At 70.9% G+C, this 55,909-nt stretch carries 49 protein-coding genes and 1 pseudogene (1 of these 50 running past the window's edge); 21 read left to right on the forward strand and 29 right to left on the reverse strand.

The features are described 5' to 3' along the window. Positions 1-68: 68 nt before the first annotated feature. Complete coding sequence (locus RNB18_RS23480; protein ID WP_311716077.1) at positions 69-1,217, forward strand: DMT family transporter; 1,149 nt, start codon at positions 69-71, stop codon at positions 1,215-1,217. Here the strand turns inward: RNB18_RS23480 and RNB18_RS23485 are convergent. Beyond that, on the reverse strand, positions 1,207-2,331 hold the full coding sequence (locus tag RNB18_RS23485) for a transglycosylase family protein (protein WP_311716078.1): 1,125 nt from the start codon (positions 2,329-2,331) through the stop codon (positions 1,207-1,209). The two genes, RNB18_RS23480 and RNB18_RS23485, sit on opposite strands and share 11 nt — an antisense overlap. Before the next feature lie 262 nt (positions 2,332-2,593). Between RNB18_RS23485 and gndA the strand changes: the two genes are divergently transcribed. Next, positions 2,594-4,033: an NADP-dependent phosphogluconate dehydrogenase gene (gene gndA / locus RNB18_RS23490; protein ID WP_311716079.1), complete on the forward strand. Its 1,440-nt coding sequence runs from the start codon at positions 2,594-2,596 to the stop codon at positions 4,031-4,033. A gap of 492 nt (positions 4,034-4,525) precedes the next feature. Here the strand turns inward: gndA and RNB18_RS23495 are convergent, their stop codons facing one another. Together RNB18_RS23495 and panD are read right to left on the reverse strand one after the other, a co-directional pair. Further along, entirely contained in the window at positions 4,526-4,876 is a 351-nt protein-coding gene (locus RNB18_RS23495; RefSeq protein ID WP_311716080.1) for a GNAT family N-acetyltransferase, read from the reverse strand. A gap of 35 nt (positions 4,877-4,911) precedes the next feature. Beyond that, entirely contained in the window at positions 4,912-5,331 is a 420-nt protein-coding gene (gene panD, locus RNB18_RS23500) for an aspartate 1-decarboxylase (RefSeq protein ID WP_311716081.1), read from the reverse strand. A 302-nt stretch (positions 5,332-5,633) separates the two neighbouring features. Between panD and RNB18_RS23505 the strand changes: the two genes are divergently transcribed. Beyond that, entirely contained in the window at positions 5,634-7,007 is a 1,374-nt protein-coding gene (locus tag RNB18_RS23505; RefSeq protein WP_311716082.1) for a chloride channel protein, read from the forward strand. Positions 7,008-7,114: 107 nt separating this feature from the next. On the opposite strand, the gene RNB18_RS23510 is transcribed toward RNB18_RS23505, so the two are convergent. Further along, positions 7,115-8,407 carry a DUF2254 domain-containing protein gene (locus tag RNB18_RS23510; protein WP_311716083.1) on the reverse strand — a complete coding sequence of 431 codons (1,293 nt, stop codon included), beginning with the start codon at positions 8,405-8,407 and terminating at the stop codon, positions 7,115-7,117. Between the two features lie 253 nt (positions 8,408-8,660). Between RNB18_RS23510 and RNB18_RS23515 the strand changes: the two genes are divergently transcribed. Beyond that, the gene (locus RNB18_RS23515) at positions 8,661-10,541 is read left to right on the forward strand and encodes a glycoside hydrolase family 15 protein (RefSeq protein ID WP_311716084.1); all 1,881 of its coding nucleotides are present in this window, start codon (positions 8,661-8,663) and stop codon (positions 10,539-10,541) included. Here the strand turns inward: RNB18_RS23515 and RNB18_RS23520 are convergent. The 8 genes from RNB18_RS23520 to RNB18_RS23555 form a co-directional block, all read right to left on the reverse strand. Next, on the reverse strand, positions 10,531-12,300 hold the full coding sequence (locus tag RNB18_RS23520) for a cation:proton antiporter (protein WP_311716085.1): 1,770 nt from the start codon (positions 12,298-12,300) through the stop codon (positions 10,531-10,533). The two genes, RNB18_RS23515 and RNB18_RS23520, sit on opposite strands and share 11 nt — an antisense overlap. 129 nt (positions 12,301-12,429) lie before the next feature. Next, entirely contained in the window at positions 12,430-12,771 is a 342-nt protein-coding gene (locus RNB18_RS23525; protein ID WP_311716086.1) for a hypothetical protein, read from the reverse strand. A gap of 288 nt (positions 12,772-13,059) precedes the next feature. Next, positions 13,060-13,938 (reverse strand): SMP-30/gluconolactonase/LRE family protein, encoded by an 879-nt coding sequence (locus tag RNB18_RS23530; RefSeq protein ID WP_311716087.1) that lies wholly within the window; start codon positions 13,936-13,938, stop codon positions 13,060-13,062. Positions 13,939-13,954: 16 nt separating this feature from the next. Further along, entirely contained in the window at positions 13,955-14,920 is a 966-nt protein-coding gene (locus tag RNB18_RS23535) for a sugar kinase (protein ID WP_311716088.1), read from the reverse strand. Further along, entirely contained in the window at positions 14,917-15,537 is a 621-nt protein-coding gene (locus RNB18_RS23540) for a bifunctional 4-hydroxy-2-oxoglutarate aldolase/2-dehydro-3-deoxy-phosphogluconate aldolase (RefSeq protein WP_311716089.1), read from the reverse strand. Before RNB18_RS23540 ends, RNB18_RS23535 begins: the two co-directional genes overlap by 4 nt. Before the next feature lie 46 nt (positions 15,538-15,583). Beyond that, positions 15,584-16,729, reverse strand: a complete 1,146-nt coding sequence (dgoD, locus tag RNB18_RS23545) for a galactonate dehydratase (RefSeq protein WP_311716090.1) — start codon at positions 16,727-16,729, stop codon at positions 15,584-15,586. Then, entirely contained in the window at positions 16,726-17,472 is a 747-nt protein-coding gene (locus RNB18_RS23550) for a FadR/GntR family transcriptional regulator (protein ID WP_311716091.1), read from the reverse strand. The genes dgoD and RNB18_RS23550 overlap by 4 nt, the downstream gene beginning before the upstream one ends. A 43-nt stretch (positions 17,473-17,515) precedes the next feature. Next, positions 17,516-18,259 (reverse strand): SDR family NAD(P)-dependent oxidoreductase, encoded by a 744-nt coding sequence (locus RNB18_RS23555; RefSeq protein ID WP_311716092.1) that lies wholly within the window; start codon positions 18,257-18,259, stop codon positions 17,516-17,518. 169 nt (positions 18,260-18,428) lie between these two features. On the opposite strand from RNB18_RS23555, the gene RNB18_RS23560 reads away from it, so the two are divergent. The 3 genes from RNB18_RS23560 (at position 18,429) to RNB18_RS23570 (ending at position 21,671) form a co-directional block, all read left to right on the forward strand. Further along, positions 18,429-19,775: an ABC transporter substrate-binding protein gene (locus RNB18_RS23560; RefSeq protein ID WP_311716093.1), complete on the forward strand. Its 1,347-nt coding sequence runs from the start codon at positions 18,429-18,431 to the stop codon at positions 19,773-19,775. A gap of 64 nt (positions 19,776-19,839) precedes the next feature. Further along, positions 19,840-20,745: a carbohydrate ABC transporter permease gene (locus RNB18_RS23565; protein ID WP_311716094.1), complete on the forward strand. Its 906-nt coding sequence runs from the start codon at positions 19,840-19,842 to the stop codon at positions 20,743-20,745. After that, entirely contained in the window at positions 20,742-21,671 is a 930-nt protein-coding gene (locus RNB18_RS23570) for a carbohydrate ABC transporter permease (RefSeq protein WP_311716095.1), read from the forward strand. The genes RNB18_RS23565 and RNB18_RS23570 overlap by 4 nt, the downstream gene beginning before the upstream one ends. 61 nt (positions 21,672-21,732) lie before the next feature. Here RNB18_RS23570 and RNB18_RS23575 read toward each other — a convergent pair whose 3' ends face one another. Further along, positions 21,733-23,781: a glycoside hydrolase family 2 protein gene (locus RNB18_RS23575; RefSeq protein ID WP_311716096.1), complete on the reverse strand. Its 2,049-nt coding sequence runs from the start codon at positions 23,779-23,781 to the stop codon at positions 21,733-21,735. Positions 23,782-23,940: 159 nt separating this feature from the next. Between RNB18_RS23575 and RNB18_RS23580 the strand changes: the two genes are divergently transcribed. Next, positions 23,941-25,233 (forward strand): cellulase-like family protein, encoded by a 1,293-nt coding sequence (locus RNB18_RS23580; protein WP_311716097.1) that lies wholly within the window; start codon positions 23,941-23,943, stop codon positions 25,231-25,233. A 22-nt stretch (positions 25,234-25,255) separates the two neighbouring features. Here RNB18_RS23580 and RNB18_RS23585 read toward each other — a convergent pair whose 3' ends face one another. From RNB18_RS23585 to RNB18_RS23600, 4 genes are read right to left on the reverse strand one after another with little or no spacing between them, the layout of a single operon-like run. Further along, the gene (locus RNB18_RS23585; RefSeq protein WP_311716098.1) at positions 25,256-26,296 is read right to left on the reverse strand and encodes an LLM class flavin-dependent oxidoreductase; all 1,041 of its coding nucleotides are present in this window, start codon (positions 26,294-26,296) and stop codon (positions 25,256-25,258) included. Positions 26,297-26,311: 15 nt separating this feature from the next. Continuing rightward, positions 26,312-26,950 (reverse strand): NAD(P)-dependent oxidoreductase, encoded by a 639-nt coding sequence (locus RNB18_RS23590; RefSeq protein WP_311716099.1) that lies wholly within the window; start codon positions 26,948-26,950, stop codon positions 26,312-26,314. Between the two features lie 55 nt (positions 26,951-27,005). Continuing rightward, positions 27,006-27,686, reverse strand: a complete 681-nt coding sequence (locus RNB18_RS23595; RefSeq protein ID WP_311716100.1) for an SDR family NAD(P)-dependent oxidoreductase — start codon at positions 27,684-27,686, stop codon at positions 27,006-27,008. Between the two features lie 26 nt (positions 27,687-27,712). Continuing rightward, positions 27,713-28,648: an NADP-dependent oxidoreductase gene (locus RNB18_RS23600; protein WP_311716101.1), complete on the reverse strand. Its 936-nt coding sequence runs from the start codon at positions 28,646-28,648 to the stop codon at positions 27,713-27,715. A gap of 98 nt (positions 28,649-28,746) precedes the next feature. Between RNB18_RS23600 and RNB18_RS23605 the strand changes: the two genes are divergently transcribed. Further along, positions 28,747-29,460 (forward strand): TetR/AcrR family transcriptional regulator, encoded by a 714-nt coding sequence (locus RNB18_RS23605; RefSeq protein ID WP_311716102.1) that lies wholly within the window; start codon positions 28,747-28,749, stop codon positions 29,458-29,460. A gap of 36 nt (positions 29,461-29,496) precedes the next feature. Here the strand turns inward: RNB18_RS23605 and RNB18_RS23610 are convergent, their stop codons facing one another. From RNB18_RS23610 to RNB18_RS23620, 3 genes are all read right to left on the reverse strand, one after another. Continuing rightward, positions 29,497-30,426 carry a sensor histidine kinase gene (locus tag RNB18_RS23610; protein WP_311716103.1) on the reverse strand — a complete coding sequence of 310 codons (930 nt, stop codon included), beginning with the start codon at positions 30,424-30,426 and terminating at the stop codon, positions 29,497-29,499. Next, positions 30,423-30,719, reverse strand: a complete 297-nt coding sequence (locus RNB18_RS23615) for an STAS domain-containing protein (RefSeq protein WP_311716104.1) — start codon at positions 30,717-30,719, stop codon at positions 30,423-30,425. Before RNB18_RS23615 ends, RNB18_RS23610 begins: the two co-directional genes overlap by 4 nt. Positions 30,720-30,880: 161 nt before the next feature. After that, positions 30,881-32,092, reverse strand: coding sequence for a PP2C family protein-serine/threonine phosphatase (locus tag RNB18_RS23620; RefSeq protein WP_311716105.1), 1,212 nt, complete (start codon positions 32,090-32,092; stop codon positions 30,881-30,883). Positions 32,093-32,416: 324 nt separating this feature from the next. On the opposite strand from RNB18_RS23620, the gene RNB18_RS23625 reads away from it, so the two are divergent. The 3 genes from RNB18_RS23625 to RNB18_RS23635 all read left to right on the forward strand — a co-directional run bounded on the left by RNB18_RS23625 (position 32,417) and on the right by RNB18_RS23635 (position 35,204). Further along, complete coding sequence (locus RNB18_RS23625) at positions 32,417-32,620, forward strand: cold-shock protein (protein WP_020120296.1); 204 nt, start codon at positions 32,417-32,419, stop codon at positions 32,618-32,620. A gap of 675 nt (positions 32,621-33,295) precedes the next feature. After that, positions 33,296-33,868 (forward strand): hypothetical protein, encoded by a 573-nt coding sequence (locus RNB18_RS23630; RefSeq protein ID WP_311716106.1) that lies wholly within the window; start codon positions 33,296-33,298, stop codon positions 33,866-33,868. 115 nt (positions 33,869-33,983) lie between these two features. Continuing rightward, entirely contained in the window at positions 33,984-35,204 is a 1,221-nt protein-coding gene (locus tag RNB18_RS23635; protein ID WP_311716107.1) for a PP2C family protein-serine/threonine phosphatase, read from the forward strand. 21 nt (positions 35,205-35,225) lie between these two features. Here the strand turns inward: RNB18_RS23635 and RNB18_RS23640 are convergent, their stop codons facing one another. Beyond that, positions 35,226-37,112, reverse strand: coding sequence for an ABC transporter ATP-binding protein (locus RNB18_RS23640; protein ID WP_311716390.1), 1,887 nt, complete (start codon positions 37,110-37,112; stop codon positions 35,226-35,228). A 150-nt stretch (positions 37,113-37,262) separates the two neighbouring features. On the opposite strand from RNB18_RS23640, the gene RNB18_RS23645 reads away from it, so the two are divergent. From RNB18_RS23645 to RNB18_RS23655, 3 genes and pseudogenes are all read left to right on the forward strand, one after another. After that, entirely contained in the window at positions 37,263-38,237 is a 975-nt protein-coding gene (locus RNB18_RS23645) for a lysylphosphatidylglycerol synthase transmembrane domain-containing protein (RefSeq protein WP_311716108.1), read from the forward strand. 134 nt (positions 38,238-38,371) lie between these two features. After that, positions 38,372-38,580 (forward strand): annotated as a pseudogene (locus RNB18_RS23650) (amino acid permease); the annotation flags it as partial. Between the two features lie 160 nt (positions 38,581-38,740). Beyond that, positions 38,741-39,826 carry a mechanosensitive ion channel family protein gene (locus RNB18_RS23655; protein ID WP_311716391.1) on the forward strand — a complete coding sequence of 362 codons (1,086 nt, stop codon included), beginning with the start codon at positions 38,741-38,743 and terminating at the stop codon, positions 39,824-39,826. A 5-nt stretch (positions 39,827-39,831) separates the two neighbouring features. On the opposite strand, the gene RNB18_RS23660 is transcribed toward RNB18_RS23655, so the two are convergent. After that, positions 39,832-41,367: a M1 family metallopeptidase gene (locus tag RNB18_RS23660; protein ID WP_311716109.1), complete on the reverse strand. Its 1,536-nt coding sequence runs from the start codon at positions 41,365-41,367 to the stop codon at positions 39,832-39,834. A 207-nt stretch (positions 41,368-41,574) separates the two neighbouring features. On the opposite strand from RNB18_RS23660, the gene RNB18_RS23665 reads away from it, so the two are divergent. Continuing rightward, on the forward strand, positions 41,575-43,794 hold the full coding sequence (locus tag RNB18_RS23665; RefSeq protein ID WP_311716110.1) for an NADP-dependent isocitrate dehydrogenase: 2,220 nt from the start codon (positions 41,575-41,577) through the stop codon (positions 43,792-43,794). Between the two features lie 78 nt (positions 43,795-43,872). Here RNB18_RS23665 and RNB18_RS23670 read toward each other — a convergent pair whose 3' ends face one another. Then, the gene (locus RNB18_RS23670) at positions 43,873-44,202 is read right to left on the reverse strand and encodes a DUF5713 family protein (protein WP_311716111.1); all 330 of its coding nucleotides are present in this window, start codon (positions 44,200-44,202) and stop codon (positions 43,873-43,875) included. Positions 44,203-44,249: 47 nt separating this feature from the next. Here RNB18_RS23670 and RNB18_RS23675 point away from each other — a divergent pair, with 47 nt between their 5' ends. Next, positions 44,250-45,047 carry an N-formylglutamate amidohydrolase gene (locus tag RNB18_RS23675; RefSeq protein WP_311716112.1) on the forward strand — a complete coding sequence of 266 codons (798 nt, stop codon included), beginning with the start codon at positions 44,250-44,252 and terminating at the stop codon, positions 45,045-45,047. Here RNB18_RS23675 and RNB18_RS23680 read toward each other — a convergent pair. From RNB18_RS23680 to RNB18_RS23690, 3 genes are read right to left on the reverse strand one after another with little or no spacing between them, the layout of a single operon-like run. Then, positions 45,037-45,531 carry a hypothetical protein gene (locus RNB18_RS23680; protein WP_394817662.1) on the reverse strand — a complete coding sequence of 165 codons (495 nt, stop codon included), beginning with the start codon at positions 45,529-45,531 and terminating at the stop codon, positions 45,037-45,039. The genes RNB18_RS23675 and RNB18_RS23680 overlap by 11 nt on opposite strands. 5 nt (positions 45,532-45,536) lie before the next feature. Then, the gene (locus RNB18_RS23685; RefSeq protein ID WP_057617915.1) at positions 45,537-46,112 is read right to left on the reverse strand and encodes an RNA polymerase sigma factor; all 576 of its coding nucleotides are present in this window, start codon (positions 46,110-46,112) and stop codon (positions 45,537-45,539) included. A 59-nt stretch (positions 46,113-46,171) separates the two neighbouring features. Then, positions 46,172-47,599: a S8/S53 family peptidase gene (locus RNB18_RS23690; RefSeq protein ID WP_311716114.1), complete on the reverse strand. Its 1,428-nt coding sequence runs from the start codon at positions 47,597-47,599 to the stop codon at positions 46,172-46,174. A 148-nt stretch (positions 47,600-47,747) separates the two neighbouring features. Here RNB18_RS23690 and RNB18_RS23695 point away from each other — a divergent pair, with 148 nt between their 5' ends. Next, entirely contained in the window at positions 47,748-50,315 is a 2,568-nt protein-coding gene (locus RNB18_RS23695) for a CHAT domain-containing protein (protein ID WP_311716392.1), read from the forward strand. Between the two features lie 84 nt (positions 50,316-50,399). Here RNB18_RS23695 and RNB18_RS23700 read toward each other — a convergent pair whose 3' ends face one another. Continuing rightward, on the reverse strand, positions 50,400-52,502 hold the full coding sequence (locus RNB18_RS23700) for a LuxR C-terminal-related transcriptional regulator (RefSeq protein ID WP_311716115.1): 2,103 nt from the start codon (positions 52,500-52,502) through the stop codon (positions 50,400-50,402). 98 nt (positions 52,503-52,600) lie between these two features. On the opposite strand from RNB18_RS23700, the gene absR1 reads away from it, so the two are divergent. Together absR1 and RNB18_RS23710 are read left to right on the forward strand one after the other, a co-directional pair. Beyond that, positions 52,601-53,686, forward strand: coding sequence for a beta-glucuronidase AbsR1 (gene absR1 / locus RNB18_RS23705; RefSeq protein ID WP_311716116.1), 1,086 nt, complete (start codon positions 52,601-52,603; stop codon positions 53,684-53,686). Positions 53,687-53,828: 142 nt separating this feature from the next. Next, complete coding sequence (locus tag RNB18_RS23710; protein ID WP_311716117.1) at positions 53,829-54,341, forward strand: AAA family ATPase; 513 nt, start codon at positions 53,829-53,831, stop codon at positions 54,339-54,341. Here RNB18_RS23710 and RNB18_RS23715 read toward each other — a convergent pair. Then, a complete protein-coding gene (locus RNB18_RS23715; RefSeq protein WP_311716118.1) occupies positions 54,322-54,765 on the reverse strand; it encodes a GNAT family N-acetyltransferase in 444 nt (147 codons plus the stop codon). The genes RNB18_RS23710 and RNB18_RS23715 overlap by 20 nt on opposite strands. Before the next feature lie 8 nt (positions 54,766-54,773). Further along, positions 54,774-55,751 carry a helix-turn-helix transcriptional regulator gene (locus RNB18_RS23720; protein WP_311716119.1) on the reverse strand — a complete coding sequence of 326 codons (978 nt, stop codon included), beginning with the start codon at positions 55,749-55,751 and terminating at the stop codon, positions 54,774-54,776. Between the two features lie 111 nt (positions 55,752-55,862). On the opposite strand from RNB18_RS23720, the gene RNB18_RS23725 reads away from it, so the two are divergent. Further along, positions 55,863-55,909 carry the 5' portion of a hypothetical protein gene (locus RNB18_RS23725; RefSeq protein ID WP_311716120.1) on the forward strand. Its footprint extends 322 nt past the window's final position, so 47 of the gene's 369 nt are visible here — the first part of the coding sequence; it begins with the start codon at positions 55,863-55,865; the stop codon falls past the right edge of the window.

The raw sequence follows: 55,909 nt of genomic DNA on the forward strand, positions 1-55,909 counted from the left end.
TTGGTCATGGAAGACGTTCGTTCGTCGCGCCGGGCAGCCAGCCCCCGCCTCACGCAGAGGAGCAGCTCATGAGTGCCCTCGCGTTGTCCGTGCTCCTCTCCCTCGTCTCCGCCGTCGCCTACGCGGGCGGAGCGATCGTGCAGGAGCAGGTCGCGGTGTCGCACCCGGACGAGCAGTACGCGCCGCTGCGCCGGCCGAGCTGGTGGGCGGCGGTCGCGCTGAACGGCCTCGGTGGACTGCTGCACGTGGTGGCGCTCGCCTACGGCCCCCTCAGCCTGGTCCAGCCGCTGGGCGCCCTGACGATCGTGTTCGCGCTGCCGATGGCCGCGCTGTTCGTCGGCCGCCGGGCCGGGGCCACCGCCTGGCGGGGCGCGATCATGGCGACGGTGGGTCTGGCCGGTCTGCTCTCCCTGGTCGGCGCGTCCGACGCACAGTCCCTCAGCACGGCACAGCGGGTGTTCGCCGGTCTGGTGACGGCCGCCGCGGTGGTCGCGCTGATGATCGCGGGCCGGGCCGCGCACCGGCACCCGGTGGTGCGCAGCATGCTGCTCGCGACCGCGTCCGGCATAGCGTTCGGTATGTCCTCGGTGTTCACCAAGACGGTCGCCGTCGACTGGAGCGGTGGCGTGTCGGGGGCGGACGTGCCCTCGCTGGCCGCGATCGGCGTCCTGGCGACGGCCGGGCTGATGCTGTCGCAGGCCTCCTACCGCGGCGCCGGTCTCGCGGCCCCGCTGGCGACGCTGACGGTTGTGAACCCGGTGGTGGCGGCAGCGGTCGGCATCACGATGTTCGGAGAAACCTTCCGCTACGGCACCACGGGCACCGCGCTCGCCCTGAGCTGCGGTGTGGTGGCGGGCGGCGGCCTGATCCTGCTGACGACGGAGCGGATCCAGCGCACCCACGCCGAGCCGGAGCCCACGGCGACCGTCGTCCCCGACGGCGGGGACGCGTTCGTCCCGGCACCCGCCGAGGAGCCGGCGACCGCGGTCCTGCGCGAGGGCGCACTCGTCGAGGAGATCGCCGCCCTGCGCGAGGAGATGCTCGTCCCGGCCCCCGCCACCCCGGCGGCCCCTGAGGCGGCACTGCCGGACGGCACCTCCGACGAGCTCCTGGAGAAGCTGGGCGACGAGCCCCCGGCGTACTACGGCCCCTTCTACGGTGCCGCGTACATCCCGGTGCCGGTCCTGGACCGGCACCGCACCCGTGTCAAATCCTGATCCCGCCGGCCCTGAGATACGCCACCGGGTCGACGTCGGCACCGAAGCCGGGCCCCGTCCGCACCTCGAAGTGCAGATGCGGGCCCGAGCTGTTGCCCGTGGAGCCCGAACGGCCGATGCGCTGCCCGCCGCCCACGCTCTGCCCGGACTTCACGGAGATCGCGGACAGGTGGGCGTACTGCGTGTAGCGGCCGTCGGCGTGCCGGATCACCACCTGGTAGCCGAAGGAGCCTCCCCACCCCGAGGTGACGACCTTCCCGGCCGCGACGGCCTTCACGGACGTCCCGGTGGGCACAGCGAAGTCGACGCCGGTGTGGTAGCCCTTCGACCAGGCGGAGCCGGCCTTGCGGTAGGGGGTTCCGAGGGAGGCGTTCACGGGGGCGACCAGGCCGGTGTCCGCGGCCTTCTCGGTCTTCTCCGCGGTGTCGGTGGAGGTCTTCTTCGTCGAGGTCCGGTCGGTGGTGGTGGTGGTCGTTCCGGCGGTGGCGCGCAGCTTGAGCCGCTGACCGGGCAGGATCAGGTCGGGGTCGGCACCGATGGTCCTTTGGTTGGCGGCGTACAGCCCCCGCCAGCCGCCCCGGACCTTCCGGGCGTCGGCGATCCGGGAGAGCGAGTCGCCGCGGACCACGGTGTACATCTCGGCGGTCCCGGCCCGCGACTGCGGGGTGGTCTGCGGCTGTACGTCCGGTACGGAGGCCGTCTTCTCGGTGAGGGGCCGGCCGCCCGGGGCGGAGCCGTCGCGGGTGAGCCCGGCCCGCACCGAGCACGCCGGCCAGGCGCCCGGTCCCTGTCCGTCCAGCACCTTCTCCGCCACGGCGATCTGCTGGTCCCTGGTGGCCAGATCCGCCCGTGCCGCGTACCGGGTGCCGCCGTAGGCCTCCCAGGTGGACTGGGTGAACTGGAGCCCGCCGTAGTAGCCGTTGCCGGTGTTGATGCTCCAGTTGTTGCTGGACTCGCACGCGGCGACCTTGTTCCAGGTGTCCACGTCGACCGCATGGGCGGTGCCGGTGCCGATGAGCGGGACCGCGATGCCGACGCCACCCGCGGTGACGGTGAGCGAGGCGCGGTTGATCCTGTTCGGCTGATACCGGCGGTGCCGGCCGCGTACGGCCATGAGGCCTCCCCCTACAACATGCGTCAGGAGGGGCAAAAGTAAGCGCCGCGAACAGGCCATGACAAGACGGCAACCAGCCGCGTAGGGGCGCGCGTCGGACCGGCGTCCCCGGCTGAACGAAACGAGGCGCCCGAACCGTATCCCTGGTGTGCGGACAGTCCCCCGACAGGCCAGGATGACCGGTGGACGATACTGACAAGCACGACCGGCAGCAGCGATCGATGACCTACGCGATCCACAGGATCTTTTGGGAGCAGGCGGTATGAGCACAACAGCGCAGATCGGCGTCACGGGCCTCGCGGTCATGGGCCGCAACCTGGCCCGCAACTTCGCCCGTAACGGCTATACGGTCGCCCTGCACAACCGGACCGCGTCGCGCACGCACGCCCTGGTCGAGGAGTTCGGCAGCGAGGGCGACTTCATCGCGGCCGAGACCGCCAAGGAGTTCGTGGCGGCGCTGGAGCGGCCGCGCCGACTGGTCATCATGGTGAAGGCCGGTGAGCCGACCGACGCGGTGATCCAGGAGTTCGCGCCGCTGCTCGAGCCCGGTGACATGATCATCGACGGCGGCAACGCGCACTTCGCGGACACCCGGCGCCGGGAGCGCGACCTGCGCGAGCAGGGCATCCACTTCGTCGGCATGGGCGTCTCCGGCGGCGAGGAGGGCGCGCTGCACGGACCGAGCATCATGCCGGGCGGCCCGAAGGAGTCGTACGACTCTCTCGGCCCGATGCTGGAGAAGATCTCCGCGAAGGCGGCGGACGGGGCGCCCTGTGTCACGCACGTCGGTCCTGACGGCGCCGGGCACTTCGTGAAGATGGTCCACAACGGCATCGAGTACGCCGACATGCAACTCATCGGCGAGGCGTACCAGTTGCTGCGGGACGTGGCCGGTTACTCCCCCGCCCAGATCGCCGACATCTTCCGCACCTGGAACACGGGCCGCCTGGACTCGTACCTGATCGAGATCACGGCCGAGGTGCTCTCCCACGTGGACGCGGCGACGGGCAAGCCGTTCGTGGACGTCGTGGTGGACGAGGCGGAGCAGAAGGGCACGGGCCGCTGGACCGTGCAGATCGCCCTGGACCTGGGTGTCCCGGTGTCGGGCATCGCGGAGGCGGTCTTCGCGCGGTCCCTGTCGGGTCACGCGGAGCTGCGGGAAGCCTCTCGCGGTCTCGCCGGGCCCAAGGCGTCCCCGTTGTCGGAGGCGGAGGCCGGGGCCTTCGCGGACCGTGTCGAGCAGGCGCTGTACGCCTCGAAGATCGTGTCGTACACGCAGGGCTTCCACGAGATCGCGGCCGCCCGTGAGGAGTACGACTGGGACATCGACCTGGGTGCCGTCTCGGCGATCTGGCGCGGCGGCTGCATCATCCGCGCGGCCTTCCTCGACCGCATCCGGTCCGCCTACGACACCCGCGCGGACCTGCCCAGCCTGCTCTCCGACGACACCTTCGCCCAGGAGATCGCCGACGCCCAGGACGACTGGCGCGAGGTCATCATCGCGGCGACGCGGCAGGGTGTCCCGACGCCCGGCTTCGCGGCGGCGCTGGCCTATTACGACGCACTGCGCGCCGAGCGGCTGCCCGCGGCGCTCACGCAGGGACAGCGGGACTTCTTCGGGGCGCACACGTACCGGCGCACGGACCGCGACGGTTCCTTCCACACGCTGTGGGGCGGAGACCGGTCCGAGGTGACGGGCTGAGCGTCGCCCTGACATGGAGGAGGGCCACCGTTCGGTGGCCCTCCTCCACTGTGTTCACGTGGGTCGCCGTCAGCTGAGCGGTGGCCCCGGTTCCGGGTTCGGTACCGGTTCGGGGCCCGGTGGCACCGGGGACGGCGACGGGTCGGGGACCGGGCCCGGACCTGGGCCCGGACCCGGAGTCGGGTCAGGGTCCGGGGGTGACGGGGGCTCCGGGGTGGGGCCCGGCGGCGTGGGGACCGGGCCGGGGCCCGGAGTGGGACCCGGTGGGACGGGGTCGGGGTACGGGTTGGTCATGGGGTCCTCCAGCCAGTCGGTGGACGTCGGCTCTGGACTACTCCCCCGCGTACCCGTGAGCTTTCCCGCCAGTCACCCACCCGCGTGACGGGCGTGGCCCGCGTGGGTGTGCTCGGGGTGCGGGCGGGGGGTCTCGACGTGCGGTGCGGCCCGTGCGGCGCGCGAGACCGGCGTGATCGGGGCCTCGGACCCGCCCGCTCAGAAGCCCTCGGGGTTGGCCACCAGCCATGCCCGCGCCGCGTGGAGCAGTTCCGGGTCGGCTGCCGGGGCCTCGTCGGGGTGGCGCTCGGCCCACTTGACGACGTACGGGCAGAGCGGGGCGACAGTGATGCCCTCGCGAGCCGCGATGGTGTAGAGCTCGCGGGCCAGGGAGCCCGCGATGCCCTGTCCCTCGTGGGCCGGTTCCACGATGGTGTGGACCGGGACCAGGGCGCGCGCCGGGGATTCGAGGACGAAGTACTGGATGTGGCCGACGACCTCGCCTCCCCCGGAACCGAGGGCCTCCAGCCGGCCGGCCTCTCGGTCGTCGCGGATCTCTATGTCGCTCATGGGCACGCTCCTGGTCCGAAGGTCGTCGAGCAGGGTCAGGCCGACACCGCCTGCGGGCTGCGCTCCTGGTCCGAACCCGGTACCGGCTCGGACGGGTCGCTCCCCAGCGCCACGATGCGGTTGTCGTGGTCCACGTGCACGACCCGCGGTACGAGCGCCCGCGCCTCGGCGTCGGTCACCTGAGCGTAGCTGATGATGATCACCAGATCTCCGGGGTGGACGAGATGGGCGGCGGCGCCGTTGATGCCGATCACGCCGGAGCCGCGCTCACCCTCGATGACATACGTCTCGAGGCGGGCGCCGTTGGTGATGTCGACGATGTGGACGAGCTCGCCGGGCAGCAGATCGGCGGCGTCGAGGAGCTCCGCGTCGATGGTCACCGATCCCACGTAGTGCAGGTCGGCCTGGGTGACGGTGGCTCGGTGGATCTTGGACTTGAATACTGTACGAAACATGGAGAATCTCCCGGTTTGCCTGCTCCCTGCCTGCGCGTATCAGGTCAAGGGCGATTCCCCGGAGGCTACATCGTTTCTCTTGTTCGGTCAGTGGCTGTGCCGTGATGCCGAATCGGGCCCTGGCCACCATGATCGGTCTAGAGGGCGAGCGTGCGGGCGGAAGCCGAGTCCGCCAACGTCATATCCGGGAGGGTCGTGATGTCGCAGGAGACAGCCACCGGAACGCGTACCGATCCCTTTCGGCCCAGTGCCGAAGCTTCGGTGAAATCCCGCTGTGGCGCGCGCATGTCGGAGGTCTCGTCGTGACCTCTCCGAGCCGTCCGGTCGAGCCTGACGGAAAGCCGCCTGCGACCGCCCCGGACCCGCTCTCACTCGTCCGCAGCCGTGGCTACCTGATTCTCCTCCTGATTGCGGCGGTTCTCGGCGTCCCCATCTCGGCGGCGGCCTTCGGTTTTCTCGCACTCGTCAACAAGCTCCAGTCGCTCACCTACACGGACCTGCCCCAGGCTCTGGGCTTCCACGGCACGCCCAATTGGTGGCCGGTGCCGCTGCTGGCCGTGGCCGGGCTCCTTGTGGGCCCGATCATCCGATACCTCCCCGGCAACGGTGGCCACGAGCCGGCCCGCGGGTTCGTGGCCTCGGGCCCGACCCCGACAGTCAATCTGCCTGGCGTGGCGCTCGCCGCGCTGGCCTCACTCGGCCTCGGGGCGGTCATCGGGCCGGAGGCCCCGCTCATCGCCCTGGGCAGCGGCCTCGCCGTGGCGGCACTGCGCCTGACGCGGAAGTCGTTCCCGAAGCAGGCGACCGCCCTCGTGGGAGCCTCCGGGAGTTTCGCCGCGATCAGCACCCTGCTCGGTTCACCGCTGCTCGGAGCATTCCTGCTGATGGAAATGTCCGGCTTTGGTGGAGCTGTACTCGGCGCCGTCCTGGTGCCCGGGTTGCTCGCCTCCGGCATTGGCGCGCTCATCTTCACCGGCCTGGACTCGTGGACCGGTTTGGGCACCTACTCGCTGACCCTGCCGGACGTCCCCCATGCCGCAACGCCGGATGCCGCCGGGTTCGGCTGGGCGCTCCTGATCGGGGCAGCGGCGGCTCTGCTCGGCGTCGGGATCCGGTGGCTGGCCCTCCATTTGCTGAAACTGGTCGAACCGCGACGGCTGACGGCCACCGTGCTCGCGGGTGTCATCGTCGGTGTGATCGCCTTGCTCTACGCGGAGTGGACCGGCCACCCGGCGTCGGGGCTCCTGTACTCCGGACAGAGCGCCCTCGGTCCCCTTCTTACCGCGAACGCGCAGTATTCGGCCGGCGCGCTCACGGTGCTCGTCGCCTGCAAGACAGTGGCCTACTGCGTGTCCATGGCAGCTTTCCGTGGTGGCCCGGTGTTCCCCGCCATGTTCGTCGGCGCAGCCGGCGGCATCGCACTCTCCCACCTGCCCGGACTCGGCGTGACCCCTGGGCTGGCGATGGGCGTGGGCGCGATGTCGGTGGCGATGCTCAAGTTGCCCATGACCTCTTTGTTGCTGGCCACCCTGCTTCTGGGCCGAGACGGACTTACCGTCATGCCGTTGGTGATCGTGGCGGTCGTGGTCTCCTACGTCTTCACCCTCAGGTTGACCCCACCACCGACCGCCGCACCCGCCACCGAGCAGAACGCGTCCGGGCCGCCGAGCAGGTGACCGTGGGAGGGCTACCGCAACGGGGGGCATGAAGGCGGTTGCGCTTGTGGTGACACTCCTACCTGCACGATGCCCCTCGGTGTCGGCGGCGCGCCCGTCGCCATCCCCTACCGGTGAGGACGGGACCGGCCGCCGATGCCCTGGCGGTCGGTCCACTGTGCGACGGCTCGGCGGTCCGGGTCCGGGAACGCCCGCTCCACCGACTGACCCAGTAGCTTCAACTGCGTTTCCACCGCGGGATGTTGCACTGCCGGGAGGCTCTCGAGGAGGCCGTCGAGCAGGGCGCGCAGGCGTCGGCAGATCTGCGTGGAGGTCGCCCCGTAGTCGCGGATCTCGGAGACGGCGAGTTGCAGGTAGTCCTCCCAGTCGCGTCCGTGCAGGACGAGACGAGGCCGGTCGCGGTCGTCGGTCATCACGTAGCGGTCCCGAAGTCGCGCACTGCCGATCACGGTGAGGAACGACTCGATGTGATTGAGCACCTGAACGGCTGTCGTGGGGTCGTTGACCGCCGGGGAGAGGGCACGGATGGCGATGTCCACGAGGATCCGCAGGGCGAAGGCGGGGTCCTGTTCGATGGTCCGTTCGGCGCCCAAGGCGATGAGACCGGTCACGTGCCGGGGATCGGGCGCGGTTGTACCGCCGTGGACCTCGACGAGGACGGCGCCGGGAGGGACGTAGTCTCCGATGAGGTGGGGCATGACGAACGTGCAGTCGTGGCCCACCCCGGCGGCCACCAGGCCGGCCAGGTCGAATGCCTGGATGGCCCCGCCGTGGGGAGAGCGGATGAGCGTCACCGGTCCGTGCGCCGTCACGGGTTCACCGTCCTGTGGCGCGGACGCGCCGACTTCCATGGCTCCGCGGGCGAAGACACCTTCTCCCATGCGCCCGACGAGGTCGGCGATGGCCACCGGTCTGAGGTTGTGCGTGAAGCGGTTGAGATAGACGAGCAGGAGCAGCAGGCTGACGGCCACAGCCGCGCCGGCGAGGGTGACCCCGAAGTCCGGTACCGAGTTCGACTCGATGCTGCGCAGCAGGGAGAAAGCGAATGCGAATGTCCCGGTGAAGGTGGCAAGGACGGTTTTCTGCAACCGGTCTCTGTACCAGAGGCGCATATACCGCGGGGACAGTGCTCCGGTCGCCTGTTGGATGACGAGCACACCGATCGTCACGACGAAACCGAGCAGGGCCACCATCGCCCCGACGATGGCACTGAGCACGCCACTCGCGGTGGTCGCGGAGTAACGCCAGCCGCTCGGCGGCCAGTCCACCCCGTCGGCGGCAATGGCCAATTCGGCGAGGACGACTCCCAGTGCCATTCCGAACAGCGGCGCGATCCACAAGCTGGCTTTCGCGTATTGTCGCAGCCGGAATACGGAGGCCCAGGACATCATGCTGCGCATGCCCGCACCCTTTCCCTCGCGGCAAGGTACAGCCACGGTAGGGCAATGAAAGGACGGGTGCAGGGCATGGCATCACCAGTGCGGCTGCTGGAATCGTTCAGCAGGACCGAGGGGACCTTTCTGCGTAGGCTGGACGGGTGAACCACGCACGACATCTGGTGCAGCGTTTCCGACCTCCGGCCGATGCCCGATAAACATCGCGGCCTCCGTCGGGCCGGTCCGGAGTTCACCCCTGGGTGAAAGCAGGCTCTTGATGAATGCATCCCCGTTGATCGAAAACCACGGCCTGATCGGTGATCTGCAGACGGCGGCTCTGGTGACCACTGACGGCACCATCGACTGGTTCTGCTGTCCGCGCTTCGATTCGCCCAGTGTGTTCGGCGCTCTACTGGACTGGGAAAAAGGCGGGCACTTCACTGTCCGGCCTGCCGGCACGACGTTCGCGACGAAGCAGTTGTACTTTCCCGATACGGCCATTCTCGTCACCCGCTTCATGACGGAGTCCGGCACGGGCGAAGTGGTCGATTTCATGCCGGTGACCGGAGCCGTCGCAACCGACCGCCATCGCCTCGTCCGCATGCTGCGGTGTGTGCGTGGCAGCATGACGTTCGAAGGGGACATCGCCCCCCGGTTCGACTACGGCCGCGCGCCTCACGAACTGCGCATCACGGAGCACGGCGCGGTGTTCACCTCGGAAGGACTGGAACTGGCGGTGCACGCCGTCCGCGAGCCGGAGGACGAGCGGCTGCTGAACCTGTTGTCGGGAGACAGCGACCTCCACTTCACTCTGCGCCTGCGGGCCGGACAGCAGCGCGGGGTCGTCCTGGAGTCGTCGCCCGATGGACCGCCCCATGAAATTCGCGTCGCGGAGTTCCAGCAGCTCTACGAGGAGACGATCCGCTTCTGGCGGTCATGGCTCGCCCAGTCCCGTTACTCGGGCCGGTGGCGCGAGGCGGTGGAACGCTCGGCGGTGACGCTGAAGCTCATGACCTATGCGCCGAGCGGGGCCCTGGTCGCGGCCCCCACCGCGGGCCTGCCGGAGCAGCTGGGCGGTGAGCGCAACTGGGACTACCGGTTCACCTGGATCCGGGATGCCTCCTTCTCGGTCTATGCCCTCCTGGGCCTGGGTTTCAAGGAGGAGGCGTCGGCGTTCATCAGCTGGCTGCGCGATCGCGTGCGGGAGGAGGTCGGGGCCGACGCCGACACGGGGCCCCTGAACATCATGTACCGGGTCGACGGCTCCTCCGACCTGGTGGAGGAGACTCTGGAGCACTGGGCGGGGTACGAGGGCTCCGCCCCCGTGCGCATCGGCAACGGGGCCGCGAGCCAGATGCAGTTGGACATCTATGGCGAGGCCCTGGACAGCATCTACTTCGCGCATCAGCACGGAATCCAGCTCGACACCAAGGGCTGGACCGCACTGCACACACTCCTCGACTGGCTCGTCGACCACTGGGACCAGCCCGGCGAGGGACTGTGGGAGACCCGCGGAGGACGCAAGGACTTCACCTACGGCCGGGTGATGTCCTGGGTCGCCTTCGACCGTGCCCTGCGGCTCTCCTCCGCGAGCGGACGTCCGGCAGCCCGTGGACGCTGGGCGACCGAACGGGACCGCGTCTACGAACAGGTACTGGCTCAGGGGTGGGATCCCAAGCGCGAGGCGTTCGTGCAGCACTACGGCAGCGATGTCCTGGACTCGTCGCTGCTGCGGATGCCGACGGTCGGCTTCATCACCCCGGACGACCCGATGTGGACGTCCACGCTGGAAGCGATGGACGGCGAGCTGGTCAGCGACAGCCTGGTCTACCGCTACAACCCCGAAGCGTCACCCGACGGACTGCGCGGCTCCGAAGGGACCTTCTCCTTGTGCACGTTCATGTACGTCGACGCCCTGGCACGGGCCGGGCGGATCGATCAGGCCAGGCTCGTCTTGGAGAAGATGCTCACGTACGCCAATCACCTGGGCCTGTACTCCGAGGAGATCGACCTGACAGGGCGACAGCTCGGGAATTTCCCGCAGGCTTTCACGCACCTCGCATTCATCGATGCCGCCATCACCTTGGACGCGCATCTGAACCAGGCGCGTGAGGGCGGGACAGCCCGAGAGCGGTCTCCTGGCAGGCTCACTGCGTAAAAGGGGCCGAGCCGAGCAGTACGACGCTGTCGCCTTCCCGCGGCGTGACCGGCTCGTCGCCGGTGACCGGTTCGAGTCGCCGGTCGGCCCGCACCACGAAGAGCGTGTCGTGGTCGGCGGGCACAGGGCTGGAGGCGGATTGGACGAGAAAGCGGGCTCCCGCCTCGTAACGCGCTGCCAGGGCGTGCCGGACGAGCGAACTGCCGAAGAGGATGGCGCCTCCGGTGTAGGGAGCGACGACGCCGTGGCTCTCGTGGGGCGGCCCGACCCGGTAGACAGAGCCCTCGACATTGTCCTGCATCACGACCGAGGCAAGGGCGTTGAAATCGTCGTCGTCGGTGGCCAGGAACACAGCTGTCACCCCTTCCAGCCGTGCCCCGGGGTTGGTGGCCGTGGCCAGCAGATCGCCCCTGGCCAACTGGATCCCCGCATCCTTGATTCGTTGCCGCTCCTGGTCGAGCCCCGCCCACATCAGCACGTCGAGTCCGGCGGAGCGCAGGGACCGCCCCATGTCGACGACCCACGGCTCGCCGCCCACCAGGAGGATGCGCGTGCCCGAAGGTTTGACGACGGCCAGCCGCCGGGCCACCGGGGCCGCGGTCAGCGCGTACAGCAGGACGGTTCCCACGATCACCAGGAAGGTGACCGGGAGGATCTTGGCGGCGCCGCTCTCCCCTCGGTCGACGAGGCTGGCGGAGAACGCCGACGCCGTGGCGGCGGCGACGATGCCGCGCGGAGCCATCCACCCGATGAAGGCCCGTTCTCCCGTGGTCAGGCCCGACTGTGCCGTCGCGGCGAAGGCGACAAGAGGGCGCACCACCAGTACGAGGATGGCGATGAGGACGAGGGCGGGGAGGAGTACAGGGACCAGGGAGGACGGGGTGACGGTCGTGGAGATGGAGACGAACAGCAAGCCGATGATCAGCTGGACCAGGGTCTCGAAGAAGGGCCGGCGAGCAGGCATGTCGAAGCCGCCGATGTTGGTGACGGCCAGGCCCGTGACGATCGCGGCGATGAGTCCCGTGTCGTCCCGGACGATGTCACAACCGGCGGAAACGACGATGACGGTCGCGAGCTGCGCCAGAGTGCCCAGCGTTTCCCCGAGCCGCAGGACGCGCAGCGTCCACCACAGCAGCGCCGCTCCCACTGCCCCGCCGATCAGACCGACGGCAAGGCTGATACCGAACTGGCCCAGCTGGTAGCCGCGGCCGATGTCGACCCGGTGGGACGTTGCGATGGCGTGGAAGGTCAGAGCGCCGAGAATGCCGCCGATCGGGTCGGTCAGTGTTCCTTCCCAGATGAGGATGCGTCGCACCTTGTCGTTCGGCCGCACGTAGTCGAGCAGTGGACCGACGACCGTCGGTCCGGAGACGACGAGGATCATGCCGAGCATCGCGGCCACCCGGAGCGGCATGTCGAACAGGGCGGGCCCCACCGCGCCGGTGACGAGAAACGTCACCAGTACCCCGAACACCAGCAGTCTGCCCACGATCCACCGCGTGCGACCGGTCAGGTTGCGCAGGTTGAGCCCCAGACCGGCGTCGTAGAGGATCACCGCCACGGCCAGGGACACCAGGGCGGAGAAGTTCGCCCCCATCAGCTTGTCGGGGTGGACGACATCGGTGAGGGCGCCGGCGGTGAATCCGGCGGGCAGCAGCACGATCAGGGCGGGAACGCGCAGTTTGCCGGCCAGGACCTGTGAGCCGGTGGCGAGTACCACGGTCAGCGCGAGTCCGAAGAGGATCTCGTCGTCGGTCACAGCTGCTTCCTCCGTCGAAGTCCGGGCGCCATGGGGGATCTGGCCGGGGTTTGTGCGGTCAGCCGGTGTCTGCCGCCAGTTACCGCCCGGGCCGGCACGGCGGGTACGCGCCTGCTCCGTCGGGCACGGTCAGCGAAACCTGAACGAGACAGGGCGGGCGCTGGGCCGTGCCACGGACAGTGGAGGCGACGACTTCAACGGCCGCCAGGCCAAGGCGCCTCGTCCGTGCCGCGCATCGAATCCGCCGGCGTCCGCAGCGAGATGCGCCGCGCCGGGCAGGGTCGCGCTCGTGATGGGGACCCGCCCGAAGCCGAGGCCCCGGCAGTGAGAGCCGACGGCATCGGTGCCGGCCCGGCCGGGCCCGGAGGCGGTGCCCATGTCCGACCTCGTGCCGATGACCAGGGCCGCCCACCCTTTCGGCAGACGCACCGACTCCGGCCCCGGCCGTGCGCCCGCGGTGGAATCCGCCATGCTCTGCCTCCTCGCTGCGCGGCTCCGGTTCCGCCTGGCCGCAGCCGGCCTGGCACGGGGGTCACGCAATCACCGGCCTCGCCGCGCCGCCTGTCCGGCCAGCCGCCGTTGGGCCGTTGAGCGGAGCATCTTCCCCCGGTCGGACCAGTGGTGGTCTGCGCGACGAGGATCACCAGCCGTGGCCGGCGTTCGGGCAGGAAGCGGTGCACCGGGGCGGGTGCCCCTGGACCAGACCGCGGAGGACTGCACCGCAGGCAGCAGGCCGGGCCTGTCAGGTCGACGTATGGCTCAGAGCCGGCCCCGCCAGGAACACCCCGCCGTTCCCCCGACCGGTACCGGGAAGCTGAGCACGGCGCCGGAGGTCGCGGTCGGGTTTCTCACCCCGTAGCGGGCCGTGGTGACGAAGAGGCGGTTGTCGTCGGGGGGCAGGCACACCGACGTGGGGTGTGGGGCGGGGACGGCAAGGGTGTGGAGGAGGTGGCCGTCGGGGTGGTAGCGGCGGACCACCCCGGTGCCCCACAGCGCGACCCACAGACAGCCCTCCGCGTCGACGGTCATTCCGTCGGGGCTGCCTTCGTCGTCACGCAGTTGGGCGAAGGTTTCCGGGCCGCCCAGGACATCGCCCGAGAGTGGGTCGATCCGGCAGCGCAGGACGGTTCCGGCGGCCGTGTCGGCGAGGTACATGGTGGTGCCGTCCGCCGTGAACGCCGGGCCGTTGGCGATGGTGAGGCCGTCGAGGACGCGTACCACCGTGCCGTCGGACTCCGTGCGGTACAACGAACCCGCACCAGGGGTGCCGTCGTAGGCCATGCTGCCCGCCCAGAAGCGACCCGCGGGGTCGGCGACGCCGTCGTTCATGCGGCTGGGGAACGGGCTGCGGTCCTCCGGTCGGTCCAGCCAGTCCAAGGCGCCGTCGGGGCTGAGCAGCGCGATGCCGGTTCCCGCGGCGGCGATCCAGGTGTCCGGTCGGCCGTACACCGGCGCGACGGCGCCCAACGGTACGTCGAGACAGGCGAGTCGGGTCGGCCCGGTGTCGTCGCGCAGTTCGAAGAGCCGGCCGCTGAGGATGTCGACGTACACGTACCGGCCGTCGAACCAGCGGCCGCCCTCGGCGAGTTCGTACCCCCCATCGACGACGACCGTCGCGGGCGCTGCCGTTGATGCCACGTTCGGTCTCCCCTGCTCAGCGAATCGTCGTGCCGTCGGGCTGGTCGAACAGCCCGAGTTCGTCCCGCGTCGGGAGGCCCTCCCAGTCGCCCCGGGTGGCGACGGCGAAGGCCGCGGTGGTGACGGCCCGGTGCAGCCGGGCCGGTATGTCCGCACCGTCGAGGAGTCCGGACAGGTATCCGGCCACGAAGGCGTCGCCCGCGCCGACCAGGTCGACGGCGTCGACCTGGCGCGCCGCGCGGTCGGTCGCCCCGTCGGCGGTGACGCTGGTCGCGCCGCGCGCGCCGCGCTTGACGACCACCTCGGTGACGCCTGCGGCCAGGATGCCCTTCACGGCCTCGGATTCGTCCGCGCCGGGTTGCTCCAGTACCAGCGGCAGTTCGTCCTCGGACGCAATGAGCAGGTCGGTGTGGTCCAGCAGCGGCCTCAGGGCCGTGCGGGCACGGTCGGTGGACCACAGCCGGGAGCGGTAGTTGACGTCGAGGCACACGGTGATGCCGGCCTCGCGAGCGGTGGTGGCGGCAGCCAGGACGGCTTCGGCGGCCGACGGGCTGAGCGCCGGTGTGATGCCGGTCAGATGCAGGATGCGGGCGCCGGAGGTCAGGGCCGGCAGCACGTCGGCCGGCGAGACCGCCGAACCGGCGGAACCCGCGCGGTAGTAGCTGACGCGGGTCAGGGTGCCCAGGCGGGGTTCGGTGAGCAGCAGGCCCGTGGGCCGGTCGGTGTCGTCGGTGGCCGCGTGGTCGATGTCGACGCCCTCGGCGCGCAGGGTGCGCAGGACCAGCGCGCCGAGTTCGTCCGCGCCGACCCGGCCCGCCCAGCGCACTCGGTGTCCGAGCCGGGCGAGGCCGATGGCGACGTTGGACTCGGCTCCCGCGACGGACAGGCCGAGGCCGCCGCCGAGCCGCAGCGCGCCTTGGGCCCGAAGTGCGGCCATGGTCTCGCCGAAGGTCACGACCTCGGGTGCGGCGGGGGTCGTCATGTCGTCTCCCCCGCGGCCACCTCGCGGAACTCGGCCGCCCGGGCGCGGAGTCCGGCGAGGTCGCCACCGTCGGCCGCGTCTCCCACGAGGGGTGAGCCGACGCCCACGGCGAGGGCACCCCGGTCCAGGTAGTCGCGTGCGGCCTGCGCGTCCACTCCGCCGACGGGAACGAAGGGCACCTCGGGGAAGGGATCCCGCAGAGCGCGCAGATAGCCGGGCCCGCCGAGCGAGCCGGGGAAGAGTTTGATCGCGTCGGCGCCCCGTGCGAGGGCCTGTTCGATCTCGCTCGGGGTCAGGGCCCCCATCAGCACGGGTACGCCGTACGACGCCGGCCCGTCGACCAGTGCAGGGGTGACGAGGTAGGACGCGCCGGCGTCCACGGCGCGTGCGGCGTCCTCGGCCGTGCGCACGGTTCCGGCGCCGAGGAGTGCGTCGGGGCCGAGTTCGGCGCGGGCCTGCCTGATGACGGTCAGGGCGTCGGCGGTGGTCAGCGAGACCTCGACGGCCGTGACGCCCTCCTCGGCGAGGGTGCATACGGTGCGCAGGGCGGCGGCGGGATCCTTGCCGCGTACGATCGCCAACAGGCGCTGGGCGCCGAGCGATTCCACCAGGTTCATGGGAGCGGGCTCTCCTTGGGTTCGGGGTGCGGGGGCCTGAGGGTGCTCACCACTCGGTGAACGCCCCGTCTGCTCCCCGCCACACGGGGTTGCGCCAGCGGTGTCCGGTCTCGGCGGCCCGGCGTACCGCGTTTTCGTCGATGTCGACGCCCAGGCCGGGGCGGGAGCCGGCGACGGCGTATCCGTCCTGGAAGCGGAAGGGTTCGGGGTCCATCACGTACTCCAGCAGGTCGCACTGCTGGTTGTAGTGGATGCCCATGCTTTGTTCCTGGATGAGGAAGTTCGGCACGGAGAAGGCGATCTGGAGGCTTGCGGCCAGGGCGATCGGGCCGAGGGGGCAGTGGGGGGCCAGGGCGACGTCGTACGTCTCGGCCATGGCCGCGATGCGGCGAACCTCGGAGATGCCGCCGGCGTGCGACAGGTCGGGTTGGGCCACGGCGATACCGCTGGTCATGACCTCACGGAAGTCCCAGCGGGAGTACAGGCGTTCGCCGGTGGCGAGCGGAATGCTCGTGGACTCCACCAGGCTGCGCAGATGGCCGGAGTGTTCCGGTGCGACCGGCTCCTCGACGAACAGCGGGTGCAGGGGTTCGAGCAGGGGCAGCAGACGGCGTGACATGGCGGTGGAGGCCCGGCCGTGGAAGTCGACGGCTACGTCCCGCTCGTCGCCCAGCACTTCGCGGACGGCCGCGACGCGCTCGACGACCTCGGCGGTGCGGGCCGGGGTGTCGATCGGGGCGAGTTCGGCGGAGGCGTTCATCTTCACGGCGGTGAAGCCCGCCTTCATCTGTTCCTCGGCCAGTTCCGCGACATCGCTGGGGCGGTCTCCGCCGATCCAGGCGTACATCCGGACGCGGTCGCGTACGGGGCCGCCGAGGAGGCGGTGGACCGGGACGCCGTAGGTCTTGCCGGCGATGTCCCACAGGGCCTGGTCGATGCCGGCGACGGCGCTGGAGAGGATGGGGCCACCCCGGTAGAAGCCGCCCTTGGTGAGCACCTGCCAGTGATCCTCGATGCGCAGCGGGTCCCGGCCGACGAGATAGTCGGCCAGTTCGTGCACCGCGGCGCGTACGGTCTCGGCGCGGCCCTCGATCAGGGGCTCGCCCCAGCCGGTGACACCCTCGTCGGTGGCGACGCGCAGGAACAGCCAGCGCGGAGCCACGAGGAACGTCTCAAGTCCGGTTATCTTCAAGGAAGTTCCTTCGGCAGCGTATGGGTCGCCACGTCCTCGTGGTCGTCGCGGGCCCGTACGGCCGCCAGGTCGTCGGAGGCCTGGGCCAGGAGGGACTCGACGGCGGCCACGGCGGCGTCCGGATCGCCTGCTTCGACCGCGTCCAGCAGTTCCTGGTGCACGGGGATGGAGTCGGAGAAGTGCCGGGCGCCGTGCACGATCCGGTCACGGATGCGCAGGCCGGCCTCGATCACGACCTCCATCCGGCTGAGCAGTTCGTTGTGCGCGGACTCCAGCAGCGCACGGTGGAAGGCCAGGTCCGCCTCGACCATCGCGTCCGCGTCCGCGCCGGCCGCGGCCATGGCGTCGAGCGCCTGCCGCATCGCGTCCAGGTCGGCGGAGGTACGTCGGGTCGCGGCGAGGCGGGCTCCGGCGGGTTCGACGATCGCGCGGACCTCGGCGAGGTCCTCCAGGAAGCCGTCGGTCGGAGCGCTGCTGCCCTGCCAGCGCAGCAGGTCGCTGTCGAGCAGGTTCCAGTCGGCGCGGGGCCGGATGGTCGTACCGCGCTTCTGCTTCGACTCGAGCAGGCCCTTGGAGGCCAGTACGCGCATGGCCTCGCGGACCACTGTCTTGCTGACGCCGAGTTCCGTCTCGAACCTGACCGGGTCCACCACGGAGCCCGGGGGGTAGTCGCCGCGGATGATGCGTCGGCCCAGCTCCTCCACGGCCTGGCCGTGCAGCCCCTTGGGGGGATGGGTCACCACGTGCTCCGTTTCCGTATCGGTCCTGAAGTGCTGTGCGCACTGCTCACGAGGACTCCTTCATGACGCTCCATCCTCCATCGACCACCAGGCCGGCTCCGGTCACATAGGAGGCGTCCGCCGATGCCAGGAAGGCGACGGCGGCCGCCACCTCCTCCGGCTGCCCGAACCGCCGGGCCGCGGTGGCCGCCACGCTGCGTTCCCGGTCCGGCTCGGGGATGCCGTCCCAGGCGGCGGTGAGGATGGGCCCGGGCAACACGGTGTTGACCCGGATGTCAGGACCGTACTCGACGGCCAACTGCCGTCCCAGCGAGCACAGTGCGCCCTTCGCGGCGGCGTAGGCGGCATGGCCCGGCAGCCCGATGACCGCGTGCACCGAGGAGGTCAGCACGACGGAGCCCCGAGCTTCGCGCAGCATGGCCGCGAATGTCTTCATCGCCCGCCAGGCGGGCTTGAGGAGCACGGCCATCTGACCGTCCCACTCGGCCTCGCTCAGTTCGTCGGCGGGCTTGTTGAGCTGGGCGAAGGCGTTGCTGTGCAGCACGTCCAGCCGTCCGTGGTGCTGCTCGACGTGGCGGGCCAGGTGCTCCCAGTCGGCGGCCGAGGTGACGTCGCAGCGTACGTACTCCGCGCGGCCTCCCTGGTCGGTGATGGCGGCCGCGACGTCCTTGCCCGCGGTGTCGTCCACGTCCGTGACCACCACCAGGGCCCCCTCGGCCGCGAGCCTGTGAGCCGTGGCCGCGCCGATCCCGTGAGCGGCGCCGGTGATCACCGCCACGCGTCCGCTCATCCTGCGGCATTCCGTCATCGCGTGTGTCTCCCCTCGTGGCTGTCTACGCACCCACCATAGCTGTTTCAATTAATTATGAATATATCTTGACGGGGCGATGACACCGCTCCGAAACTGACCGGCATGCAACAGGCACCTTCAGTACGAAGCTAGGAAGGACCTCCTCCCCATGAGCCGCACCACACCCCGCCGCCGAAGCCGGGGCGCACTCGCAGTGACCCTTGCCGCCGCCTCCCTGCTCATCTCCGCCTGTGGGGGTTCGACCGGTTCGAAGGACCCCGCGGTCCAGAAACCTGTCAAGCCCGGCCAGAAGGTCGACCTGCGCTTCTGGTCGTGGGTTCCCGGTGTCGACAAGGCCGTCGACAAGTGGAACGCCACGCACCCGGACATCCACGTCAAACTGGAGAAGATCCCGGCGGGCAGCAGCGGCGGCTACGCCAAGATGCGCGCCGCGCTCAAGAGCGGCAACGCGCCCGACCTGGCACAGGTGGAATACCAGGAGATCCCCTCGTTCCTCCTGGAGAACGGCCTGGTGAACCTGTCCCAGTACGGCGCGGACAAGGACCGGTCGAAGTTCGTGGACTGGCAGTGGCAGCAGGGAGTCTTCGACAAGGCTGTCTACGCGATCCCCCAGGCCTCCGGTCCGATGGGCCTGTTCTACCGCTCCGACCTGTTCAAGAAGTGGGGCATCGCGCCGCCCGCCACCTGGGACGAGTTCGCCCAGGCCGCGCAGAAGATCCACAACGCCGACCCGAAGGCCTACATCAGCACCTTCCCGGCCGGCAACTCCGCCTGGTTCACCGCCCTCGCCTGGCAGGCCGGCGCCAAGTGGTTCGGCGTGAACGGCGACACCTGGACGGTGAACATCAACTCGCCGCAGACCCTCAAGGTCGCCGCCTTCTGGGACGACCTGCGCAGCAAGAAAGTGATCAAGACCGAACCCGACTTCGCCAACGGCTGGTACAAGGACCTGCAGAGCGGTGCCATCACCTCGTGGGTCAGTGCCCAGTGGGGCGACGCGATCATCAGCGGAAACGCTCCTCAGACCGCCGGCAAATGGGCAGTCGCACCCATGCCGCAGTGGACGAAGGGGTCGAAGGTCTCCGCGAACTGGGGCGGATCCTCCACGGCTGTCCTCAAGGGCGCGGGGCACATCCCCGAGGCCCTGAAGTTCGCCGAATGGCTCAACACCGACCCCACGAGCGTCGACCTGCTGCTGCAGGGCGGCTACGGCTGGCCCGCGGCCGCCGACGGGTACAAGGGTTCCTCGCTGGACAAGCCGTCATCGTTCTTCGGAGGCCAGAAGTACAACGAGGTCTTCGCCGAGGCGGACAAGAGCATCGACAACTCGTGGAAGTGGATACCCACGATCGACGCCACCTACCAGCACCTCAACGACGGCTTCCAGGCCGCCCTGGCCGGCAAGGGCACGTTCGTCTCCGCGGTCCAGCAGGCGCAGAAGCAGACCGTCGAGGACCTGAAGAGGAAGGGTCTGAAGGTTTCCACCGGCCAGTGACCGCCTCCGGAGGGCGCGACACGGCCGCCGCCGTTCTCCCCTCCGGACTCCAGAAAGAACCCTGATGCCCACCCGAGCGCCCCGTCGCCGCAGAAATCTGACGCCCGTCGTCTTCGTCGCGCCGTTCCTCCTGCTGTTCCTACTGACCGTCGCCCTCCCCATCGGCTACGCCGTCTACCAGAGCGTCATGGATGTCGAGCACACCGGAGCCCTGGGGCTCGGCGGCAGCCGTACCGTCTTCGTGGGGCTCGGCAACTACGCCGACGCGTTGTCCGATCACGCCTTTGTGCGCAGCACCGGTCGCGTACTGCTGTTCGCGGCCGTCCAGGTACCGGTGATGGTCGCGTTGTCCGCCGGACTCGCGCTGCTGCTGGACAGCGCCTCGGCCAGGGGCGTGCGGTTCTTCCGCGCCGCCTTCTTCCTGCCCTACGGCGTTCCAGGGGTCATCGCGTCCATCCTGTGGGGGTTCTTGTACGTTCCGGGAGTCAGCCCTCTCGTGGACGGCATGCGCCACCTGGGGTTGTCGGTCGACCTGCTGGGCGGGAACACGGTTCTGTGGTCCATCGCGAACATCGTCACGTGGGAGTTCGCCGGCTACAACGTGCTGGTTCTCGTCGCCCAGTTGCGTACCATCCCCGCGGAACTGTACGAGGCCGCCCGCATCGACGGCGCCAGTGCGTGGCACACGGTCCGCCACGTCAAACTGCCGCTGCTGCGCCCGGCGCTGATCCTCACCACGGTCTTCACCATCATCGGCACGCTGCAACTGTTCGCAGAACCGCTGGTGCTCAAGCCCGTCTCCTCGAGTATCGACAGCGCCTACACCCCCAACCTCAGCGCCTACAACGAGGCGTTCACCAACGACAACTACCACCTCGCCGCCGCCGAGGCAGTGCTGCTCGCGCTCGCCGCGTTCGCGCTCTCCTTCGGTTTCCTGCGGCTGATCAACAAGAGAGGTGGGGACGCGTGAGTCTCCAGACACCGGCCCGCACCGTCCCGCCACGGGGCGGGACGCCGGCTTCCGACGACGGCACGGCGCCGCGCGGCGGCATCACCGGGGTCACCACACGCAGTCGCATCCTGGTCACCGGCCTGCTGGTGGCGGCCGCCGGGTACTTCCTGCTCCCGGTGTACTGGCTGGTCGTGGCGTCCACCAAGTCCACCGGCGACCTGTTCGGCAGCTTCGGGTTGTGGTTCTCCCATCCCCAGTTCCTGAGCAATCTGCGCCAGGTGGTCACCTACGACGATGCGATCTACCTGCGCTGGGCCGCCAACAGCCTGCTGTACGCGGGCGTCGGCGCAGCCGTGGCGACGCTTCTGGCCGCGATGTCCGGCTACGCGCTGGCCAAGTTCTCCTTCGCCGGCCGCGACACGATCTTCAACATCGTGCTGGGTGGCGTCCTGATCCCTGCCACGGCGCTGGCGCTGCCCATGTACCTGCTGTTCAGCAAGGCAGGCCTGGCCAACACCTACTGGGCCGTACTGCTGCCGAGCTTCGTCAGCCCCTTCGGCGTGTACCTGTGCCGGATCTACGCCGCGGCATCCATACCGGACGAGCTGCTGGAGGCAGCCCGCATCGACGGCGCGGGAGAGATCCGCATCTTCACGGTCGTTGTTCTGCGCATCATGACCCCCGCCCTGGTGACGATCTTCCTTTTCCAGTTCGTCGGCATCTGGAACAACTACTTCCTGCCGCTGGTCATGCTGTCCGACTCCAAGCTGTACCCGATCACCCTGGGTCTGACGTCGTGGCAGTCCTTCGCCGACCGCCAACCGCAGCTCTACCAACTGACCGTCGGAGGTGCCTTCGTCTCCGTCGTCCCTCTGATGATCGCCATGGTCGCCCTGCAGCGCTTCTGGCGCAGCGGCTTGACCGAGGGCAGCGTAAAGGGCTGAGAGCTCCATGGCAGGAAGGGGAGGGGCGGTCCGCCCCTCCCCTTCCTCAGTTGTTCGACGCTCACTCGCCGCCCGGCACGGCCGCCTTCCGGAAGGCGTCGTAGACCAGCTTGGGCCGCTCCTCCGCGAACGTCAGCAGGCCCATCACGGAGATCCCGTTGTAGTCCTGGTTGTACCCGGCCCGCTCCTTGTAGTCCTTGAGGACCCAGTAGGTGAAACCGGCGACGAATGCGCTGCGCGCGGTCACCTGGGCCCAGTGCGCGGTGAAGCTCGCCGCCTGCCACTCCTCCGTGCCCTGCGTGGTGTCGGGGCCGTGGGTGCCGGCCACGGACCAGGTGCCGTTCTCGGTGATCAGGATCGGCTTGCCGGGATACTTCGCGTGCACGGCGTCCAGCGTGGGGCCGAGGTCGGCGTCCTTGCCGTAGAAGTAGCCGAAGTACTCGTTGAACCCGATCACGTCGGCGAGGTCGAAGGCGGGGTCGTTGCTCGTGTTGGAGGCCCAGGTCACCGGGCGGGCGGTGAGGTCGACCGCCTTGACGGCCGCCTTGAGGTCGGCGAGCCAGGCCCGGTAGACGGGTGCGCCGTCCGCGTCGATCTCCGACTCGTTCTGCAGCCCCCAAAGGATCACCGAGGGGTGGTTGTGCTGGTTCCACGCCATGGTCAGGGCCAGGGCGCGGGCGAGGCCGTAGCGCTCGGTCTGGAGCTTCTCCTGGGCGGTGTTGAGCCACATGGTGTCGATGTCGTCCATCACCAGCACCCCGTGCGCATCCGCCCAGTCGTAGACGTAGGGGTGGCGGTTGTAGACGCAGTTGCGGATGAAGTTGGCGCCCACCGCCGTCACATGGCCCAGTTCCCGGTCGTACTCGGCCGACGTCATCGCCCTGCCGTGCGCGGCCGTCTCCTCGTGCCAGTTGAGGCCCTTGAGAAACAGCGGCTTGTCGTTCAGGCGCAACTGGGCGTCGGCGATGCTCAGTTCGCGTACGCCGTACACGGTGGACAGCGTGTCCACCCGTGGGCCCGAGGACCTCCCGGCGGTCAGGGTGGCGCGGGCGGTGAGCGTGTGCGGCGCGGCCGGGCTCCAGCGGGGCGCGCCGGGGATGCGGACCACGACCCGTACGACTCCCGCCGACCGGGCGGCGATCCGGGCCGCGACCACCGTGGGCCGGCCGCCGCTCCCCCGTCCGGGGTCCAGGGTGATCCGGCCGTCGAAGTCCGAGTCGCCGTGGTTCTCGACGACCGCGTGTGCCGTAAGGCGCCCGTTCGCGGCGGCCACGAGCAGTTTGGCGACGGTGACCTGCGGGACCGCCTCGATCCAGGCCGACCGGGTCAGACCCGCGTAGGGCCAGTAGTCGACGGGCTTGTAGGGCAGCTCGTGGTCGTCGGTGACGGGCTGCGGCGTCGAGGCCGTGTAGTCGGTGTAGCTCGCCCGGCGAAAGACGCGCACGGCGATCGTCTGGCGGGTTCCCGGCCGCAGCGCCCCCGCCAACGGGAGCGCGAAGGGCGAGTTGGCGCCCTCGTGCTTGCCGAGGTGCTTGCCGTCGAGCCAGACCTCGGCGCTGTAGCCGGCGGCGAGGAAGGCGATGCGCACGTGCCGGGCACGCCAGGACGCGGGCACGTCGACGGTCGTGCGGTACCAGGCGTAGCCGTCGCTGAACGCCGTGCCCTGGCCGAAGGGGGCGGTCTGCGAGCCGAATCCGGGGGTGTTCAGCAGGTCCCAGGCCGCCGGGACGTCGATGAGGTCCCAGGCCCGGTCGTCGTGGCGCGGGGACTGCCAGGTCTCGCCGAGTCCCTGGTCCGCGGGGTCGAAGCGGAAACGCCACCGCTTGTCCAGGGACAGGTAGTCGCGGGTGGGCTCGTGGGTGCGCCAGCCGTCGAAGGCCGGAAGCACCGTGCCGTACTGGAAGACGACGTTGGTGCCGCCGACGTCGCGCACATGGGTGCCGGACGGCTCGGTGGCGGGGTGGGAGTCGAGAACCGGGCCGTTCGCGGCGGCCGTGGCGGTGCCGTCTGCCGCTCGCGCCGTCTGCGGCCAGGCCGGCAGGGCGACGACGGTGGCCGCCCCGAGTGCCGTGACGACGGTGCGCCGGGACAAGTGGGTGGATTCGGTCATGACAGGCGGCTCCTCGATGCGCATACGTGTTCGTCCGCCCCACAGCCTGGACAACCCCGTTACCCTCGTCAAGGATTATTCATAAATAATGAATTGAGCTAGCGTGGTGCCGTCGAGTTGCCGACGGCGTCCTACCGCACACGAACGACGGGTGACCTCATGACCACCGCACAGCAGCAAGCCGGCGCGAGCGAGACCACGGGCCGACTCGCCATCACCTTGTGGGACTTCAGCTGGTACACACAGGCAGGACCCGGCGAGCCCTTCGCCGACCTCGACCGCGCCTTCGCCGAGACGGTGGACCGCGGCTTCAACACGGTGCGCATCTGCGCCATGCCCTTCCTGCTGTTCTCCGGACGCGTCGCCGACCCGGAGTCCCTCCAGGTCCGCGGCCTGGGCGAGCAGTTCGGACAGCGCACCCGCTGGTACGACGTGCGCGGCGGCTACCCGCTGGACGGCCGCCGGCGGCTCGTCGAGCTGTTCGAGGCCGCCGCCCGCCACGACTGCAAGGTGATCGTGTCCTCCTGGGAGTACCAGCAGTCCCCCAGCTTCGCCGACACCGACGCCTGGCACCGCGCCTTGGCCGAGGTGCCCGGCCCGGACCGCGCCGAGGCGGTGGCCGAAGCCCTCGCCGGACTTCTCGACTTCCTCACCGAGCGCGGGCTGGCCGACCACGTCGCCTACGTCGAAGTGCACAACGAGGTCGACAACTGCGACCTGGTACCGGCGGACGGCACCCCCGGCCACTACGCCCGGCTGCGCGGCCCCCTCGAACGCGCGGTGAAGCTGCTGCAGGCACGCCACCCCGACGTCCCCGTCACCTACTCACTGGGCGAGCCCTGGCCCGGCGAGCTCGACGACCTGCCGGAGCAGGCCCAGATCGCCCACTTCCACTTCTACGTCTACGGCGTGCTCGGCGCGCTCTACGAGGCGGTCGGACTCGGCCACGGGACCGAAGCGGCCCCCGAGACGGCCACCTGGCCCACCCCCGAACTGGCCGCCATGCTGCGCCCCGACGCACCCTCCTTCGCCGACTACCAGCCCGACGAGCCCTGGCGGCTGGCCGCGACCGGAATCCCGCGCGAACTGTTCTACGCACACGACTGGGTCGACCCCGACCGCTGGGACCTGTGGCTCTACGAGAACTATCCGGCGCACCGGCAGGCCATGCGGGACACGCTCGCCGGGTGGGTCGACTCCGTCGCCGAGTTCGCCCGTCGCCGTGCCGTCCCCGCCGTCCTCGGCGAAGGCGTCGTGGGCTACACCCCGCTGCTGACGCGCTTCGAGGAGGACGCCGTCGGCAAGGACATCGCCGAGTTCGTCGTCGACCGCTGCCTCGCCGCGGGTTTCCAGGGCGTCGTCCTGACCTCCAACGCGGCCCCGCACCACCCCATGTGGCACACCGACCGGGACTGGATGCGGCGGGTCAACTCCCGTGTCACCGCGGCCTGAACGCCCCCCATCGGTCGATCGCTCATGATGTCGCCAGCTCGGCGCGGATCCGCGGGAGCACTTTCGTGCCGAGCAGCTCGATGCCGTGCAGGAACTCGCGCTGAGGCATGCCGCCGACGTCCATCTGCAGGATCTGGCGGCTGTGCCCGAGCAGCCCGTGCAGGTGGAGGATGCGGTCGGTGATCTCGTCGGGGCTGCCGACGAAGACCATGCCGCCGGGGCCGTAGGTGGCGGCGCGGTCGGCACGCGAGGGGGCGGGGCGGCCCAGCTCGGCCATGCCCTCGGCCATCATGCGGTGCTCGTGCTCCAGGTAGACCGACCGGGCCCGGGCGTCGGACTCGGCGACGAATCCGTGCACGGCGACCGCGATGTCGGCCTGCTCCGCGGGGTGACCGGCCTGGGCCCAGGCGGCGCGGTAGGCGTGCCCGTACCGCGCCCAGTGCTCGGGGGTGCCGCCGAGGATGCCGAGGAACATCGGCAGCCCGAGCTCGACGGCGCGGCGGACCGAGTCCGGACTGCCGCCGGTGCCCAGCCAGATCTTCAGCGGCTGCTCGGGGCGGGGGAAGACGGTGACGTTCTGCAGCGGCCGTCTGCGGTGGGGGCCGTGCCAGGTGACGTTCTCACCGGCGTTGACGGCCATCAGCAGGTCGAGTTTGGAGGCGTACAGCATGTCGTAGTCGTGCTCGTCGTGGTCGAACAGCGGGAAGGTGATCGTGGACGAGCCGCGTCCGGCGACCAGTTCGACGCGTCCGGGGGCGAGAGACGCGGCGGTGGCGAGCTGCTGGAAGACCCGGATCGGGTCGTCGGTGGACAGGACGGTGACCGCGGTGCCGAGCTTGATCCGGTGGGTGGTGACCGCGGCGGCGTTGACCACGGAGGTGGGCGAGGACAGCGGCATCGCCCGCATGTGGTGCTCGCCCACCCCGAAGAAGTCGAGCCCCACCTCGTCGGCGAGCTTGATGGCCTCCAGCACATCGCGCTGGGCCTGGGCGGTGGGGCCGCGGCTGCCGTCGGGCAGGCGCGGGGTGTTGCCGAAGGAGTAGACGCCGAGTTCGAAGGTCATGACGAGGTCCTGGCTTCAGTTGCTGATGGCGGGCATGGCCCGCCGGTAGCGGTCGTCGGTGAGCTGGGCGACGAGGAACGCGGCGATGTCGGCGCGGCTCATGGCGGAGGCGACCTTGTCGTGGCCGAGGAAGCCGGAGCGGATGCGGCCGGTGGCGGGCTTGTCGGTGGGGTTGGTGATGCGGGCGATCGTGTAGTCAAGGTGCGAGGTGGTGACGGCCTCGGTCATGCCCTTCAGTTCGGCCAGTGCGTTGGGGAACATCAGCCCTGCCGCGACGGGCAGCACCTTGTGCTTCCAGTGCGGCTTGTCCTGCGGATCGGCCAGTGAGGGTGTGGCCAGACCGATGAAGCGGGTGACCTTCTGCGCCTCCATGGCCTGCACGATGGTGCGGGTTCCGTCGGTCACCCGGGTGCCGGTCGTGGACCGTTTCAGGGAGGGGCCGAGGGCGCTGATCACCGCGTCGGCGCCGCCGACGGCCTGCTCGACGGCTTGGCGGTCGGACAACTGCCCGGTGACGACCGTGAGATGGGAGTGGGTCAGAGCGAGCTTGGCGGGGGTGCGGACCAGGGCGGTGACCTGGTGGCCGTCGTACAGGAGCCGCTGGACGACGAGGCGGCCGATGCCGCCGGTCGCGCCGAAGACGGTGATACGCATCAGAGGGTTTCCTCGCCATGGGGGTCAGTGGGTGGAGGTAGGCCGGGTCGGCTAGTCAGGCGTTGAAGACGGCCTCGGAGCGGTCGCGGCTTTCGTGCAGGTCCCAGTACAGGGGGGCGATCTGCTCGGGTGTGGCCGTCGGGAAGCCCTCCGGTCCGCCGTCGCCGATCCAGACGTTGATCGCCACGTGTGCGGCGTGCACACCACTGCCGGCCAGCTCCTTGTCCAGGTTGATGACCCAGTTGCGCAGGGCTGCCGAGGCGGCGTTGACGTTGCCGAGCATGGGAACGGGATCCAACGAACCACCGCCGGTGGTGAACAGCAGGGTTCCGGCACCCGCCTCCCGCATCGCGGGCAGGACGGAACGGGCGGCGGCGACGGCGCCGTAGAACACGTACTCGATCTGCGGCTGCAGGTTGTCCACGGTGGCCTCCGAGGGGGCGGCCAGGGTGACGCCGGGAACCGGGGAGTGCGGGGCCGGCGAATACTCCAGTACGTCGACGCCGCCGAAACGGGCCTTGGCCGCGTCCAGCGCATCGGTCAGTGAGGCGCGGTCCAGTACGTCGGCGGGGAACGCGGCGGCGGTGATGCCTTCCTGGCCGAGCCGGTCGACCAGTGTCTGAAGCTTCTCCTTGGTGCGGGAGATCAGGGCGACGTCGAAGCCGCGGCTGCCGAAGGTGCGGGCGATGGCCAGGCCCATACCGGAGCCGGCGCCGACAAGGGCGAGAGTGGGCATGGTTGTTCCTCTTCCGGTGAGCGGGGTCAGGAGCAGGAGACGGCGATCTTGCCCGGAGTGCCGGCGAAGGCGGCGAACGCCTGCGTGGCCTGCTCGATCGGGTAGGTGGCGGTGACCGGCACCCTCAGTGCACCGGAGGCGACCTGCTCGGCCAGGGAGGTCAGGATCTGCGCGTCGGGGCTGCCCATGATCGTGTGGACGGTGACGTCGTGCCCCTTGACGTCGTCCTGGGTCAGTCCGGTGGCGGAGGCGAGCTGTCCGCCCGGCCGCAGCAGAGCGGCCAGCGCCGCACCGTCGCCCGCCAGGTGCAGCACGGCGTCCACACCGTCAGGGGCGATCGCGCGGACCTGGCCCTCCACGTCACCGGTGAAGTCGACGACATGGACCTCCGCGCCGGTCAGCCCGGTGACGAAATCGGTCTGCGTGCCGGGGCGGGCGGTCGCGATCACCCTCGCGCCGCGGTCGGCGGCGAGCTGCACCGCCAGTGCACCCACCCCGCCGGAGGCCCCCGAGATCAGCACCGTCTCGCCCTCGGCCAGGGCAACCGCGTCCAGGCTCCTCACTGCGGTCGCCCCGGCCACGCCCAGCGCGCCCGCGTCCTCCGCCGTCACGCCCGCGGGGATGCGGGCGACGCCGTGTCCGGCGGGCACGGTGACGTACTGGGCCAGCGACCCGGCGCCCAGGAACGGCTTCATCACGACACCGAAGACCGCGTCACCGACGGCGAAACCCTCCGCGCCCTCGCCGAGCGCCTCGACGACGCCCGCGAAATCCTGGCCGAGGACCAGTGGGAACCGGTGCTCCATGAACGCCTGCGTGTAGCCGGCGGCGGTAGCGATGTCGATGCCGTTCAACGAGGCGGCGGCCACCTTGACCAACAGTTCCCCGGCCGCCGGTCGAGGAGTGTCCACCTCGGTCACGGCCGGGGTCGACGGGACGGATTCCAGCGTTACAGCACGCATGACAGCACCCCTTGAATTAAGTGGGCCGGGCGGTCCACTTCTGCCGTCCACCGTACAGCAGAAGTGGGCCACCCGTTCCACTTGGATAGAGTGGGGGCATGACCTCCCCGCCTTCCGACCAGACGCCTGGCCGACAGCCCGGCACGGGACTGCGCGCCGACGCCGAGCGCAACCGCGACCGCATCCTGGCCGCCGCCCGCCGCCTCTACGCCACCGAAGGGCTCGGCGTCTCCATGGCCTCGGTCGCCCGCGAGGCGGGCGTCGGCAAAGCCACGCTCTCCCGCCGCTTCGCCACCCGGGAGGAACTCGTCAACGCGGTCTTCGCCGACCGCATGGACGCCTACGCCTCCGCTGTCGCCGAGGCACTCGCCGATCCCGATCCCTGGCACGGCTTCACCGGATACGTCCAGGCCGTCTGTGCCATGCAGGCCGCCGACCGCGGCTTCGCCGACGTCCTGACCATGACCTTCCCCACCGCCAGGGCGCTGGAGGCCCGGCGCGCCGAGTCGTACAGCGCGTTCCTCGAACTCATCGCCCGTGCCAAGGACAGCGGCCACCTGCGCGAGGACTTCGTCCCGGAGGACCTCGTCATCCTGCAAATGGCCAACGCCGGCGTCATCGCCGCCGCCGGCGACGCGGCCCCCGACACCTGGCGCCGCCTCGTCGGCCATGTGCTCCGCTCGTACGCCGCCCCCGGGGCCCCGATCCCCGCGCTGCCCGAAGCACCGGCGCCCACCGCCCTCTACCGCGCCATGGTCCGCCTCTCACGGACCGGCCCGGGCACCGCCCAGGGTGGTGGCATCGGCTCGTAGCACGCGTGCCGGGTGCCTGTGCCGGTACGGAAGGGATCAGTGCTGACCGATGTAACAGCGAACAGCTGTTCCCTCGGGGCCGGTGTGGATGCGTACGAGGTCGGCGAGGGTGTGCACGAGCAGCAGGCCCCGGCCGCCGAGCTTGTCCCGTGCGGGCGGGCGACGGCCGGCGAGCGGATCGTCCAGGTCCCCCTGGTCGCGCACCTCGCACACCACTTGGCCCCCGTCGGCCCACACCCGCAGGACGCCGGAACCCCCGCCGTGCACGACGCTGTTGGTGGTCAGCTCGGCCACGATCAGGGCCACGTCCTCCAGGCAGCTGCCGGAAAGGCCGAACCGCGCGGCCTGTTCGACCGCGAAGTGCCGGGCGCTCGGCAACTGGTCGGCATGGAAGACGAGTTCCTCGGCCGCCGCCGGCTGCTCCAGGGGCTGGTTGTAGCGTGCGACCACACGCTCGGGGGCGTAGGCGGTGCTGGGCATTTCCCTGCCGCCGGAGATGATCAGGGGATGGGTCGCGTACGCGTCGGTGAGTACCTGTTCGTCGAGGCGGTCGGCGTCGTACGGGCACAGGATGGTGACGTCCCGGCCTTGGAACGCCGGGTTGATCAGTGCCTCGTGCTGGACGCATGCCGGGTACTCCACGGCGCTGCGGCCGGCCCAGATCGGCTCACCGATGATCCGCACCCGCGTCTGGCGATGGGTGTCCGCGAAGGCGCGCAGCACCCTGGGGATGATCCGACCCGGGTTGCGTCCCGCCTCGGTCATGTCGAGGAACTTCACCTGGTCGACGTCCTCGCCCAGAGCGGTCTTGAGCATGGCGAGGTTCGGCCCCGGCACGGCAACCGCCACCGGCTCCCCGGCCTTCAGGCCGTCGCGGATGAAAGGCACCGTGCCGTGCAGATACTCCTGCTCGCCCCGGTAGAACAAGGCGGGGTGCACGAACGGTTCGACGCTGGGAGCCGTCATCGCCCCATCACCTCGACAGAAAGCAGGTCCGGCCAGAACATGTCCAGAACGCGCCGCAGGGTGGCGGGCGGCTCTTCGAGCACGATGCGTCGCCCCTGCGGAAGGCCCTGGGCGGTCATCGCCAAAGCGGAGACACCGGCGACGTCGACGAAGGTGACGGCTGAAAGCTCCAAGTGGCACGTCTCTTCGTCGCTCCGGGCAAGATGATCCAGCGTCTGTTCCCAGGCCGGCCGGGTGAGCAGGCTGATCTCGCCTGACGCTCGCCAGCCGGGCCGGTCCTTCAGCGGGAGCATGCGTAGAGCGCTCCCGGGCGGGCCCGACGATGCCGTCGGCGCGTCCGCCTCCCTTGAACTGTCCACGCAGTCACCCCTGGTCGCCTGCCGTCTTGCTCCCCAGTATCTCCTTCCGGTGGAGAGTAGGCGACGACAGCGTGCCGGAGGGCGGCGGAGTACCCCTACAAGCCGCCCTGTCTCTCCGATCTCTCCCCGGGGCCGGTCCCGACCGGTCGGCGGCGATCGCCGTGCCAGTCCAGGACCAGGACCGTGGCGTCGTCCTTGAGGCTGCCGTGGCAGGCATCGAGGACCGCGCCGGTCAAGGCCCGGACGGCTTCTCGCGGGTGCAGCGCGCGGGTGTCGTGAATGACCGAGGTCAGGTCGGCGGCCGCGGCACCGCGCTCCTGCATGCCGTCGGTGAGGAGGATCAGGCGGTCCCGCGGGCGCAGTTGCAGTTCCTGGACGCGGTAGGAGGCGGGTGCCGCCACACCGAACGGCAGGTTGACGGCGAGCTTGACCTCTTCGACGATGCCGTCGCGCAACCGCAGCGGCCAGGGATGGCCGGCGTTGACCAGTTCGCACAGGCCGGTTTCGAGGTCGACGCACAGCAACTGTCCGGTGGCCAGCCCGCGGCTGTGGCTCAGCAGGGCCTGATGGGCGTGGTGGGCCTGCTTGAGGGCGTCGCAGCCACTGCGGCGAGCCCGCCGCAGCGCGCCGACCAACAAGGTGGCCAGCAGTGCGGAGTTCGTGTCGTGGCCCATCGCGTCGGTGATGGACAGGTGCAGGGTGTCGCGGTCGAGGCTGTAGTCGTACGTGTCGCCACCGATGTCGTCGGCGGGGACCAGCCCGGCGGCGAGGGTGAACTGGGCCGCCTCGCAGCAGGGGGCCGAGGGAAGCAGCTGGTGCTGGATCTCCGCGGCCAGGCTGGTCTCGGTGGTGCGCCGGCTCAGGTGGTAGAGGTCGGTGAAGCGCCCGTCCGTGACGATGATGTAGGCCAGTGTGTGTGCCGCGTCGCGGACCTGCCGCAGCACGGTGTCGTCCACGGACTGCAGGGTCACCTCCAGGACGCCGATGCAGTCGCCGCGGTTGGTGACCGGCGTGATGACGCGCCGTCCGTCCTGGCCGGCCGGCTCCACATGCTGGCGCTGACTCCGCAGCACGCTGTCGTAGACACTGCCCTGCAGGTCGATCGGCTCGGCCTGGTCCGGGACCTCGTCGTCGGTCGCGGCGAGCCGTACCAGCCGGTGACCGATGAGGTCGACGAACAGGAAGGACACCCGCTGCGCACCGAACCGCTTCTGCAGGTCGCGGGCGACCACGTCGACGGACTCACCGGGCGGGGCCGCTTCCGCAGCGGCCAGCAACTCGCCCAGTTCCAGATCTCCACCCTCCACAGCAACCTCCCATCGGCTGTCGCAACTTCTTCCCCGCATCTCCGCGACGTCACCCGACGCGGCCCGCAGCCTGGTGGCGAGGGCTGTCCGGTCAGGACTGCGGTGGAGGCGGCCGATGGCGCGAAGTACGCGACACCGGCCCCGTCCTGATGGCGGCCGCCGCTCCCCGGGTGTAGCGTCGTGACTCAGCAGTCGTGGTTCCGAAGTCCCGTTCGCCCGTGATCGCCATCACGGGCGTTCTTGCGTTTCAGCGCCTCTCCGGACCAGGGCGATCACCTCCGGGCACGCAGGGTGCGGGCCCGGTTTCCCTCGAAGGAGACAGTCGTGGCCAAGGGCACCGTCAAGTGGTTCAACAGCGAGAAGGGCTTCGGCTTCATCGAGCAGGAGGGTGGAGGCCCCGACGTCTTCGCCCACTACTCGAACATCGCCGCCCAGGGATTCCGCGAGCTGCAGGAAGGCCAGAAGGTCGAGTTCGACGTCACCCAGGGCCAGAAGGGCCCGCAGGCGGAGAACATCCGCCCCGTCTGATCGCGCTGTTCGGCAAGGCCCGGCACACCCACTCGGGTTCACCGGGCCTTGTCGCCTGCTGTAGCGCGGCAACGGGTCGGCGCCCTGCCGCTCGGCCGGTCTCTCCGTCGAAGGCGAGCGGGCCGGCCCTTTTCGGCGTGGGTGCGTCTCACGCCGTTCGTGTCGGCCGACGTGCGCCCCGCGGGCCTTCCCGCCGCCGTCCCCGGGGTCCCGTCGTTCGCGGAGACCCCCGTCGGGGCGCCGTCCACCCGGCGAGCCCTGCGTCACCACGGACGGCGACACCGTGTCGTACGCCGGCCCGCGCGGGGCGGGCAGAGTCTCATACGCCCGTGGGACATGAAACCTGATCGAAGTGTGGGGCGAGCCGTTCACCCAGCGCGTCATGCGGCACCTGGTCGTCGCCATGGCGGCCCCGCTGCTGTTCCCTCCCCTGGCGGCCGTCGCACCGGCCTCCGGCGCACGGCGCGGTTCAGGTGCACATGGTGGCGGTGGGACTGTTGAGTCTCGCCGTGCGCGGCACGACCCTACTGGCCACCGGGACCGCGCCCGCCGTGCCGGCCTGCACGCTCCACTCCCGGCCGCCGTCTGCGCGGGGGTTTCCCGGACAGAGCGGTTGACCGGCCCGGCCGGGGCACTCGGAGGCCATCACAGGACTCCGGCAGCCGGAGGGGAATCATGAACAGGACGGCACGCACCTCGCACGAGGGTCCGACGCGGCAGAAGCGGCTGGTGATCTATCTCAATGACCACCTGGCCGGTGCGACGGCGGGTGTCGAGCTCGCCCGCCGGATGGCTCAGGAGCACCGCGGGTCGGCCTACGGCGAGACCCTGGAGAGCCTGCGCAAGGAGATCTCGCAGGACCGGCAGGCACTGGTACGTCTCCTTGCCGACCTCGACGTCCCCGTCAGGCGCTACAAGACGTACGGAGCGTGGCTGGGCGAGAAGGCCGGGCGGATGAAGCCCAACGGCCGTCTGCTGCGCCGCTCCGGGCTCGCGCTGCTGGTCGAGCTCGAAACGCTGCGGCTGGGGGCGCAGGGCAAGGCCTCGCTGTGGCGCGGGCTGCTCGCCGCGTCGGCGCAGGACTCACGTCTGGACGCCGACCGGCTGGAGGAGTTGCTGCGCAGGGCGGGGCAGCAGATCCGGACGTTGGACGCCCTGCACGCGAGGGTCGCCACGGCACTGCTGTTTCCCGTGACGGGGCAGGAACCGGCGTCGACGGCCACGGCAGGCACGGGCTCCTCGGTCTGACGGTCCTCAACACGCTCCTGGGCTGTGGCTTCGGCAGTGACGGCCGCGGCTCAGGAGTCAGGTGCCCGGCTGCGGGTACGCGGTCGGCCTCCCAGCGCGTGACCGGGGTGGTGGCATGGTGAACACCGGGGACACCGGGCGGATGCTGCGGCGGCTGCTGCAGGCCGCGCACACGGTGACGCTGGAGGAGTTGCCCGGCCTCATCGCCGGCCATGCGGATGCCGCCGGGTTGTACGACGTGGCCGTCTTCGCCGTCGACATCCGCGAGACGCTGCTGCGGCAGATCACCGGCCGCGGTCCCGACGCGGCGGCGGGCGGGGAAGAGGTGCGGATCGACGGCACCCTGCCCGGGCGGGCCTACCAGCGGGTGACGCTCGTCGCCGAGCCACCGCGCGGGGCACGGTCCCGGCGGCGGTGGTGGGTGCCGGTGACCGACGGCGTCGAGCGCATCGGGGTGCTCCGGGCGGACTCGGAGGACGGTGACGACGGGGCCGTACGGGAGGATCTGCGCGACCTCGCCTCGCTGGTGGCCCTGGTCCTGCTCAGCCGGCGGTCCTGCAGTGACTCCTTCGCCCGGCTGGTGCGTACGGAGCCGATGAACGTGGCGGCGGAGATGCAGTGGAAGCTGATGCCGCCCGCCGCCTTCGCCGGCCATGACGTGACCCTCGGTGCCGCGAGCGAGCCCGCCTACGAGATGGGCGGTGACGCCTTCGACTACGCCCTGAGCGGCAGCGTCCTCCATCTGTCGGTGTTCGACGCGATGGGTCACGACACGACCGCGGGGATCACCGCGAACGTGGCGGTGGCCGCCTGCCGCAACGCCCGCCGCCAGGGGGCCTCGCTCACCGAGACGAGCCACGCCGTCGAGGACGTGCTGGCAGCCCACTTCGGGACCAGCCGCTACGTCACCGGCGTCCTCGCCGACCTCGATCTGGACACGGGGCATCTGAACTGGATCAATCGCGGTCACCCGCTGCCGCTCGTCGTCCGGGACAATCGCTGGACCGTCGAGCTCGTCTGCCCGCCGGCCGGACCGATGGGCGCGGGCCTTGGGCTGCCGGTCGTCGTCAGCCGTGAGCAGCTGGAGCCGGGCGACCGGCTGCTGCTGTACACCGACGGGATCGTCGACGCCCGCGATGCCGAGGGGCGGCGGTTCGGCCGTGAGCGGTTCGCCGACTTCGTCGTCCGCCACCACTCCGGCCGCCAGACCCTGCACGAGACCCTGCGTCGGCTGATGCACGCCGTCCTGGACCACCACTGCGGCCGCCTGGACGACGACGCCACCGTCCTGCTGGCCGAATGGCGCGCCGGCCACCAGCATCGGCTCGTCCCCTGACTCCTGAGATCGCCTGACGGGCTACGCCACGACGGTCTCGGTCACCCCGCCGTCGTGCGAGGCGAACTGGGTCCGGTAGAGCTCCGCGTACCGGCCGTCGAGCGCGAGCAGTTCCTCGTGCGTCCCCCGTTCCACGATCCGCCCGTCCTCGACCACCAGGATCTGGTCGGCCGCGCGGACCGTCGACAGCCGGTGAGCGATCACGATCGCCGTCCTGCCCTCCAGCGCCTCGGCGAGCGCCTCCTGGACGGCGGCCTCCGAGGTGTTGTCCAGGTGGGCGGTGGCCTCGTCGAGGATGACCACACGCTGGCGGGCCAGCAGGAGACGGGCGATGGTCATGCGCTGACGCTCGCCGCCGGAGAGCCGGTAGCCGCGCTCGCCGACCACGGTGTCGAGACCGTCCGGCAGGGACCGTACGAGATCGTCCAGGCGGGAGCGGCCCAGGGCGTCCCACAGTTCGGCCTCGGTCGCCTCCGGGCGGGCCAGCAGCAGATTCGCGCGGACCGTGTCGTGGAAGAGGTGGCCGTCCTGGGTGACCATGCCGAGGCTGGCCCGCAGGGACCCGGCGGTCAGGTCGCGGACGTCGACGCCGCCGATGCGTACGGCGCCCTCGTCCACGTCGTAGAGCCGCGGCAGCAGTTGCGCGACGGTCGACTTCCCGGCGCCGGAGGAGCCGACGAGGGCGATGGTCTGGCCGGGTTCGGCGCGGAAGGAGACGCCGTGCAGGACCTCGGCGCCGCCGCGGGTATCGAGGGAGGCGACCTCCTCCAGGGAGGCCAGGGAGACCTTGTCGGCGGAGGGGTAGCCGAAGCGGACGTCCGAGAACTCGACGGCGACCGGTCCTTCGGGCACCTCGCGGGCGCCGGGCTTGTCCTCGATCAGCGGCTTCAGATCGAGTACCTCGAAGACCCGCTCGAAGCTGACCAGTGCGCTCATGACCTCGACGCGGGCGCCGGCGAGGGCGGTGAGCGGGGCGTACATGCGGGTCAGGAGCAGCGCGAGGGAGACCACGGCGCCCGGTTCCAGGCTGCCGCGCAGGGCGAACCAGCCGCCGAGGCCGTAGACCAGGGCGAGAGCCAGCGAGGAGACCAGGGTCAGGGCGGTGATGAACACCGACTGGGCGGTGGCGGTCCGGACGCCGATGTCGGCCACGCGGCGGGCCCGGGCCGCGAACTCCTCGGACTCCTGCTCGGGGCGGCCGAAGAGCTTGACCAGGGTGGCGCCGGGCGCGGAGAACCGCTCGGTCATCCTCGTGCCCATGGCCGCGTTCAGCGCGGCCGCCTCCCGCTGCATCCGGGCCATCCGGCTGCCCATGCGGCGGGCCGGGATCACGAACACCGGGAGCAGCGCGAGCGCGAGCAGGGTGATCTGCCAGGACAGGGTGAGCATCACCACAAGGGTCAGCAGCAGGGTGACCAGGTTGCTGACCACGCCTGACAGGGTGTTGCTGAAGGCGCGCTGCGCGCCGATGACGTCGTTGTTGAGACGGGAGACCAGCGCTCCCGTACGAGTGCGTGTGAAGAACGCGACCGGCATGCGCTGCACATGATCGAACACAGCCGTCCGCAGATCGAGGATGAGTCCCTCCCCGAGCGCGGCCGACAGCCGTCTGCCGAGGACGCCGAGGGCGGCCTCCGCGACCGCGATGAGAGCGATGAGCAGGGCCAGGCGTACGACCTTGCCCTCGTCGTCGCCCGACACGATCGCGTCGACGATGTGTCCGGCCAGTACGGGCGTGGCGACGGCGAGCAGCGCGGTCGCCACCCCGAGTACGACGAAACGGGCGATACGGGTACGGTGCGGGCGGGCGAACGAGCCGATGCGGCGCAGCGTCGCGCGGGCGAACGGGCGGCGCTCCTGCTCGGCGTTCATGACACTGTGCAGCTGTGTCCAGGCTGTGGTCTCCATGCTCATGGGAGAGAACTTAGAACCTCGAGCGTTATTGAGGTCAACGTCCGAACATCAACCGCCCGACCGAAGGACTCGATGACCGTACGTAAGACCCTGGCCCCGCTTCCGCAACCCGCTGTTGGCGCGGCGAGGAAAACCTCTCCCGATGTGACAGCGGTAGAACTCCCCCAGGGACGCCCTCTCCAGCGCCTCCCCGTCCGCCGTATCCGCCAGATCCTGTGTCTGGTCCCGCTCCTGCTGGTCACCGTCGTGGCGGTGCGGCACCGGTCCGTACTCGCGGAGGGCTTCGGCCATCTGCGGCACGCCGAGTGGCCGTGGCTCCTCGCCGCGGCCGGTGCCACCTGTCTGACCTGGGTGGCCGCCTCCTTCACCCGGCAGGGTGCGGTGGTGGAGCGGCTGCCCCGGCGGCGACTGCTGGCGACCCAGTTCGCGGCGGGCGCGGCGAACCACCTGTTGCCGACGGGCCTCGGCGCGGGGGCGGTCAATCTGCGCTTCATGACCGTGTGCGGGGTCTCGCTCGCCCGATCCTCGGCCGCGCTCGCCCTGTATCTGCTGGCGGAGTCGATCGGCCGGCTCACCCTGCTGGCCGTGCTGTTCGTCGCCTTCCCGGACGCGCTGCGCCTCGACGGGCTGCTGCCCGACACCGCGGTGGGTCCGCTGCTGCTGGGCCTGGGCGCGGTGCTCGTGGTGGCCGTGGGCGTGCTCGCGGGTGTCCGCCGGGTGCGGACGGCCGTGGGCTCCTTCCTGCGGACCGCACTGGGCGAGGCCCGCTCGGTGCACACCCGCCCCTCGCGGGCGCTCGCGCTGTGGGGCGGTTCGCTCGCCTTCCCGGCGCTGCAGGCGGCCGGGCTGGCCGCGGTGGGGCAGGCGCTGGGGCTGTCGGTGCCGCCGGCGCACATGGCCGTGGCGTATCTGGCGGCGACCTGCGCGGTGGCGCTGGTGCCCACACCGGGCGGGGTCGGCTCGGTGGAGGCGGCCCTCGTGGTGGCGCTGGTGGCGGCCGGCGGCCCGGTGGCCGTGGCCACGGCGGTGGTGCTCGCCTACCGGATCATCACGGTCTGGGTGCCGCTGGTGCCGGGGGCACTGACGCTGGGTGCGCTGGTGCGGCTGAAGGTGATCTGAACTGGGCGTCACTCACCAGGGCGTTCACCGACCGGTGAGCCGTACGCGCACGGGCCGGCGGCTCTGACGGAAGGTCAGCGCCCGTACCCGGACGCCGGTGGCCGTCCGTATGCGACCGCCTGCGGCGCGGTGACCGCGATCGAGCGGGGAGCCGTTTTCAGCCGGGTCCGTGGAGCCTGGGGCGGTGGAGCAAGCCCGTCGGCTGTGGCGTGGGGGGCCTGTGTGACGGTGCTGTTCTGTCCGCCACAGTCCTCGCCGGTGACGGTGGACACGATGAACTGCTTCTTGCCACGGTGTGGTGGCCGACCGGGAACAGGCCGAACTCGCCGAGGGGATCGTCTGAAACCCGGCGATCCGTCGCCCTGCCCGGTACGAACTCCTGTGTCGGATACGGCAGGATGAGCGGTCGCGTCGGCCACGGAACCTTCACACGGCCGACGCGATCGCACATCCCGCAATTTCGAACAGGTGGCAACGTGACGGCATTTCAACGGGATCTCACCATGGACGACATGGTCGGCGCCGGCATCGCCGTGGTGGCGGGCCTGGTGGCGGCTTTCCTGCTGCGCATGCTGCTCAAGTGGCTGGGCAAGCACGCGGACCGCACCAAGTGGGGCGGCGACGACGTCCTCGTGGCCGCGCTGCGGACCGTGGTGCCCTCGGCGGCGATCGCGGGCGGCATCGCCGCCGCGGCAGCGGCGATGCCGCTGACCAAGGCGGTCCAGCACACCGTCAACCAGGTCCTGACCGTGCTGCTGATCTTCGTCGTCACGGTGGCGGCGGCCCGGCTGGTCGCAGGGCTCGTGCGGACGGTCACCACGTCCCGCTCCGGGGTCGCCGGTTCGGCCACGATCTTCGTCAACATCACGAGGGTGCTGGTCCTGGCGATCGGTTTCCTGGTCGTCCTGCAGACCCTCGGCATCTCCATAGCGCCGATGCTCACCGCCCTCGGCGTCGGCGGTCTCGCGGTCGCGCTGGCCCTCCAGGACACCCTCGCCAACCTCTTCGCAGGCATCCACATCCTCGCCTCCAAGACCGTCCAGCCCGGCGACTACATCCGGCTGGCCAGCGGCGAGGAGGGCTACGTCGAAGACATCAACTGGCGTCAGACGACGGTCCGCGCGCTCTCCAACAACCTGATCGTCGTGCCCAACGGCGAGCTCGCCAAGACGAACATGACCAACTTCATGCGTCCCGAACAGCAGTTGACGATCCTGGTGCAGGTCGGGGTGGCCTACGACAGCGATCTCGACCACGTCGAGCGGGTCACCTGCGAGGTCGTCACCCAGGTCATGACGGAGATCGAGGGCGCGGTCCCGGAGCACGAACCGCTGGTCCGCTTCCACACCTTCGGCGACTCCCGCATCGGCTTCACGGTCATCCTGGGCGTCGGCGAGTTCAGCGACCAGTTCCGGATCAAGCACGAGTTCATCAAGGAGCTGCACAAGCGCTACCGCCACGAGGGCATCCGGATCCCGGCGCCCGCGCGGACCGTCGCCCTCCAGCAGGGCTCGGTGTCGATTCCGCAGCAGCGCGGCGCGGAGACCGTGATCGAGCCGGGCGAGGTGCCCTCCGCCCGGCTCGACTGAGTCCCCTAGAGAGTCGCCGAGTTGTCGTGCCAGTGGCCGTCCGTCCGGTTCTGCGGCTGCCGCAGCGCGGAGCTGACCGGCGTCACCGTCCAGTCCGGGTGACCGGGCATCCTCGGCGTCTTGGTGCCGTACAGCCAGTCCCCCAGGAAGCCGGACTGGTCGGCGCCGGAGACCTCCGAGGCGACGGCGATGTAGTCGCCGGTCGACGCCGAGGCGTTGCGGAAGCGCTCCAGGAAGGTGGACTCGATCGCGCTGAAGACGCTCTCGCCGACCTGCTGACGCAGCGCGTACAGGACGAGGACGCCGCCCAGGTAGCGCTGGCTGTCGAAGAGGTTGGCCTCGTTCGGGGCGGCGACCGGGCCCGAGGACTTGCGCCACTGGTCGCCGCGCGCGTAGGTGTCCTTCATCCGCGCTTCCATCGTGGTGAGACCGAGGGAGTCGGCCCAGCCGCGCTCGTAGCGGTAGAGCAGCCCGTAGAAGTCGGCGTGGCCCTCGTTGAGCCACAGGTCGGACCAGGTCGCCGGGCTCACGCTGTTGCCGAAGTAGGAGTGGACCAGCTCGTGCATCATGTGCGAGCCGATGCTCTTCTCCGCCTGGAGCAGGAAGTTCGGCTTGTACAGGGTGAGGGTCTGGGTCTCCAGCCCCGTGAAGTCGAAGGCGTTCGAGGCGTCGTTGTTGCACGGCAGCAGGCCGTACGTCTCGAACGGGAAGGCCCCGAGCCGCTGCTCGATCCAGCTCACCAGGTTCGGGGTGAGGGCGAGGGCGGGCTCCAGGGCGGTGGCCCGGGCGGTCGGGACGACGTCCCTGAGCGGGAGTCCGTGCGGCCCTTGCCGGTCCTTGATCACGTAGTCGCCGACCGTGATCTGCACGATCTCGGTGGCGATCGGCTCCCGGGACCGGTAGCAGTACGCGGTCCGGCCGTCGCCGATGTCCTCGGTGCTCACCAGGTGGCCGCTCGCGACGCCCTTGAGACCGGCCGGGACGGTGATGCGGAAGGTGAAGTCCGCCTTGTCCGAGGGGTGGTCGTTGCACGGGAAGACGGTGTGCGCCGTATTGGGCTGGGGGCAGATGGCGAAGCCGTCCGGGGTGGGCACCCAGGCGGTGTGGGCCAGGGCGGCACGCGGGTCCGCCGTGTACGTCACGGTCACGGTCGCCGTGGTCCGCGCGGCCAGCGGGACGGCCGGGGTGATCCGCAGCTTCTCGCCGGCCTGCTCCCGGGCGGCCGGGACGCCGTCGAGCAGCACCTCGTGCACGTCGAGGCCCAGCGCGTCCAGGGAGAGGCGGCTCAGCTCCTGGGTGGTGGTGAGCGTCAGGGTGGCCGTCGCGTCGACGAGCCGGGTCGTGGCGTCGTACGCGAGGTCGAGGTGGTAGGCGGAGACGCGGTAGCCGTCATTGCCGAGGCTCGGGAAGACGGGATCCCCGAGGGTCTCCGGGCCAGGGGTGCCGGTCTCCGGGTCAGCGTGCGCCGGGGAGGCCACGGACAGGGCCGCCACGGTGCCGAGGAGAGCCGCCGGGGCCGTCACTCTGGTGCGATATCTCATGGTCTGCTTTCCCTCGGGCGGCCGGGTGGTCGGGGTCCGGCCGTCGGATGAGTGCGATCAACGTGCATGACCACAAGATCAGACGCTTCGGTTGCCTCGGGGGATGTGCAGGATCTTCGGAAGTAGGCGAGGACCGCTGTCGAGACCGGCGGGATCACGAGATATCTTGATGTCGAGCAATGTTGCAGACGTGGAGCGGAGCACCCGGTGACTGACTCGACCATCATCTATACGCACACTGACGAGGCCCCGGCCCTGGCGACGTATTCCTTCCTGCCGGTGGTCCAGGCGTACGCCTCGCAGGCGGGTGTCTCCGTGGAGACGCGGGACATCTCGCTGGCCGGGCGCATCATCGCCGTGTTCCCGGAGTACCTGACCGAGGACCAGCGGATCCCGGACGCCCTGCACGAGCTGGGCGAACTGGCGAAGACGCCCGAGGCCAACATCATCAAGCTGCCGAACGTCTCGGCGTCGATCCCGCAGCTCAAGGCCGCCGTCGCCGAGCTTCAGGCCCAGGGCTACGCGCTGCCGGACTACCCGGACGACCCGAAGACGGACGAGGAGCGGGACATCCAGGCCCGCTACGACAAGATCAAGGGTTCCGCCGTGAACCCGGTCCTGCGTGAGGGCAACTCCGACCGCCGCGCCCCCGCCTCGGTCAAGAACTACGCCAAGACCCACCCGCACCGCATGGGCGCCTGGTCGTCGGAGTCCAAGACCAACGTGGCGACGATGGGCGTGGACGACTTCCGCTCCACCGAGAAGTCCGTCGTGATCTCCGAGGCCGGCACGCTGCGGATCGAGCTGGTCGGCGACGACGGCTCCACCACCGTGCTGCGCGAGTCCGTACCGGTTCTCGAGGGCGAGGTCGTCGACGCCTCGGTGCTGCACGTGGCCCCGCTGCGGGAGTTCCTCACCGCGCAGATCGCCCGCGCCAAGGCCGAGGACGTGCTGTTCTCCGTGCACCTGAAGGCCACGATGATGAAGGTCTCCGACCCGATCATCTTCGGTCACGTGGTGCGCGCCTTCTTCCCGAAGACCTTCGCGCAGTACGGCCAGACGCTCGCCGCGGCCGGCCTGACCCCTAACGACGGTCTGGGCGGCATCTACAAGGGCCTGGAGTCCCTGCCCGAGGGCGCCGAGATCAAGGCGTCCTTCGACGCCGAGCTCGCCGAGGGCCCGGCCCTGGCGATGGTCGACTCCGACAAGGGCATCACCAACCTGCACGTGCCGTCCGACGTGATCGTGGACGCCTCGATGCCGGCCATGATCCGCACCTCCGGCCACATGTGGGGCCCGGACGGGCAGGAGGCCGACACCCTCGCGGTGCTGCCGGACTCGTCGTACGCCGGTGTCTACCAGGCCGTGATCGAGGACTGCCGTGCCAACGGCGCCTACGACCCGTCGACCATGGGCTCCGTCCCGAACGTCGGCCTCATGGCGCAGAAGGCCGAGGAGTACGGCTCGCACGACAAGACCTTCGAGATCCGGACCACCGGCACGGTCCGCCTCGTCGACCAGAACGGCAACGCCGTCATCGAGCAGACGGTCTCCGCCGGCGACATCTTCCGCGCCTGCCAGACCAAGGACGCGCCGATCCGCGACTGGGTGAAGCTGGCCGTCACCCGCGCCCGTGCGACCGGCAACCCGGCGGTGTTCTGGCTGGACGAGACTCGCGCGCACGACGCCAACCTGATCGCCAAGGTCAACACGTACCTGCCGGAGCACGACACCGAGGGCCTGGACATCCGGATCCTCGCCCCGGTCGAGGCGACCAAGCTGTCGGTGGAGCGCATCCGCCGCGGCGAGGACACGATCTCGGTGACGGGCAACGTCCTGCGTGACTACCTGACCGACCTCTTCCCCATCCTGGAGCTGGGCACCAGCGCCAAGATGCTGTCGGTCGTCCCGCTGATGGCGGGCGGCGGCCTGTTCGAGACGGGCGCCGGCGGCTCCGCGCCGAAGCACGTCCAGCAGCTGGTCAAGGAGGACTACCTGCGCTGGGACTCCCTCGGTGAGTTCTTCGCGCTGGTCCCGTCCCTGGAGCAGTACGCCGACTTCACGGGCAACTCCCGCGCGAAGGTCCTCGCCGACACCCTCGACCGCGCCACGGCGACCTTCCTCAACGAGGACAAGTCCCCGACCCGTCGCGTCGGCGGCATCGACAACCGCGGCAGCCACTTCTACCTGTCCCTGTACTGGGCCCAGGAGCTGGCCGCGCAGACCGACGACGCGGACCTGGCGAAGGCCTTCGCCCCGCTCGCCGAGACGCTCGCCGCGAACGAGCAGAAGATCGTCGAAGAGCTGAACGCCGTTCAGGGCAAGCCGGCCGACATCGGCGGCTACTACCAGCCCGACCCGGCCAAGGCCGCGAAGATCATGCGCCCGTCGACGACGTGGAACGAGACGCTGGCGTCCCTGAGCTGACCCGGGCCCGCTGCGTGACCCCGCCCCGACCGGCAGCTGCCCGGCCGGGGCGGAGGCGTCTCCGCCGGGGGGTGACGCTCACCAGTCCCGGGTGGCGATGAGCTCCTCGACGTCGGCGTCCGCGAAGCCGTAGGCGTCGGCCACGAACCAGAAGTTCTCGGCTATCTCCTCGCGGGCCACGGTCTCGATGTCGAAGTCGTCGTCCTGCAGGTCGTTGAACTCCTCGGTGGCCGCCTGGGTCAGCACGTACAGCGCGGCCAGTTCGGCGGGCCGGTCCGCCTCGATCCGCTCGCACAGCCGCAGCAGGATCTCCTTGCCCCGGTCCACCGCACGGTCGGGGTAGTAGCCGTCGCGGTAGAGCGCCTCGAGGAACGAGTGGCCGGTCACCCGCTGGTTGCTGATGTTCATGCTGTGATGGTGCACCACGCCACTGACAACGCCCCGGGAGCAGCCGTATGCCCTCGTTCGACCTGTTGCCCGGTGCCGAGCGGTCGCCGGTGATCCTCCATGTGCCGCACTCGGGGCGGGCGATACCGGCCGAGGTACGGGCCGGGATCGTGCTGGACGACTTCGCGCTGGAGCGGGAGCTCGATCACATCGTCGACGCGCACACGGCTCGGCTCGCCGAGGAGGCGGCTCGCCGGGCCCACCTGACGCCGTGGCGGTTCGTGAACCGGCTCTCGCGACTGGTCGTCGATCCCGAGCGGTTTCCGGACGAGCGGGAGGAGATGCTCGCCGTGGGGATGGGGGCCGTGTACACGCGGACCACGCACGGGGAGGAGCTGCGGCCCGCGGACACCGACCCCGAGCCGCTCCTCGCGCGCTACTTCCGGCCGTACGCCCGGGCGATGACCGACGCCGTGGCCCAGCGGCTGGCCGTCACCGGGCGTGCCGTCGTCATCGACGTGCACTCCTATCCCAGCGCGCCGCTGCCCTACGAGCTGCACGGCGAGGGGCCACGGCCGCCGGTCTGCCTCGGTACCGACTCCTTCCACACGCCGCCCGAGCTGCTCGCCGCGGCCCGCGAGGCGTTCGGGGACGTCGGGCTGGACAGTCCGTTCGGTGGGACCTACGTGCCGCTGGAGTTCTACGGCCGCGAGCCCCGGGTGAGTGCGCTGATGGTGGAGATTCGGCGGGACACCTACATGACGGAACCGGGCGGACCCGCCGGGCCGGGGCTGCTCCGGCTCGCGCAGGCACTCGCCGCTCTCGTGGACGCTCTGGAGTCTCCCGACGCGCGGTTCAGACGGTGAGCCAGTCGGTGACGATCACTCCTTCGCCGGTCCGCAGCCGTAGGGCGAAGGGACCGGCGGGCGACGCCTCGTGGATGAAGCGGCCCATGTCGTCGGTGGTGAGCGGCGAGCCGGCCTGGGGACCGCTGAGCACCTCGATCCGGGCCGACTGAGGCGGCAGCACCTGCCCCATGAGGCCCTGCGGGGTGAGCTCGACGTCGACCGTCACTTCACCCGCGTGGAAGGTCAGCATCCGCGGTGCCCCCGTCGCTCCCCGCACCGGAAGGGCGTCCACCACCGAGTCGAAGGCGAGTTCGGCGATCCGGCTGTCCAGGTCGTGCAGCGCGAACGCCTCGACGGCGATCTGCCGCAGGGCGGGCGGTACGGGGTCCAGGATGGCCGTTGCCTGCCGGAGCTCCTCCTCCAGCAGTTCGAGCGCGAACTCCTCGTCCGGCGACGCCTCTTCGTCGAAGGCTGCGTGCTGATCGTCCTGATCGTCGTTCATGTCGCTCATACCGCCCCCCGGGCTTCGAGCCGCGCCCGCAACCGCCGCAGGCAGCGCTGGCGCAGTGGTCCGATGCTGCCCACCGCGATCCCCAGTGCGGCGGACACCTCCTGGTAGCCGGGCTTCGGCGAGGCCATCAGGATGCGCAGCAACTGCCGGCAGCGCTCGCCGAGTTCCTCGAACTCCTGCCACAGGTACCGGACCCGCTCGCTCTGGGCGGCGGCCTCCTCGGAGTCGATGAACGACTGCTCGGGCGTACGGTCCTCGCTGATCCGGTCCAGGAGCTGCGGATCGTCCGTGACGGTCAGCCGCCTTAAGCTCTTGAGCACCTTCAGGCACTCGTGGCGCGCGGTGCTCGCCAGCCAGGACTTGGCCTTGTCGGGTTCGCGGATCCGCCCGAGGTGCTGGGCGAAGCGGAACCACACGGTCTGGTACACCTCGTGCGCGTCGGCGTCGGAGAGCCGGTGCGCGCGCACGACGGACCACACCAGTGGGCTCAGCCCCTCCACGAGCGCCTTCCAGGCCGCCGCGTCACCGTCGACGGCGGACTGGACCAGCGCACCGACATCTGCACGGTCCACGGTCCCACCCCTCGTGTACGGCAAGTCATCGTACGCCGTGGAAGGGACCACTCCGGCCCTCATGCGCCGACAGGGCGCTGCACGACCGGCACCGGGCGCCAGCCGGCCGGCCGCAGCGCCGGTACGTGCGCCCCGCGCACTTCGGCGAACTGCGTGTTCGTGGCCAGCAGTTGCTGCCGGGCGGCGCGCGGGTCGGTCTCCTTGTTCGCGGTCATGTGGGCGGCGACCAGGCCAGCCACGACCGGGGTCGCGAAGGAGGTGCCGCTCCAGTGCGCGTACCCCTCGAACATCACCTGGTCCGGCTTGGCCGGGGTGCCGTCCTCGCTCAACACGCCGACGTGGGAAGGGGACTGGCAGGTGCACACGTAGGTGAAGCCGAACCTGCAGGCCTCGTACGTGGAGTGCTGGTAGAGGTACGGCACGGGCGCGTCGAAGCCGGTGAGGGCGCTGGTGAGCCGCTCGCCGGGGGCGTAGACCTTCACCCAGGAGCCGTGGTTGCTGAAGCAGGCGCCGAACTCGCCGTCGCCGCGCAGCGCGCCGACCGACAGGACGACGTCCTGGTACTCGGGCAGGTCGGCGTAGGCGGCGGGCCAGAAGGGGCTGGCGCTGGCGTTGTTGCCGGCCGCGGCGATCAACAGGGTGCCGTGGGCGCGCAGTTCCTGCATGAAGGCGTCCATGCCGAGCAGTCCGTCGCTGCGGCCGTTGGAGGTACCCGCGGAGAGGCTGATGAGGTCGGGCCAGCCGTCGGCGACGGCCTCGAAGAGTTTCTCGCCGAGCTCGGACTCCAGGATGGCGCCCGCGTCGTTGAGGGTGTTGCGGACGGTGATATCGGTGTTGGGCGCGACGGCCGCGAGGACACCGGCGATGAACGTGCCGTGGCCGACGTACTGGAGGAGGTTGCCGGCCCCGTCGGTCTCGGTGCCGTGCAGGTCGCCCTCGACGTGGGCGAGCAGCGGGACGAGGCTGTGGTCGTGGGTGAGTCCGTTGTCGACGACGAGGACGCCCACGGCGGTGTCGGAGTCATGCCCGGTTTCCGCGGGGGCCGGGTTGGTGCCCTGGCTGAGCGCGGCGGGCACGGGCTCGTCGCCGGGGCAGGAGTTGACCGCGATCGACACCACGTGGTTGCGGCTGACCAGCCGGTGTCCGGCGCGTCCCTCGCGTTCGCTCATGGCGCGCAGGGCGTGGGTGACGGCACGGTCGCCGCGCCGGTCGCCGTGGCCCGGGTCGCCGACCTTGATCCGGGTGATGCCCGAGCGGTTGGTCTCGGGGCTGTCCCGGCGCACATGGTCGCCGGTCAGACCGGTCGCCTCGGTGAAGTGGGTGCGGACGGTCTCCTCGACGAGCACCGCGTCGCGTCCGTCGCGGGCGAGCACGACACCCTTCTCATAGATGAACTCCGAGGCGTCGTCGGGTCCCAGTGCCAGCGGGACGTCCGGCATGGAGCGCTGGATCTGGTCGAACTGCTCGTGGAATCGCTGAGGTGCCATGGCGTTTCCTCCCACTGAGGCGGCGGTCGTCAGTCAGAGCCGCGGGGCCGGTGATTGATACAGCGCCAAACCGGTGTGGCCTGCCACCTGGGCCACTACCATCCATGGAGTGACAGCGGGAAGCGACTCGGTTCTCGAACTTCTGCCGATGGTGTTCGCCGCCCCCAACCAGGCGCTGGCGAGGGCAGAGGAAGTACTCGGCTCGGATCCCTCACCGCTGCACGCCTCCGTCGCCCATCAGGTGATCGGCATCTGGCAGCGGGACTGGGGCGACATGCGGATCGCCCTGGACCATCTGCGCCGGGCCCGCGATCTCGCGGCGCGCGCGGAGTCGGCCGACCGGGAGGCGGACGTGCTGGCCGCGCTAGGTGTGGCGCTGGTCCACGCGGGGCGGACCCGGCAGGGTCTGGCGGCGCTGGAGCGGGGGGTCGAGGTCGGCAGCGGGCACACCCGCGCACGCGTCCTGTTCCGGCGTGCCTACGCGTCCTGGGTCCTCGGGCATCACCGGGCGGCGCTGGAGGACGTACGGCGGGCGGTGCCGGTGCTGCGGCAGGCCGACGACGTGATCTGGACGGCGCGGGCGCTGACCCTGCGGGCCACCGTGCATCTGGCGCTCGGCGCGGTGGAGCGGGCGGACGCCGACTTCACGGCGGCGGAGGCGCTGTGGGACACCACGGGCCAGGAGCACGACAAGGCCGACGCGGTGGAGAGCCGGGGGCTGGCCGCGTACCGGTCGGGGAACATACCCGCCGCGCTGCGGCTGCTCGACGAGGCCCAGGAGCGGTACGCCAAGCTCGGCACGCCGATGTTCATGCTCAACATCAGGCGCTGCGAGGTCCTGATGGCGGCGGGGCTCGCCCCGGAGGCGCTCGCGGAGGCCGACGCGGCGATCGGGGTGCTGGACGGGATCGGCGGGCAGTCCACCCGCAAGGCGGAGCTGCTGCTCGCCGCGGCGCGGGCGGCCCGGCTCGCGGGTGACGCCCACACCGCGATCGCGCGCGCCGACATGGCCGTACGACTGTTCGCGGGGCAGCGGCGCACCTGGTGGGAGACGCATGCGCGGCTCGTGCTGATCGAGGCGCGGGTCGCCGCCGGGCGCGGCTCGGGCCGGCTGGTCGCGGACGCGGCCGCGGTCGCCGACCGGCTGGCCTCCTTCGGCGCCCCTGCCGCCCCGGAGGCCTCGCTGCTCGCGGGCCGGATCGCGCTGGGCCTGGGGTGGCGGGAGGACGCCCAGCGGCATCTGGAGGTGGCGGCCCGCAGCCGGCTCAGCGGGCCGCCGCTGGCGCGGATGACGGGGTGGGCGGCGCAGGCGCTGTGGGCGCGGGCCGTGGGCTCCGACCGGCGGGTGCTCGAGGCCTGTCGACGGGGTCTGGACGTGCTCGACGACCACCGTACGACGCTCGGCGCCTCCGAACTCCGGGCGCGGGCCACCGCTCAGGGCGCTGAGCTGGCCGGGCTCGCCGCGCGGGCCTCGCTCGCCTCGGGCGGTCCTCGGCGGCTGCTGGTGTGGAGCGAGCGCTGGCGGGCCACGGTGTTGTCCGCGCCGCCGACCCGCCCGCCGGCCGATCCCGAACTGCTCAGTGGCCTGACCGCGTTCCGGGAGATCGCGGCCCGGGCGGAGGCCGCCCGGATGGAGGGCCGGCCGGTGCCGACGCTGGAGCGTGAACAGCGACGCCTGGAACGGGAGATCCGCTCCCGGACCCTCCACATGCGAGGGGACGCGCCCGGTGACGGCTACCGGTTCGACCCGCGCAGGCTGCTGGAACGGCTCGGTGACGACGTACGGCTGGTCGAACTGGCCGTGCTCGACGGGCGTGTTCAGGTGCTGCTGTGCGCACAGGGGCGGGTGCGGCGGTTCGAGGGCGGCTTGCTGGCCGACGCGGAGAGCGAGGCGGAGCACGTCCAGGCGGGGCTGAGGCGACTGGCCCACCCGGGGGCGGAGGCGCGGCTTCCGGTGGTGGAGGCGGCCGGGCGGCGGCTGGAGGAGCTGCTGCTCGGGCCGGCCGCGGCGCAGCTCGGCTCCGGACCGGTCGTGGTGGTGCCGCCGGGGCGGCTGCACCGGGTGCCGTGGGCGCTGCTGCCCTCGCTGCGGGAACGGGTGTTCAGCGTGTCGCCGTCGGCGAGCAGCTGGCTGCGGGCGAGGGAGACCGTGCCTCCCCCGGGCGGGCGTCAGGTGCTCGTTCGCGGGCCGGGCCTCGCGACCGGGGGCGCCGAGGTGCCGGAACTGGCCGGGCGCCACGGCTCCGCGACCGTCCTTGAGTACGACGACGCGCGCGTGCCGCGGGTGTTGGCGGAACTGGACGGGGCGGCACTGGCGCATATCGCCGCGCACGGCACGTTCCGTGCGGACAGCCCGTTGTTCTCGGCGTTGCGGATGGCCGACGGGCCGCTCATCGTCCACGACTTCGAGCGCCTGGACCGCAGCCCGTACCGGATCATCCTGTCCTGCTGCGACACCGCCCGGTTCGCCTCGGTGGGCGCGGACGAGCTGCTCGGCCTGGTCACCGCGCTGCTGCCGCTGGGCACGGCGGGAGTGGTGGCGTGCAGCGCGCCGGTCAACGACGAGGCGGTGGTGCCGCTGATGCTCACGCTGCACAAGGGGCTCGGTGCGGGGGCGTCGATGGCGGAGGCGTTGCGCGACGCGCGGGCCTCGCTGCCGGGGGACGCGGTGCATCAGGCGACGGGGTGGGCGTTCTCGGCGTTCGGGGCGGCATGATGCCCCAGGGGTGCGTGATGTGTGGGGCGGCCTGACCCCTCCCCCGAATACTGGGGGTCAGACCGCCCCGGTCCGGTGTACGGCTCAGGCCGGCTGTGCCTCCGGCAGCTCGACCAGGCACGGCAGCGCGTCGCGGTCGCTCGCACCGAGGCGGGCGTACGCGCTGTAGAGGTGGTTGCCGACCGTGCGGATCGACAGGGTGAGCTGCTCCGCGATCTGGCGGTTGCTCAGGCCGGCGGCCGCGAGGGTGACGATCTGCCGCTGGCGGGCGGTGAGTTCGCCGAGGACAAGGCCGGACAGGGCCGGGGTGCGGGCGCCCTGGCAGCGCCGGGCCAGGGCGACGGCTCGGGTGCGGGAGGTGCGGGCGGCACCAGGGTCGCGGTGCGACGTTACGGCCTGGGCGTACGCCTCGGCGGCGAAGAGCAGGAAACCGCGCTCCTCCAACGCCTGCGCCGCCCGGTCGAGGGCGGGACCGTCGTCGTGGGCGAGCGCCTCGGCGTGTGCGGCGAAGACACCGGTCAGCCGGCCGACGGCCCGCTCGGGCGCGCCGAGCCGGACGGCGTCGTACGGATCCTCGCCGACCGTGCCGAGAGCCGCGTCGAGATCACCGCGGGCGGCGGCCCACCAGGTGACCGCCGAACCGCCCGCGACCTCCCGCGAGTCGGCAGCGCCGCTTGACGCGGTTGCGGTCGCGGTGAGTTGGGGGGTGCTGGGGTCGACGACGGCCGCGGGCGGTTGGAGAGGGCCGGAGTCCATGACGGGCGCGGGCGGTTGGAGAGGGCCGGAGTCCATGACGGGCGCGGGCGGTTGGAGAGGATCGGCGAGTCGGCTGTCACCGGACCGGCAGCCTCGGGACTCGATGGATTCCGGTGCCGTGGGCCCGGCCGGGACGACGGCGGGCCCGTCGCCCTCGGACCCGGTCGAGGGCTCAGGGGATCGGTCGACGTCCGGGCCGGCCGGAGGTGCCGCGAGCTCCGGGTGCCCCGACTGTGCCGCGGCCAGGGCGAGTTCGAGACGGCAGGCCGGGTCATCGGCGGCAGCCCGCAGTCCCTCCCTCGCCCAGGCCACGGCCTCCCGCAGTTCCCCCCGCAGGCGTGCGAACCGGGCCCGTACCGCGGCGTGCCGGGCCGGAACGCCAATGCCCTCGTCCAGGAGCCACTCCCCCACCGGCGCGGAGACGGCCCGTACGTCCGTCTCGGCGATCGCCCGGGCCAGTGCGGCCGTCTCGGTCTCCAGGGCCGCGGCGCAGTCGGCCGGGGTGCGGGCCAGGCGCAGAGTCTTCAGGCGTCCGGCGGCGGCTCGCAGCACCGGGGCGTGGAGAGGGTGGGCGAGCCGGGCGGTGCCGTGTTCGTCGACGTGGACGAGACCGTCGGCCTCCAGGCGTTCCAGGGCGTCCAGGTCGAGCGTGCCGACGTCTACGAAGAGCGGCTCACCGAAGGCCAGGCGGTCCAGGGTCTCGCGCTCGCCGGGACCCGTGCGGTCGAGAAGGTGCGCGGTGCGCTCGCGCACGGTCGCGGTGACCGGCACCGGGCCGCGCCACTCCCACTCGGTCGAGTCCGGGACCTGGTTCAGCAGCCCCTGCTCGCGCACCGCGTCCACCAACTCGCGCAATAGTCGCAGATCGCCCCGGCACATGCGGTACAGCCGGTTGACGGTGAGGGCTTCGAGGCCACCGACGCCGGCCGCGAGCAGCTGCGCGGTCTCCTCGCGGGGCAACGGCTCAAGGGCGAGGCGCGGCAGGAGCTCTCCGGTCCACAGGCGGGAGATCGCACCCGGCGAGCGGGCCCCGTCCGTGGCGACGACCAGGAGACGGGTGCGGCCGTGCACGGCGAGCTGGTGGACCAGGGCCGCCGAGGCGTCGTCCAGCAGATGGGCGTCGTCGACGAGCAACAGTCGTACACCTGACAGGAGTTGGACCGCGCGGTGCAGGGACGCGGTCTCCGGAACAAGGTGCGCGAAGGCGGCGAACGGGAGCGCGCGGGTCTCGGGCGTGCCCGCCACCCTGGCACAGTCGGTGCCGCGCACGGCCTCCGTGACGAGCCGGGTCTTGCCCCGGCCCGCGGGACCGGTGACCACGATGCCGTGCCGTCCCCCGGCGACCGACCTGCGGACCAGCTCGAGTTCCTCCTCCCGCCCGGTGAACGGCCAGGGCAGCTCCAGGGTCTTCGCGTCCGGTTCGAAAGTCATCACGGAAGCAAGAGCAGCGCTACTCAGTCCTGATACAGGGGGACTTGAGTAGCCCCCGACTCAGGCGCCCCGGGACGCCTCACGGCACGCTGAACCCCATGACCGCACGCTACTGCTCACTCGCGCAGCAGTCGGCTCCGGCGTTCGCCCCGGGGCTGGCCGCCGAGCGGCTGAGTGCGCTCATCGGCGGCAGCCGATTGTGGGTCAACAGCACGGTCCTGCACTACTGCTTTCTCGACGGCGACACCGACGGGTCGGTCATTCCGGTTCCGGGGACGGGACAGTCCCGTCGGGTGTCGTGGGTCGACGCCAAGGAGCAGCGGGACGTGGTGCGCGAGTGCTTCCAGGAGTGGCAGGACCTCGGGCTCGGCGTCACGATCACCGAGGTCGGCGACCGCTCGGAGGCCGAACTGCGCATCGGGTTCCAGCTCGGCGACGGCTCCTGGTCGACGGTGGGCAGGGACGCGCTCCAGGTCGGTCTGAACGAGCGCACCATGAACTTCGGCTGGGACCTGACCGCGCCCGGGGGACGCGGGACAGCCCTGCACGAGATCGGGCACGCGCTGGGCATGCTGCACGAGCACCAGAGTCCGTTCGCCGGGATCCACTGGGACGACGAGGCCGTCTACGCCGATCTGGCGGGCCCGCCGAACTTCTGGAGCCGGGACCGGACGTTCTACAACATCCTGCGCAAGCTCGACCCGGACGAGGTGAACGGCACCGTCTGGGACCCGCAGTCGATCATGGAGTACGCCTTCGAGGCGGGGCTGATCCTGGAGCCGGAGCAGTTCCGCGCGGGTCTCGATCCGCCCGGCACCCTGTCGGCCGCCGACAAGGAGTACGTCCTGCGCTGGTACCCGCCGACCGAGCCGACCCGGCCGCCGGCGCTGGTGCCCTTCCGCTCCGCGCCGCTCGGGCTCGGACCGGGTGAGCAGGCCGACTTCACCGTGGAACCGCCGGAGACCCGCGAGTACACCGTGGGCACCTTCGGCGACAGCGACACCGTCGTCGTGGTCTTCGAGGAGCGGGACGGGGAACCCCGCTATCTCACCGGCCGGGACGACGGAGGCACTTCGCACAACGCCACGATCAGGGCCCGTCTCGTGAAGGGCCGCCGCTACTTCGTCCGTGTGCGCCTGTACTCCGCATGGGGTTCGGGGGAAACCGCGGTCATGTGCTGGTGACAGCACAGACGGGCCGCACGGGCGAGGCTGGACCGCTGTCCGGCGCCGGGGGAATGGCCGGAAGTACGTAGCCTTCGGGGGAGGGAGACGTACTTCCGGCCACACGGCGTTCAGCGGGATTTCCGGGTGAAAGAGTGGGGGCATGCTGATCGTCATCGGCGGCCTGCCTGCCACCGGCAAGACCACTCTCGCGCGGCTCCTGGCCTCCAGGACGGGCGCGGTCCATCTACGGGTCGACACCATCGAGCAGGCGGTCGTCCGCTCCGGACTGGCCCGGCATCCCGTGGGGCCGGTGGGCTATGTCGTGGGGTACGCCCTCGCCGAGGAGCAGCTGCGGCAGGGGCTCACGGTGATCGCGGAGTCCGTCAACCCGCTGGCGATCACGCGCGATGCCTGGTGCGGCGCCGCGACGAGAGCCGGCGTGCCCGTGCTCGAGGTGGAGGTCGTCTGCTCCGATCCGGACGAGCACCGGCGCCGCGTGGACTCGCGCTCGGTGGACATCCCCGACCTGCCGCTGCCCACCTGGCAGCAGATCGCCGACCGGGAGTACGAGCCGTGGCATCGGGACCGCCTCGTGGTCGACACCGCGGGACAGGAGCCCGACGATTCGCTGGGCCCGCTGCTCGACGCGATCCTCACCGCAGGTCCCGGGTGAAGACGACACGGGGACGGCCCGGGCCGTCGTAGTCCTCCACCACGCGGGCGTCGAAGCCGAGGCTGCGGTGGAAGGCGATCGAACCCTCGTTGGTGACCGAGGTGATCGCTTTGAGGCGGACCGCACCCTGCCCGCGGGCGGCCTCGGTGAACGCTTCGTAGAGGGTACGGCCGAGGCCGGTGCCGCGGGTGTCGTCGCGGGTGGCGATCAGGTGGACGTAGCCGGTGTGGTCGGGGGTGACGAATCCGAAGAGGTAGCCGCGGATGCCGTCCTCGGCTCTGGCGACCAGAGAGGTGGCGCCGAACTCCTGCACCAGCGCCGTGAGATGGAGTGCGCGGAGGTCACGCTCGCCCCAGTAGCGGGCGTGGTCCGCCAGGACCTGGTGGAGGTCGCTGACATCGGCGAGGTCGATTCGGACGGCCATGGCGTCGATCATGGCATGGGGTCGGGCGCGTCCCGGTAACGGGCGGCCGTCCGGCGCGCGGTCTCCGCCAACTCCCCGCGGACTTCCGCCGGTTCGAGGACCTCGGCGTCGGGGCCGAAGCCGAGCAGACGGCGGCAGGCGGTGCGCCGGTCGTCGAAGTGCAGGACCAGGCGGTATAGGCCGGGTTCCTCGGGATCGGGGACCGCCCGCGCCGCCGACTCCGTGTCGCCGAGTACCTGCGGGAGTGCGGCAAGCCCTGTTGCCGACAGGCGTACCGTGACCGGGAGTTGGTCCAGACTCGCCTCGAACTCGGCCGTCCAGCGGGCCCAATGGGCCGGCAGGTCGAAGTCGGCGGGGCGGGCGAAGGTCTCGGGCAGGAGTTCCGCTTCCATGATTCTGGACGCCCGGTGCGCGCGGATGCCCCGGTCGGACCGGACGACCAGGTACCAGACGCCCGCCTTCGCGACCAGGCCCAGGGGGTCCACGTCGGACCAGGCATCGCGCTGCACGTGCCGCAGACGCAGACGCCTGTCCCGTCGTACGGCATCGACCAGCACGGCGAGGTGCGCGACCGGTTCCGGTGGCTTGAACCAGGCCTGGGTGTCGATGTGGAAGCGGCTCGCCGTCAGGCTCACCTGCTCGCGGCCCGCCGCCGGCAGGGCGGACAGCAGTTTCAGGCGCGCCTGGGCCAGCGCGTCGCCCAGCGCGATCCGTTCCAGCGGGCCGCCCCCGGAGGCGACCGCCAGCAGGGCCGTCGCCTCCTCCGCGCTGATACCGAGCAGCGGACTGCGCCAGCCCTCCATGAGACGGCAGCCGCCGCCCGGACCGCCGCTCGCCACCACCGGTATGCCCGCCGCGCTCAGCGCCTCCAGGTCCCGGTAGACGGTACGGACCGACACCTCGAGTTCCGCAGCGAGTTCACGGGCCGTCATCTGTCCGCGGGACTGGAGGCTGAGCAGGAGGGACAGCAGCCTGTCCGCACGCATCGGGCGATCACCTCATCGACGTAGGACTGACGGCCGTATGGCTGACAAAGGATGTCAGCCATACGGCCGTAGCGTCGTCCGCGGAGCCCCCGATCAGCAGGGAGACAGCACATGATCACCGGATACGTCATCGGCGAGAGCCTGCGGCTCGGCGCGGT

The sequence above is a fragment of the Streptomyces doebereineriae genome (assembly GCF_031845645.1).
GTDB lineage: Bacteria > Actinomycetota > Actinomycetes > Streptomycetales > Streptomycetaceae > Streptomyces > Streptomyces canus.

Bases quoted from the DNA above. Each gene is read 5' to 3' on its own strand.
- RNB18_RS23480 (WP_311716077.1), top strand. From the start codon at position 69: ATGAGTGCCCTCGCGTTGTCCGTGCTCCTCTCCCTCGTCTCCGCCGTC.
- RNB18_RS23485 (WP_311716078.1), bottom strand. From the start codon at position 2,331: ATGGCCGTACGCGGCCGGCACCGCCGGTATCAGCCGAACAGGATCAAC.
- gndA (WP_311716079.1), top strand. From the start codon at position 2,594: ATGAGCACAACAGCGCAGATCGGCGTCACGGGCCTCGCGGTCATGGGC.
- RNB18_RS23495 (WP_311716080.1), bottom strand. From the start codon at position 4,876: ATGAGCGACATAGAGATCCGCGACGACCGAGAGGCCGGCCGGCTGGAG.
- panD (WP_311716081.1), bottom strand. From the start codon at position 5,331: ATGTTTCGTACAGTATTCAAGTCCAAGATCCACCGAGCCACCGTCACC.
- RNB18_RS23510 (WP_311716083.1), bottom strand. From the start codon at position 8,407: ATGCGCAGCATGATGTCCTGGGCCTCCGTATTCCGGCTGCGACAATAC.
- RNB18_RS23515 (WP_311716084.1), top strand. From the start codon at position 8,661: ATGAATGCATCCCCGTTGATCGAAAACCACGGCCTGATCGGTGATCTG.
- RNB18_RS23525 (WP_311716086.1), bottom strand. From the start codon at position 12,771: ATGGCGGATTCCACCGCGGGCGCACGGCCGGGGCCGGAGTCGGTGCGT.
- RNB18_RS23535 (WP_311716088.1), bottom strand. From the start codon at position 14,920: ATGACGACCCCCGCCGCACCCGAGGTCGTGACCTTCGGCGAGACCATG.
- RNB18_RS23540 (WP_311716089.1), bottom strand. From the start codon at position 15,537: ATGAACCTGGTGGAATCGCTCGGCGCCCAGCGCCTGTTGGCGATCGTA.
- RNB18_RS23555 (WP_311716092.1), bottom strand. From the start codon at position 18,259: ATGAGCGGACGCGTGGCGGTGATCACCGGCGCCGCTCACGGGATCGGC.
- RNB18_RS23560 (WP_311716093.1), top strand. From the start codon at position 18,429: ATGAGCCGCACCACACCCCGCCGCCGAAGCCGGGGCGCACTCGCAGTG.
- RNB18_RS23565 (WP_311716094.1), top strand. From the start codon at position 19,840: ATGCCCACCCGAGCGCCCCGTCGCCGCAGAAATCTGACGCCCGTCGTC.
- RNB18_RS23575 (WP_311716096.1), bottom strand. From the start codon at position 23,781: ATGACCGAATCCACCCACTTGTCCCGGCGCACCGTCGTCACGGCACTC.
- RNB18_RS23580 (WP_311716097.1), top strand. From the start codon at position 23,941: ATGACCACCGCACAGCAGCAAGCCGGCGCGAGCGAGACCACGGGCCGA.
- RNB18_RS23585 (WP_311716098.1), bottom strand. From the start codon at position 26,296: ATGACCTTCGAACTCGGCGTCTACTCCTTCGGCAACACCCCGCGCCTG.
- RNB18_RS23590 (WP_311716099.1), bottom strand. From the start codon at position 26,950: ATGCGTATCACCGTCTTCGGCGCGACCGGCGGCATCGGCCGCCTCGTC.
- RNB18_RS23595 (WP_311716100.1), bottom strand. From the start codon at position 27,686: ATGCCCACTCTCGCCCTTGTCGGCGCCGGCTCCGGTATGGGCCTGGCC.
- RNB18_RS23600 (WP_311716101.1), bottom strand. From the start codon at position 28,648: ATGCGTGCTGTAACGCTGGAATCCGTCCCGTCGACCCCGGCCGTGACC.
- RNB18_RS23605 (WP_311716102.1), top strand. From the start codon at position 28,747: ATGACCTCCCCGCCTTCCGACCAGACGCCTGGCCGACAGCCCGGCACG.
- RNB18_RS23610 (WP_311716103.1), bottom strand. From the start codon at position 30,426: ATGACGGCTCCCAGCGTCGAACCGTTCGTGCACCCCGCCTTGTTCTAC.
- RNB18_RS23615 (WP_311716104.1), bottom strand. From the start codon at position 30,719: ATGCTCCCGCTGAAGGACCGGCCCGGCTGGCGAGCGTCAGGCGAGATC.
- RNB18_RS23630 (WP_311716106.1), top strand. From the start codon at position 33,296: ATGAACAGGACGGCACGCACCTCGCACGAGGGTCCGACGCGGCAGAAG.
- RNB18_RS23635 (WP_311716107.1), top strand. From the start codon at position 33,984: ATGGTGAACACCGGGGACACCGGGCGGATGCTGCGGCGGCTGCTGCAG.
- RNB18_RS23640 (WP_311716390.1), bottom strand. From the start codon at position 37,112: ATGGAGACCACAGCCTGGACACAGCTGCACAGTGTCATGAACGCCGAG.
- RNB18_RS23655 (WP_311716391.1), top strand. From the start codon at position 38,741: ATGGACGACATGGTCGGCGCCGGCATCGCCGTGGTGGCGGGCCTGGTG.
- RNB18_RS23660 (WP_311716109.1), bottom strand. From the start codon at position 41,367: ATGAGATATCGCACCAGAGTGACGGCCCCGGCGGCTCTCCTCGGCACC.
- RNB18_RS23670 (WP_311716111.1), bottom strand. From the start codon at position 44,202: ATGAACATCAGCAACCAGCGGGTGACCGGCCACTCGTTCCTCGAGGCG.
- RNB18_RS23675 (WP_311716112.1), top strand. From the start codon at position 44,250: ATGCCCTCGTTCGACCTGTTGCCCGGTGCCGAGCGGTCGCCGGTGATC.
- RNB18_RS23680 (WP_394817662.1), bottom strand. From the start codon at position 45,531: ATGAACGACGATCAGGACGATCAGCACGCAGCCTTCGACGAAGAGGCG.
- RNB18_RS23690 (WP_311716114.1), bottom strand. From the start codon at position 47,599: ATGGCACCTCAGCGATTCCACGAGCAGTTCGACCAGATCCAGCGCTCC.
- RNB18_RS23695 (WP_311716392.1), top strand. From the start codon at position 47,748: ATGGTGTTCGCCGCCCCCAACCAGGCGCTGGCGAGGGCAGAGGAAGTA.
- RNB18_RS23700 (WP_311716115.1), bottom strand. From the start codon at position 52,502: ATGACTTTCGAACCGGACGCGAAGACCCTGGAGCTGCCCTGGCCGTTC.
- absR1 (WP_311716116.1), top strand. From the start codon at position 52,601: ATGACCGCACGCTACTGCTCACTCGCGCAGCAGTCGGCTCCGGCGTTC.
- RNB18_RS23710 (WP_311716117.1), top strand. From the start codon at position 53,829: ATGCTGATCGTCATCGGCGGCCTGCCTGCCACCGGCAAGACCACTCTC.
- RNB18_RS23715 (WP_311716118.1), bottom strand. From the start codon at position 54,765: ATGGCCGTCCGAATCGACCTCGCCGATGTCAGCGACCTCCACCAGGTC.
- RNB18_RS23720 (WP_311716119.1), bottom strand. From the start codon at position 55,751: ATGCGTGCGGACAGGCTGCTGTCCCTCCTGCTCAGCCTCCAGTCCCGC.